This is a genomic window from Streptomyces sp. NPDC090045, from assembly GCF_044747975.1.
Taxonomy (GTDB): domain Bacteria; phylum Actinomycetota; class Actinomycetes; order Streptomycetales; family Streptomycetaceae; genus Streptomyces.
Window position 1 is genome coordinate 66134 of the sequence record NZ_JBIVFA010000020.1, and the last position, 55830, is coordinate 121963.

General features: G+C 71.3%; 56 protein-coding genes and 1 riboswitch (1 of these 57 running past the window's edge). Of the genes, 36 read left to right on the plus strand and 20 right to left on the minus strand.

Annotation, left to right across the window (positions count from 1 at the left end):
- Positions 1–263: 263 nt before the first annotated feature.
- Positions 264–1838, plus strand: coding sequence for a signal recognition particle protein (ffh, locus tag ACIPYQ_RS36660; protein ID WP_361755179.1), 1575 nt, complete (start codon positions 264–266; stop codon positions 1836–1838).
- Positions 1839–2058: 220 nt separating this feature from the next.
- Positions 2059–3903: an ATP-dependent zinc metalloprotease FtsH gene (gene ftsH, locus ACIPYQ_RS36665; protein ID WP_401258602.1), complete on the plus strand. Its 1845-nt coding sequence runs from the start codon at positions 2059–2061 to the stop codon at positions 3901–3903.
- Between the two features lie 35 nt (positions 3904–3938).
- Here the strand turns inward: ftsH and ACIPYQ_RS36670 are convergent, their stop codons facing one another.
- Positions 3939–4616: a methyltransferase type 11 gene (locus ACIPYQ_RS36670; protein WP_361755185.1), complete on the minus strand. Its 678-nt coding sequence runs from the start codon at positions 4614–4616 to the stop codon at positions 3939–3941.
- Positions 4617–4747: 131 nt separating this feature from the next.
- Here ACIPYQ_RS36670 and proS point away from each other — a divergent pair, with 131 nt between their 5' ends.
- From proS to ACIPYQ_RS36760, 18 genes are all read left to right on the plus strand, one after another.
- Positions 4748–6160, plus strand: coding sequence for a proline--tRNA ligase (gene proS / locus ACIPYQ_RS36675; protein ID WP_361755188.1), 1413 nt, complete (start codon positions 4748–4750; stop codon positions 6158–6160).
- Positions 6161–6369: 209 nt separating this feature from the next.
- The gene (locus tag ACIPYQ_RS36680) at positions 6370–6966 is read left to right on the plus strand and encodes a hypothetical protein (protein WP_030708534.1); all 597 of its coding nucleotides are present in this window, start codon (positions 6370–6372) and stop codon (positions 6964–6966) included.
- A 384-nt stretch (positions 6967–7350) separates the two neighbouring features.
- Entirely contained in the window at positions 7351–7791 is a 441-nt protein-coding gene (rpsP, locus tag ACIPYQ_RS36685) for a 30S ribosomal protein S16 (RefSeq protein WP_030386406.1), read from the plus strand.
- 2 nt (positions 7792–7793) lie between these two features.
- Positions 7794–8033 carry an RNA-binding protein gene (locus ACIPYQ_RS36690; RefSeq protein ID WP_030011889.1) on the plus strand — a complete coding sequence of 80 codons (240 nt, stop codon included), beginning with the start codon at positions 7794–7796 and terminating at the stop codon, positions 8031–8033.
- 96 nt (positions 8034–8129) lie between these two features.
- Complete coding sequence (gene rimM / locus ACIPYQ_RS36695) at positions 8130–8708, plus strand: ribosome maturation factor RimM (protein WP_401258534.1); 579 nt, start codon at positions 8130–8132, stop codon at positions 8706–8708.
- Positions 8708–9529 (plus strand): tRNA (guanosine(37)-N1)-methyltransferase TrmD, encoded by an 822-nt coding sequence (gene trmD / locus ACIPYQ_RS36700; RefSeq protein WP_401258536.1) that lies wholly within the window; start codon positions 8708–8710, stop codon positions 9527–9529. Before rimM ends, trmD begins: the two co-directional genes overlap by 1 nt.
- 133 nt (positions 9530–9662) lie before the next feature.
- The gene (gene rplS / locus ACIPYQ_RS36705; RefSeq protein WP_030823745.1) at positions 9663–10013 is read left to right on the plus strand and encodes a 50S ribosomal protein L19; all 351 of its coding nucleotides are present in this window, start codon (positions 9663–9665) and stop codon (positions 10011–10013) included.
- A 44-nt stretch (positions 10014–10057) separates the two neighbouring features.
- Complete coding sequence (lepB, locus tag ACIPYQ_RS36710; protein WP_401258538.1) at positions 10058–10840, plus strand: signal peptidase I; 783 nt, start codon at positions 10058–10060, stop codon at positions 10838–10840.
- Positions 10833–11690, plus strand: coding sequence for a signal peptidase I (gene lepB, locus ACIPYQ_RS36715; protein ID WP_401258540.1), 858 nt, complete (start codon positions 10833–10835; stop codon positions 11688–11690). Before lepB (ACIPYQ_RS36710) ends, lepB (ACIPYQ_RS36715) begins: the two co-directional genes overlap by 8 nt.
- 110 nt (positions 11691–11800) lie before the next feature.
- Positions 11801–12697: a signal peptidase I gene (gene lepB, locus ACIPYQ_RS36720; protein WP_361755203.1), complete on the plus strand. Its 897-nt coding sequence runs from the start codon at positions 11801–11803 to the stop codon at positions 12695–12697.
- 43 nt (positions 12698–12740) lie between these two features.
- Positions 12741–13523 carry a signal peptidase I gene (lepB, locus tag ACIPYQ_RS36725; RefSeq protein ID WP_361755206.1) on the plus strand — a complete coding sequence of 261 codons (783 nt, stop codon included), beginning with the start codon at positions 12741–12743 and terminating at the stop codon, positions 13521–13523.
- Positions 13513–14016, plus strand: coding sequence for an NUDIX hydrolase (locus ACIPYQ_RS36730; RefSeq protein WP_361755209.1), 504 nt, complete (start codon positions 13513–13515; stop codon positions 14014–14016). Before lepB (ACIPYQ_RS36725) ends, ACIPYQ_RS36730 begins: the two co-directional genes overlap by 11 nt.
- 55 nt (positions 14017–14071) lie before the next feature.
- Positions 14072–14380 (plus strand): DUF2469 domain-containing protein, encoded by a 309-nt coding sequence (locus ACIPYQ_RS36735; RefSeq protein ID WP_005311352.1) that lies wholly within the window; start codon positions 14072–14074, stop codon positions 14378–14380.
- 109 nt (positions 14381–14489) lie between these two features.
- Positions 14490–14861 carry a YraN family protein gene (locus ACIPYQ_RS36740; protein WP_319730868.1) on the plus strand — a complete coding sequence of 124 codons (372 nt, stop codon included), beginning with the start codon at positions 14490–14492 and terminating at the stop codon, positions 14859–14861.
- Positions 14861–16495, plus strand: coding sequence for a YifB family Mg chelatase-like AAA ATPase (locus ACIPYQ_RS36745; RefSeq protein WP_401258542.1), 1635 nt, complete (start codon positions 14861–14863; stop codon positions 16493–16495). Before ACIPYQ_RS36740 ends, ACIPYQ_RS36745 begins: the two co-directional genes overlap by 1 nt.
- A complete protein-coding gene (gene dprA / locus ACIPYQ_RS36750; protein ID WP_401258544.1) occupies positions 16492–17667 on the plus strand; it encodes a DNA-processing protein DprA in 1176 nt (391 codons plus the stop codon). The genes ACIPYQ_RS36745 and dprA overlap by 4 nt, the downstream gene beginning before the upstream one ends.
- Before the next feature lie 209 nt (positions 17668–17876).
- Complete coding sequence (whiG, locus tag ACIPYQ_RS36755; RefSeq protein ID WP_051836561.1) at positions 17877–18713, plus strand: RNA polymerase sigma factor WhiG; 837 nt, start codon at positions 17877–17879, stop codon at positions 18711–18713.
- Positions 18714–18765: 52 nt separating this feature from the next.
- Positions 18766–19323: a TetR/AcrR family transcriptional regulator gene (locus tag ACIPYQ_RS36760; RefSeq protein ID WP_361755362.1), complete on the plus strand. Its 558-nt coding sequence runs from the start codon at positions 18766–18768 to the stop codon at positions 19321–19323.
- 59 nt (positions 19324–19382) lie between these two features.
- On the opposite strand, the gene ACIPYQ_RS36765 is transcribed toward ACIPYQ_RS36760, so the two are convergent.
- The gene (locus tag ACIPYQ_RS36765) at positions 19383–19904 is read right to left on the minus strand and encodes a M23 family metallopeptidase (protein WP_401258546.1); all 522 of its coding nucleotides are present in this window, start codon (positions 19902–19904) and stop codon (positions 19383–19385) included.
- 250 nt (positions 19905–20154) lie between these two features.
- Here ACIPYQ_RS36765 and rpsB point away from each other — a divergent pair, with 250 nt between their 5' ends.
- The 9 genes from rpsB to ACIPYQ_RS36810 all read left to right on the plus strand — a co-directional run bounded on the left by rpsB (position 20155) and on the right by ACIPYQ_RS36810 (position 29975).
- Positions 20155–21039, plus strand: a complete 885-nt coding sequence (rpsB, locus tag ACIPYQ_RS36770) for a 30S ribosomal protein S2 (RefSeq protein ID WP_361755224.1) — start codon at positions 20155–20157, stop codon at positions 21037–21039.
- 135 nt (positions 21040–21174) lie between these two features.
- Positions 21175–22011, plus strand: a complete 837-nt coding sequence (tsf, locus tag ACIPYQ_RS36775; protein ID WP_361755227.1) for a translation elongation factor Ts — start codon at positions 21175–21177, stop codon at positions 22009–22011.
- A 162-nt stretch (positions 22012–22173) separates the two neighbouring features.
- Positions 22174–22953, plus strand: coding sequence for a UMP kinase (gene pyrH / locus ACIPYQ_RS36780; RefSeq protein WP_030016384.1), 780 nt, complete (start codon positions 22174–22176; stop codon positions 22951–22953).
- Positions 22954–23038: 85 nt separating this feature from the next.
- Positions 23039–23596, plus strand: a complete 558-nt coding sequence (gene frr / locus ACIPYQ_RS36785; RefSeq protein ID WP_031144133.1) for a ribosome recycling factor — start codon at positions 23039–23041, stop codon at positions 23594–23596.
- A complete protein-coding gene (locus tag ACIPYQ_RS36790) occupies positions 23596–24672 on the plus strand; it encodes a phosphatidate cytidylyltransferase (RefSeq protein WP_401258547.1) in 1077 nt (358 codons plus the stop codon). The genes frr and ACIPYQ_RS36790 overlap by 1 nt, the downstream gene beginning before the upstream one ends.
- A 93-nt stretch (positions 24673–24765) precedes the next feature.
- Complete coding sequence (gene rlmN, locus ACIPYQ_RS36795; RefSeq protein WP_073911009.1) at positions 24766–25878, plus strand: 23S rRNA (adenine(2503)-C(2))-methyltransferase RlmN; 1113 nt, start codon at positions 24766–24768, stop codon at positions 25876–25878.
- Between the two features lie 58 nt (positions 25879–25936).
- Positions 25937–26046: riboswitch (TPP riboswitch) on the plus strand.
- Positions 26047–26131: 85 nt separating this feature from the next.
- Positions 26132–27232, plus strand: coding sequence for a thiamine ABC transporter substrate binding subunit (locus ACIPYQ_RS36800; protein WP_401258549.1), 1101 nt, complete (start codon positions 26132–26134; stop codon positions 27230–27232).
- Positions 27233–27327: 95 nt separating this feature from the next.
- Positions 27328–28944, plus strand: coding sequence for an ABC transporter permease (locus ACIPYQ_RS36805; RefSeq protein ID WP_401258603.1), 1617 nt, complete (start codon positions 27328–27330; stop codon positions 28942–28944).
- A complete protein-coding gene (locus tag ACIPYQ_RS36810; protein WP_401258551.1) occupies positions 28944–29975 on the plus strand; it encodes an ABC transporter ATP-binding protein in 1032 nt (343 codons plus the stop codon). Before ACIPYQ_RS36805 ends, ACIPYQ_RS36810 begins: the two co-directional genes overlap by 1 nt.
- Before the next feature lie 11 nt (positions 29976–29986).
- Here ACIPYQ_RS36810 and ACIPYQ_RS36815 read toward each other — a convergent pair whose 3' ends face one another.
- The 10 genes from ACIPYQ_RS36815 to ACIPYQ_RS36860 all read right to left on the minus strand — a co-directional run bounded on the left by ACIPYQ_RS36815 (position 29987) and on the right by ACIPYQ_RS36860 (position 39848).
- A complete protein-coding gene (locus ACIPYQ_RS36815; RefSeq protein ID WP_401258553.1) occupies positions 29987–31237 on the minus strand; it encodes a cytochrome P450 in 1251 nt (416 codons plus the stop codon).
- Positions 31238–31297: 60 nt separating this feature from the next.
- On the minus strand, positions 31298–32704 hold the full coding sequence (locus ACIPYQ_RS36820; RefSeq protein WP_401258554.1) for an NAD(P)/FAD-dependent oxidoreductase: 1407 nt from the start codon (positions 32702–32704) through the stop codon (positions 31298–31300).
- Positions 32701–32964 (minus strand): ferredoxin, encoded by a 264-nt coding sequence (locus ACIPYQ_RS36825; protein WP_361755250.1) that lies wholly within the window; start codon positions 32962–32964, stop codon positions 32701–32703. The genes ACIPYQ_RS36820 and ACIPYQ_RS36825 overlap by 4 nt, the downstream gene beginning before the upstream one ends.
- 121 nt (positions 32965–33085) lie before the next feature.
- Positions 33086–33727, minus strand: a complete 642-nt coding sequence (locus tag ACIPYQ_RS36830) for a hypothetical protein (RefSeq protein ID WP_401258556.1) — start codon at positions 33725–33727, stop codon at positions 33086–33088.
- Between the two features lie 99 nt (positions 33728–33826).
- Positions 33827–34732, minus strand: a complete 906-nt coding sequence (locus ACIPYQ_RS36835; RefSeq protein ID WP_401258558.1) for a hypothetical protein — start codon at positions 34730–34732, stop codon at positions 33827–33829.
- 80 nt (positions 34733–34812) lie between these two features.
- Entirely contained in the window at positions 34813–35910 is a 1098-nt protein-coding gene (locus ACIPYQ_RS36840; RefSeq protein ID WP_401258560.1) for an LOG family protein, read from the minus strand.
- A gap of 26 nt (positions 35911–35936) precedes the next feature.
- Entirely contained in the window at positions 35937–37010 is a 1074-nt protein-coding gene (locus ACIPYQ_RS36845; RefSeq protein WP_401258561.1) for a hypothetical protein, read from the minus strand.
- Complete coding sequence (locus ACIPYQ_RS36850) at positions 36992–37777, minus strand: ABC transporter ATP-binding protein (protein WP_401258563.1); 786 nt, start codon at positions 37775–37777, stop codon at positions 36992–36994. Before ACIPYQ_RS36850 ends, ACIPYQ_RS36845 begins: the two co-directional genes overlap by 19 nt.
- A 203-nt stretch (positions 37778–37980) precedes the next feature.
- Complete coding sequence (locus ACIPYQ_RS36855) at positions 37981–39360, minus strand: aspartate aminotransferase family protein (protein ID WP_361755268.1); 1380 nt, start codon at positions 39358–39360, stop codon at positions 37981–37983.
- Positions 39345–39848 (minus strand): Lrp/AsnC family transcriptional regulator, encoded by a 504-nt coding sequence (locus ACIPYQ_RS36860; RefSeq protein WP_007266859.1) that lies wholly within the window; start codon positions 39846–39848, stop codon positions 39345–39347. The genes ACIPYQ_RS36855 and ACIPYQ_RS36860 overlap by 16 nt, the downstream gene beginning before the upstream one ends.
- Positions 39849–40016: 168 nt before the next feature.
- Here ACIPYQ_RS36860 and ACIPYQ_RS36865 point away from each other — a divergent pair, with 168 nt between their 5' ends.
- From ACIPYQ_RS36865 to ACIPYQ_RS36875, 3 genes are all read left to right on the plus strand, one after another.
- Positions 40017–41456: a gamma-aminobutyraldehyde dehydrogenase gene (locus tag ACIPYQ_RS36865; protein ID WP_401258566.1), complete on the plus strand. Its 1440-nt coding sequence runs from the start codon at positions 40017–40019 to the stop codon at positions 41454–41456.
- Positions 41457–41548: 92 nt separating this feature from the next.
- On the plus strand, positions 41549–42727 hold the full coding sequence (locus tag ACIPYQ_RS36870) for a spermidine/putrescine ABC transporter substrate-binding protein (RefSeq protein WP_401258567.1): 1179 nt from the start codon (positions 41549–41551) through the stop codon (positions 42725–42727).
- 77 nt (positions 42728–42804) lie between these two features.
- Entirely contained in the window at positions 42805–43272 is a 468-nt protein-coding gene (locus tag ACIPYQ_RS36875) for a hypothetical protein (protein ID WP_401258568.1), read from the plus strand.
- Here ACIPYQ_RS36875 and ACIPYQ_RS36880 read toward each other — a convergent pair.
- From ACIPYQ_RS36880 to ACIPYQ_RS36900, 5 genes are all read right to left on the minus strand, one after another.
- On the minus strand, positions 43262–44473 hold the full coding sequence (locus ACIPYQ_RS36880) for a serine hydrolase domain-containing protein (protein WP_401258570.1): 1212 nt from the start codon (positions 44471–44473) through the stop codon (positions 43262–43264). The genes ACIPYQ_RS36875 and ACIPYQ_RS36880 overlap by 11 nt on opposite strands.
- A gap of 149 nt (positions 44474–44622) precedes the next feature.
- Positions 44623–45291, minus strand: coding sequence for a response regulator transcription factor (locus tag ACIPYQ_RS36885; protein ID WP_362232909.1), 669 nt, complete (start codon positions 45289–45291; stop codon positions 44623–44625).
- Complete coding sequence (locus tag ACIPYQ_RS36890) at positions 45288–46487, minus strand: sensor histidine kinase (RefSeq protein ID WP_401258572.1); 1200 nt, start codon at positions 46485–46487, stop codon at positions 45288–45290. The genes ACIPYQ_RS36885 and ACIPYQ_RS36890 overlap by 4 nt, the downstream gene beginning before the upstream one ends.
- Entirely contained in the window at positions 46484–47173 is a 690-nt protein-coding gene (locus ACIPYQ_RS36895) for a glycerophosphodiester phosphodiesterase (RefSeq protein WP_401258574.1), read from the minus strand. The genes ACIPYQ_RS36890 and ACIPYQ_RS36895 overlap by 4 nt, the downstream gene beginning before the upstream one ends.
- A gap of 36 nt (positions 47174–47209) precedes the next feature.
- Positions 47210–48235, minus strand: coding sequence for an adenosine deaminase (locus ACIPYQ_RS36900; RefSeq protein ID WP_401258576.1), 1026 nt, complete (start codon positions 48233–48235; stop codon positions 47210–47212).
- Between the two features lie 110 nt (positions 48236–48345).
- Between ACIPYQ_RS36900 and ACIPYQ_RS36905 the strand changes: the two genes are divergently transcribed.
- Positions 48346–49035, plus strand: a complete 690-nt coding sequence (locus ACIPYQ_RS36905; RefSeq protein WP_401258577.1) for a DUF4190 domain-containing protein — start codon at positions 48346–48348, stop codon at positions 49033–49035.
- Between the two features lie 60 nt (positions 49036–49095).
- Here ACIPYQ_RS36905 and ACIPYQ_RS36910 read toward each other — a convergent pair whose 3' ends face one another.
- From ACIPYQ_RS36910 to ACIPYQ_RS36920, 3 genes are all read right to left on the minus strand, one after another.
- Positions 49096–50685, minus strand: coding sequence for a TROVE domain-containing protein (locus ACIPYQ_RS36910; RefSeq protein WP_401258579.1), 1590 nt, complete (start codon positions 50683–50685; stop codon positions 49096–49098).
- Between the two features lie 443 nt (positions 50686–51128).
- A complete protein-coding gene (locus ACIPYQ_RS36915) occupies positions 51129–51560 on the minus strand; it encodes an NUDIX domain-containing protein (RefSeq protein ID WP_401258581.1) in 432 nt (143 codons plus the stop codon).
- Positions 51557–52111 (minus strand): NADAR family protein, encoded by a 555-nt coding sequence (locus ACIPYQ_RS36920; protein WP_361755301.1) that lies wholly within the window; start codon positions 52109–52111, stop codon positions 51557–51559. Before ACIPYQ_RS36920 ends, ACIPYQ_RS36915 begins: the two co-directional genes overlap by 4 nt.
- 194 nt (positions 52112–52305) lie before the next feature.
- On the opposite strand from ACIPYQ_RS36920, the gene ACIPYQ_RS36925 reads away from it, so the two are divergent.
- From ACIPYQ_RS36925 to ACIPYQ_RS36935, 3 genes are all read left to right on the plus strand, one after another.
- Positions 52306–53823 carry a gamma-aminobutyraldehyde dehydrogenase gene (locus tag ACIPYQ_RS36925; protein WP_362232924.1) on the plus strand — a complete coding sequence of 506 codons (1518 nt, stop codon included), beginning with the start codon at positions 52306–52308 and terminating at the stop codon, positions 53821–53823.
- 70 nt (positions 53824–53893) lie between these two features.
- Positions 53894–55144 carry a spermidine/putrescine ABC transporter substrate-binding protein gene (locus ACIPYQ_RS36930; protein ID WP_401258583.1) on the plus strand — a complete coding sequence of 417 codons (1251 nt, stop codon included), beginning with the start codon at positions 53894–53896 and terminating at the stop codon, positions 55142–55144.
- Positions 55145–55208: 64 nt separating this feature from the next.
- Positions 55209–55830, plus strand: partial view of an ABC transporter ATP-binding protein gene (locus tag ACIPYQ_RS36935; RefSeq protein ID WP_361755307.1) — the 5' portion only. Its footprint extends 545 nt past the window's final position; 622 of the gene's 1167 nt are visible here — the first part of the coding sequence; the start codon lies at positions 55209–55211; the stop codon falls past the right edge of the window.

The window sequence follows — 55830 nt, forward strand, 5'->3', positions numbered from 1 at the left end:
CTGCGGCCCGGGGGTCCGGGGCCCCCGCCCGCGCCCCCCGGCCCAATCCAGCCTCTCCGGCGTTTGAGGAGCGGGGTGCGGGGCGGAGCCCCGGTCTTTGGGCCGCGCTGGGCAGGCCAGCATCAGCCGAATCCGGCTCCGCCGGCGTTTGAAGCACAGCGGCGGGCGGAGACCGGGGAAGGACCGCCGGGTCCATCACGCGGTACGGGCGGATACCCTGGGGGACGACCACAACGCCCCCGACCCGAGGAATCGCGACCACCGTGTTCGATACGCTCTCCGACCGCTTGGCGAATACCTTCAAGGGCCTGCGCGGCAAAGGCCGGCTGTCCGAGGCTGACATCGACTCCGCGGCCCGGGAAATCCGTATCGCGCTCCTCGAGGCCGACGTCGCCCTCCCGGTCGTCCGCTCCTTCATCGCCAACGTCAAGGAGCGGGCCCGCGGCGAGGAGGTCAGCAAGGCGCTGAACCCCGGCCAGCAGGTCCTGAAGATCGTCAACGACGAGCTCGTCACGATCCTCGGCGGCGAGACCCGGCGGCTGCGCTTCGCCAAGACCGCCCCCACCGTGATCATGCTGGCCGGTCTCCAGGGTGCCGGTAAGACCACCCTCGCCGGAAAGCTCGGCCTCTGGCTCAAGGGGCAGGGCCACACCCCGCTGCTCGTGGCCTGCGACCTCCAGCGCCCCAACGCCGTCAACCAGCTCTCCGTCGTCGCCGACCGCGCGGGCGTGGCCTTCTACGGCCCCCAGCCGGGCAACGGTGTCGGTGACCCGGTCCAGGTCGCCAAGGACTCCATCGAGTACGCGCGGACCAAGCAGCACGACATCGTCATCGTCGACACCGCCGGCCGCCTCGGCATCGACCAGGAGCTGATGCAGCAGGCCGCGGACATCCGCGACGCCGTCAGCCCCGACGAGATCCTCTTCGTCGTCGACGCCATGATCGGTCAGGACGCGGTCAACACCGCCGAGGCCTTCCGCGACGGCGTCGGCTTCGACGGCGTGGTGCTCTCGAAGCTCGACGGCGACGCCCGCGGTGGTGCCGCGCTCTCCATCGCGCACGTCACCGGCAAGCAGATCATGTTCGCCTCGAACGGCGAGAAGCTCGACGAGTTCGACGCCTTCCACCCCGACCGCATGGCGGGCCGGATCCTCGACATGGGTGACATGCTCACCCTCATCGAGCAGGCCGAGAAGACCTTCTCGCAGGCCGAGGCCGAGAAGATGGCGGCCAAGCTCGCCAAGGGTCCCAAGGAGTTCACGCTCGACGACTTCCTGGCCCAGATGGAGCAGGTCCGCAAGATGGGCTCCATCTCCAAGCTGCTCGGCATGCTGCCCGGCATGGGTCAGATCAAGGAGCAGATCAACAACATCGACGAGCGCGACGTGGACCGCATGGCCGCGATCATCAAGTCGATGACCCCGGCCGAGCGCCATGACCCGACGATCATCAACGGCTCGCGCCGTGCCCGTATCGCCAAGGGTTCCGGCAGCGAGGTCAGCGCAGTCAAGTCGCTCGTCGAGCGGTTCTTCGACGCCCGCAAGATGATGTCGCGCATGGCCCAGGGCGGCGGCATGCCGGGCATGCCCGGCATCCCCGGGATGGGCGGCGGCCCCGGCCGGCAGAAGAAGCAGGTCAAGCAGGCCAAGGGCAAGCGCAAGAGCGGCAACCCGATGAAGCGCAAGGAAGAGGAGGCCGCGGCAGCGGCCCGCCGCGAGCAGGGTCCGCAGGCGATCGAGCCCGCGGCCGGCGGCAGCCCCTTCGGCCTTCCCGCCGGCGGTGGCCAGCCGGGCCAGGACTTCGACCTTCCGGACGAGTTCAAGAAGTTCATGAAGTAGTACCCGCACAGGCGGGCAGCGGAGGGCCCCGGTCGTGATCTCACGGCCGGGGCCCTCCGTCTTCTGCGGGGCAACGGGTCGATTTGTCGCTTATCGTCGGCCGGGAGGATGGCAGAAGGAGGCGCCCGTGCCCAGCCCCACCCCCGTACCTCCCCGCGACCGGGCCGACACGCCCTGGCGCTCGGAAGGCGCCCCGCCCACACCTCCGCCGAAGAAGCGGATGCCGGGCGGCTGGAGGGGACTGATCCTCGCCGCCCTGATCGTCTACCTGGTGACCAACCTGGTGCTGTCCTTCTTCAACGAGGGGGACGAGCCGACCATCTCGTACACCGAGTTCAGCAAGCAGGTGGCCGCCGGCAACGTCTCGAAGATCTACTCCAAGGGCGACGCGATCCAGGGCGAGCTGAAGGCCAAGCAGCCGCTGCCCGACGGGGACAAGGGGGACTACACCAAGTTCGTCACCCAGCGTCCGGCCTTCGCCGAAGATGATCTGTGGGCCGAGCTCACCAAGCAGAACGTGAACGTGACGGCCTCCCCGGTCGTCGTGCAGCGCAGCTTCCTCGCCAATCTGCTGCTCTCCCTCGCCCCGATGCTCGTACTGGTCCTGCTGTGGGTGGTCATCGCCCGCCGGATGCGCGGGGGGATGGGCGGCATGGGCGCCCTCGGCCGCAAGGCCCCGCCCAAGCCGGTGGAGCTGGAGACGGGCGACAAGCGCACCACCTTCGAGGACGTGGCCGGCATCGACGAGGTCGAGGGCGAGCTCAACGACGTCGTCGACTTCCTCAAGAACCCGCAGGCCTACCGGAGGCTGGGCGCCCGGATGCCCGGCGGGGTCCTCCTGGTCGGCCCGCCCGGCACCGGCAAGACCCTGCTCGCGCGGGCGGTCGCGGGCGAGGCCGGGGTGCCGTTCTTCTCCGCCTCCGCCTCCGAGTTCATCGAGATGATCGTCGGCGTCGGCGCCTCCCGGGTCCGCGAACTCTTCACCGAGGCGCGCAAGGTGGCCCCCGCGATCATCTTCATCGACGAGATCGACACCATCGGCCGGGTGCGAGGCGGCGGCGCCGCCATGGGCGGCCACGACGAGCGCGAACAGACCCTGAACCAGATCCTCACCGAGATGGACGGCTTCTCCGGATCGGAGGGGGTGGTCGTCCTCGCCGCCACCAACCGGGCCGACGTCCTGGACCCCGCCCTGACCCGCCCCGGCCGCTTCGACCGCACGGTGGCCGTCGCCCCGCCCGACCGGGCCGGCCGCGAGGCCATCCTGCGCATCCACACCCGGGACATCCCGCTCGACCCGGGCGTCGACCTCGCGCAGGTGGCCCGTACCACCCCCGGAATGACCGGCGCCGAACTGGCCAACCTCGCCAACGAGGCCGCGCTGCTGGCCGTCAAGCGCCGCCAGGACCAGGTCACCCAGTCCGACCTGTCCGACGCCCTGGAGAAGGTCCAGCTCGGCGCGGAGCGGTCCCTGGTGATGCCGCTGGAGGAGCGCCGCCGCACCGCGTACCACGAGAGCGGCCACGCCCTCCTGGGCATGCTGCAGCCGGGCGCCGACCCGGTCCGCAAGATCACGATCGTGCCCCGGGGCCGCGCCCTCGGCGTCACCCTCTCGACCCCGGACGCCGACCGGTACGCCTACACCGAGCCGTACCTGCGCGGCCGCGTCATCGGGGCGCTCGGCGGCATGGCGGCCGAGCACGTCGTCTACGACGTCATCACCACCGGCGCGGAGAACGACCTCGAACAGGTCACCAACATCGTCCGGGGGATGGTCGGCCGCTGGGGCATGAGCGACCGCGTCGGCAAGCTCACCGCCATCCCGACCGACGGAGGCGGTCCCTACGGCCTGTCCGCCGCCCCCGCCACCCTCGACGCGGTGGACCACGAGATGCGGCGGATCGTCGACGAGTGCTACGCGGAGGCCTGCCGGCTCCTGCGCGAGCACCGCCCGCAGCTCGACGCCCTGGCCGAGGCCCTGCTCGCCAACGAGACCCTCGACGAGACGGCCGCCTACGCCGCCGCCGGGATCACCCGCCTGACCAAGGCCCACGACGCCGACTGACGGGGCAGCCGCACAGCCGCACATCCGTGCGGCCGCTAGTCCAATCGGGCGATCACATACCGGAAGATGTTCGGCAGCCACACGGCGCCGTCGGATCGCTCGAACGGGTGAAGGGCCTCGGCCAGCTCCTTCTCCGCCAGCGCGGGGTCGGCCGCGCCGTCATAGAGGCCGGTCGACAGCAGCCCGCGCACCGCGCTGTCCACGTCCGCGTACCCGAACGGGCAGAACACCCGCCCCGATCCGTCCGGTCTGAGCCCGGCCCGCTCCACCAGCGCGTCCAGGTCCCGTGGCGAGGGTCCGCCGCCCAGGACCGAGGGCACCGTGCAGCGCTCCGCCGGGCCCCAGTCGGCCAGTACCACCGCCCCGCCGCGGCGCACCGCGGGCAGGGCCGCGGCCAGCGCCGCCGGGGACGGGGAGAAGGCCAGCAGGGCGTCGTACGGGCGCGGCGCCGACGGCGGGGCCGCCAGCACCTCCAGCAGCCGCTCACGGGCCAGTGCCCGCCGGGCCGGATCCGCCTCCACGCCCGTGGCCACGGCTCCCCGCCCGGCCGCGAGCAGCAGGGCCAGGCCGGCCCCGCAGTCGAGGCCCAGCAGTCGGTCACCCGGCCCGACCTCCAGTCGGTCGTAGACCGCCTCGTACAGCGGTACCAGCATCCGTTCCTGGATCTCCGCCCAGTCCCGGGCGACAAGCGTCGCCGTCGGCGTCGGTGTCATCGAAAGAGCGCTCCTGATTCCGTGTCGCCCCCTTGCCCCCGTTGCCAGAGAACTCCCCATTCGCCCCCGCGTCCAGAGGAGTGCGGCACCCGATTCACGCATCGTGTGCCCGGCGCCGTACGATTCGCGGCATGGCAAAGGCACCCGTTCTCACCCCGCAGGCGGAGGATTTCCCCCGCTGGTACCAGGATCTGATCAACAAGGCCGAGCTGGCCGACAACGGTCCGGTCCGCGGCACCATGGTCATCCGACCGTACGGCTACGGCCTGTGGGAGCGGATGCAGCAGGAGATGGACGCGCGCATCAAGGACGCGGGCGCCCAGAACGCGTACTTCCCGCTCTTTATCCCGCAGTCGTACCTGACGAAGGAAGCCGAGCACGTCGAGGGCTTCGCCCCCGAGCTCGCGGTCGTCACGCACGGCGGCGGCAAGGAGCTGGAGGAGCCGGTCGTCGTCCGGCCCACGTCCGAGACGATCATCAACGACTACTTCTCCAAGTGGGTCCAGAGCTACCGCGACCTGCCGCTGCTGATCAACCAGTGGGCCAACGTGGTCCGCTGGGAGATGCGCCCGCGCGTGTTCCTCCGTACGAGCGAGTTCCTCTGGCAGGAGGGCCACACCGCCCACGCCACCTACGAGGACGCCCGCGACTACGCCGCCCGCATCCACACGGACGTCTACGGCGACTTCATGACGAACGTGCTCGGCATCGACGTCGTGCTCGGCCGCAAGACCGCCAAGGAGCGCTTCGCCGGCGCCATCAACACCCTCACCCTCGAGGGCATGATGGGCGACGGCAAGGCCCTGCAGTTGGGCACCAGCCACGAGCTCGGCACCAACTTCGCCAAGGCCTTCAACACCCAGTACCTGTCGAAGGAAGGCAAGCAGGAGCTCGTCTGGCAGACCTCGTGGGGCGTCTCGACCCGCATGGTCGGCGGCCTGATCATGTCCCACGGCGACGACAACGGCCTCCGCGTCCCGCCGCGCCTCGCGCACGTCCAGGTCGTCGTCATGGCGATCAAGGGCGACGAGGCCGTCACCAAGGTCCGCGAGCTCGGCGCCCAGCTGAAGGCCGCCGGCCTGCGCGTGTTCGTCGACGACCGCGTCGACACCCCCTTCGGCCGCCGCGCCGTGGACTGGGAGCTCAAGGGCGTACCGGTGCGCATCGAGATCGGCCCCCGCGACCTGGAGGCCGGCACCGCGATGCTGGCCCGCCGCATCCCGGGCGGGAAGACCCCCGTGCAGATCGACGCCCTCGCCGACCTGCTGCCCAAGGTGCTCGACGAGGACCAGGCGCAGCTGCTGCGCGAGTCCCGCGAGCGCCGCGAGTCCCGCACCTCCGACGTCTCGACCATCGAGGAGGCCGCCGAGGCCGCCATCGCCGGCGGCTGGGCGCGGATCCCGTGGGCGGACCTCGGTCCGGAGGGCGAGGCCAAGCTGGCCGAGCAGGCCGTCTCCGTGCGCTGCCTGATCGCCGAGGACGGGTCGGTCCCCGAGGCGGACGACGCCCCCGGTACGCTCGCGATCGTCGCGCGCTCGTACTGACCGGGCCCGAAGGACCTTGCGCCCCGGCGTGCGGCTCGTGCCGCGCGCCGGGGCGGCTTCGTCGTTGGTCCTCGTTAAGTACCGACTCCTCCTGAGATCGGCGCACCCGTCCTCGTCAGCACGCATGAGACTGAACTGACTGGTACGTGCAAAAAATTTGGAATGGCCCGGAATCGGAACACCCGGGCACCTCGGCTCGTTGTCACGACGTGAGCACGACACCACCTGTTCTCGCCGCAGAGCTGGCGCAGGCGTGGGCCGATATTCAGCGGCACCACCCCGAGCTGCCTGACCTTGCCGCGCCCGAGTCCCTGATCGGAGAGTCCTCGTCCGCCTGCGGCGCCGAGCTCTCCTTCGAGCGACTGCTGCACGAGGCAGTCCACGGCATCGCCGCCGCCCGCGGAGTCCGAGACACCTCGCGCGCCGGCCGCTACCACAACCGCAGATTCCTCGCGATCGCCGAGGAACTGGGGCTGGACCACTCCGAGGAGCCGCACGCCAGCAGCGGCTTCTCGCTCGTCACGCTCAATCCGGAGGCGAAGCGCCGCTACCGCCCCACCATCGAACGGCTGCAGCGCGCACTGAAGGCGCACACCGCCGCCACGGCCGCCGACACCAAGCGCAGCTTCCGCGGACCGGCCGCCCGGCACGGGTCCTCCGGCGGCGGCGTGCGCGTCAAGGCGGTCTGCGACTGCGGGCGCAACGTGCGGGTGGTCCCCTCCGTGCTGGCCCAGGCGCCGATCGTGTGCGGCGGGTGCATGAAGCCCTTCCGCATCCCCGAAGTCGCCATCGCGGCGGCCTCCTGACCGCCCTCACCGCCGCCACCGGGGCCACCGCCCCACGGCGAACCGGCCGCCGCGCCCTCGCCCCCACCGGGGCGACCGCCGCCGGCGCACACGCGGGCAGCCCGCACCGCCGCACCACCGGCGGGCCGTGCCCCGCGCCCCGCACCGCCGTCCTTGCGGCACCCCGCGCCCGCACGGGGACGGGAGCGGGCCGCCCGCGGGGAGACGGACCCGACCGCCCGGCGGAGCGCGCCGCGGGCGTATGGCACAATGGCTAGCTGTACTCGACAGTCGCATAGGACCCCTCTCTCCTCCGGCTGACGCGTCCATCGGGCACCCGAGTACCGCAACCCCACGTGGCATCTCATGTGCCCAACCACGTCAAGTTCAGGAGACACCACTCCAGTGGCAGTCAAGATCAAGCTCAAGCGCCTCGGCAAGATTCGCCAGCCGCACTACCGCATCGTCGTCGCCGACGCCCGCACCCGCCGGGATGGTCGCGCGATCGAGGAGATCGGTATCTACCACCCGACCTACAACCCGTCGCGCATCGAGGTCAACGCCGAGCGTGCGCAGTACTGGCTGTCCGTCGGCGCCCAGCCCACCGAGGCTGTGCTCGCCATCCTGAAGCTGACCGGTGACTGGCAGGCCCACAAGGGTCTCCCCGCCCCCGCGCCGCTCCTGCAGCCGGAGACGAAGGAGAGCAAGCGTCGCTCCTTCGACGAGTTCGCCAAGGCCCTCGAGGGCATCGGCGAGGGCAAGGGCGAGGCCATCACGCAGAAGGCGAAGAAGGCCGACAAGAAGGCGGACGAGGCTGAGGCCGCCGCCGAGTCGACCGAGGCCTGAGCATGCTCGAGGAGGCTCTTGAGCACCTCGTAAAGGGCATTGTGGACAACCCCGACGAAGTGCAGGTCGCCTCGCGCAACCTGCGCCGTGGACAGGTGCTCGAGGTCCGGGTTCACCCCGACGACCTCGGCAAGGTGATCGGCCGCAACGGCCGCACCGCACGTGCTCTGCGCACCGTCGTGGGCGCCATCGGCGGCCGGGGGATCCGCGTCGACCTCGTCGACGTGGACCAGGTCCGCTGAGACTTGGTTCATTTAACACGTGAATCACCGGCACGGGCCGGGGAGGGCATTCGTGCCCACCCCGGCCCGTCGTCGTCTGAACAGGAGAGACACACAGTGGAGCTGGTAGTCGCGCGGATCGGCCGCGCCCACGGCATCAAGGGTGAGGTCACCGTCGAGGTGCGCACGGACGAGCCGGAGCTGCGGCTCAGCCCCGGTGCCGTGCTCAAGACGGAGCCCGCCGCGGCGGGACCGCTGACCATCGAGACGGGCCGGGTGCACAGCGGCCGGCTGATGCTCCGCTTCGCCGGCGTCAAGGACCGCACCGGGGCCGAGGCGCTGCGCAACATCCTGCTCATCGCCGAGGTGGACCCGGCGGAGCTGCCGGAGGAGGAGGACGAGTACTACGACCACCAGCTGATGGACCTGGACGTGGTACTCGAGGACGGCACCGAGATCGGCCGGATCACCGAGATCTCCCACCTGCCCTCGCAGGACCTCTTCATCGTCGAGCGGCCGGACGGCTCCGAGGTGATGATCCCCTTCGTCGAGGAGATCGTCGCCGAGATCGACCTGGAGGAGCAGCGCTGCGTCATCACCCCGCCGCCCGGGCTGATCGACGAGCGCGAAGCGGTCATCGCCTCGACCCGTGACGAGGCCCCGGCCCGTGACGAGGACTCCGGGGACGACGCCTGATGCGTCTCGACGTCGTCACGATCTTCCCCGAGTACCTGGAGCCGCTGAACGTCTCCCTCGTCGGCAAGGCCCGTGCCCGCGGGCAGCTCGACGTGCACGTCCACGACCTGCGGGACTGGACGTACGACCGGCACAACACGGTCGACGACACCCCGTACGGCGGCGGTCCCGGCATGGTCATGAAGACCGAGCCGTGGGGCGAGGCCCTGGACGCGGCGCTGGCCGACGGCTACGAGGCGGGCGCGCACGGGCCCGTCATGGTCGTCCCCACCCCCAGCGGCCGCCCCTTCACCCAGGAACTGGCCGTCGAGCTCTCCGAGCGGCCGTGGCTGATCTTCACCCCGGCCCGGTACGAGGGCATCGACCGCCGGGTCATGGACGAGTACGCCACCCGCATGCCGGTGTACGAGGTCTCCATCGGCGACTACGTCCTGGCGGGCGGCGAGGCCGCCGTCCTGGTCGTCACCGAGGCCGTGGCCCGGCTGCTGCCCGGGGTGCTCGGCAACGCCGAATCGCACCGCGACGACTCCTTCGCACCGGGCGAGATGGCCAACCTGCTGGAAGGGCCGGTCTACACCAAGCCCCCGGAGTGGCGCGGCCGGGACATTCCCGAGGTGCTGCTCAGCGGCCACCACGGGAAGATCGCCCGCTGGCGCCGGGACGAGGCCTTCCGCCGGACCGCGCAGAACCGCCCGGACCTGATCGAGCGCTGCGAGTCCGCAGCCTTCGACAAGAAGGACCGGGAGATCCTCTCCATCCTGGGCTGGACGCCGTCCCCGGACGGCCGATTTTGGCTCAGGCCCGAGGCCGTGGAAGAATAGGCGGCTGCTGTGTGCTCGCGGGCGCCCCTGCCACAGGGGGACCGTCGTCCGCCGAGTGTCGCGGCTCCCGAATTCTCTACGGAAACCCGCACCGGCGACCTGTGGCGTCGTGCGAAGAAAGCAGACGAAGAACATGTCTCACCTGCTCGATGGCGTCAACGCCGCCGCGCTCCGCTCGGACGTCCCGGCCTTCCGCCCGGGTGACACGATCAACGTGCACGTCCGCGTGATCGAGGGCAACCGCTCCCGTATCCAGCAGTTCAAGGGCGTCGTCATCCGTCGCCAGGGCGCGGGGGTCTCCGAGACCTTCACCGTCCGCAAGGTCTCCTTCAGCGTCGGCGTGGAGCGTACCTTCCCGGTCCACTCCCCGATCTTCGAGAAGATCGAGCTCGTCACCCGCGGTGACGTGCGCCGTGCGAAGCTGTACTACCTCCGTGAGCTCCGCGGCAAGGCCGCGAAGATCAAGGAGAAGCGCGACAAGTAAGGTCGCCTCCGGTGTTCGGGGGCGGCCGGATAGGCTCGCCCCCGATGGACACCGAAGCACCTCACACGCAGCGCGGCCACTCTTCCCCCCGCGAGGGGGAGGAGCGGCCGCGTTTTGCGTTCTCCGCGGCCGGCAATCCGCCGACGGGGAGGCGGGCGTCCCGGCGCCCCGCGAACGGGCGCACGCCGTCCCGGGGACCCCTGACCTGGCGGCGGGCCGGCGTGCTCGGTGTGCTCTGCACCGTCTTCCTGCTGCTGTTCAGCAACTTCGTGATCCAGCCCTTCCTGATCCCGAGCCGCTCCATGGAGCCGACGCTGCAGGTCGGGGACCGGGTGCTGGTCAACAAGCTGGCGTACCGTTTCGGCGACCGGCCGGCCCGCGGGGACCTCGTGGTCTTCGACGGCACCGGCTCCTTCGTACGGGAACGCCCGGACGGTAATCCGGTCGGCGTGCTGCTGCACGGCGCGGCCTCGGCCCTCGGGCTCGCGGAGCCGTCCGACACCGACTTCGTGAAGCGGGTCGTGGGCGTCGGCGGTGACGACGTGGTGTGCTGCGACGCGGGCGGGCGGGTCCAGGTCAACGGCGTGCCGCTGGACGAGCCGTACCTGTATCCCGGTGACGCCCCCTCGAAGGTGCCGTTCCGTATCGTCGTACCCCTGGGGACCCTGTGGGTGATGGGTGACCATCGGTCCCAGTCCCGGGACTCGCGCGACCACCTGGGCGAACCGGGCGGGGGGATGGTGCCGGTGGAGAAGGTGATCGGGCGGGCCGACTGGATCGGCTGGCCGGTTTCGCGCTGGGGCGCCGTCGGGGGCGGTCATGGGTAGCCGCGGACGGCCGCGCGGCGGACGGGAGCGGGAGCCCGAACCGGAGCCGGAACCGACGCCCGCACAGGAGGTCTGGGGCGGCCGGGCCGAACGGCGCCGGACGGCCCGCAAGGTGCGCCGGCGCCGCCGCACGCGCCGCGCCGGCGAGCTGCCGCTGCTGGTCGTGGTGGCGCTGTGCATAGCCCTGCTGCTCAAGACCTTCCTGGTGCAGGCCTTCTTCATCCCGTCGGGCTCGATGGAGCAGACCATCCGCATCGGCGACCGGGTCCTCGTGGACAAGCTGACCCCGTGGTTCGGCTCCAAGGTCGAGCGCGGCGACGTCGTCGTGTTCAAGGACCCCGGCGGCTGGCTCAGGGGCGAGGCCGCCCGGCCCGCCCAGGACCCGGTCGGCGTCAAGCAGATCAAGCAGGGCCTGACCTTCATCGGCCTGCTGCCCTCGGCCGACGAGCAGGACCTCATCAAGCGCGTCATCGGCGTGGGCGGGGACACCGTCAAGTGCTGCGACAGCAGGGGCCGGGTCACCGTCAACGGCTCGCCGCTCGACGAGCCGTACGTGAACCCGGGCAACGCCCCCTCGGACATCGCCTTCGAGGTCGAGGTGCCGGCCGGCCGGCTCTTCGTGATGGGCGACCACCGGGCCAACTCCTCGGACTCGCGCTTCCACCTCGACGAGGCCTTCGAGGGCACCATCGACGAGAACGGGGTCGTGGGCGAAGCCGTGGTGATCGCCTGGCCGTTCGGGCACTGGAAGCGACTGGAACAGCCCGCGACGTTCCGCATGGTGCCCGATCAGGCACGGAGTCAAGGACGCGGACGGCGCAGGCGCCGTCGGGGCGCACCGTTCGCATAGTGTGTCTTCGGTCTCCCGCGCCTTAGGGAACTCCCGCTCGTTAGGGAGGGGAGGGCCCGTGCCTGTTTCGGCCGGGCGGCGATCGCGAGTGAGGAGTGGATGTGGGGGATGTGGCGGTAGGCGCACGTTCCGGTCGCGACGAGGGCGAGGAGCGGCCGGACGATGCAGTCGAGCGCGAGGCCGACGAGGACGGTACCGCGGCGCCGGCGCACCGCTCGTTCTGGAAGGAGCTTCCGCTCCTCATCGGCATCGCCCTGCTGCTGGCCCTGCTGATCAAGACCTTCCTGGTCCAGGCGTTCTCGATCCCGTCCGACTCGATGCAGGACACCTTGCAGCGCGGGGACCGGGTGCTGGTGGACAAGCTGACCCCGTGGTTCGGATCCGAGCCGGAGCGCGGTGAGGTCGTGGTCTTCCACGACCCCGCGAACTGGCTCTCGGGGGAGCCCACTCCGGAGCCGAACATCGTGCAGAAGGCCCTCAGCTGGATCGGCCTGATGCCGTCCGCCGAGGAGAAGGACCTGATCAAGCGGACGATCGCCATCGGCGGTGACACGGTCGAGTGCAAGAAGGGGGGACCGGTCGTCGTCAACGGCAAGGCGCTCGACGAGCCGTACATCTACCCCGGCAACACCGCGTGCGACGACGCGCCCTTCGGGCCGATCAAGGTGCCCCAGGGCAAGATCTGGGTGATGGGCGACCACCGGCAGAACTCCCAGGACTCCCGCTACCACATGCAGGACTCCACCCAGGGCTTCGTGCCCGTCGACAAGGTCGTGGGCCGGGCCGTCGTGATCGCGTGGCCGATCACCCGCTGGTCGACCCTGCCGATCCCGGACACCTTCGACCAGCCGGGCATCGGCAACCAGGCCGCCGCGACCGCGCTCGGTCTCGGGGCCGCCGGACTCGCGCCGGTCGGGTTGGGCCCGGCCGCGCTGGGGCTCGTGGGGGCGGTTCCGCTCGTCATGTGGCGCAGGCAGAAGCTGACCAGCGGTCGTACCGCCCGGTAGGGTGCCGCCCAGGTCGACGATCCCGGAGTGTGGGGGCGCTGCAATGGGCGGAACAGAAGCAATACGCAGTGGCAAGGATGGCCGCGGCGGTCTCGGCAACGTGCTGTCGGGACTCGCCGTGGCCATCGGCTTTGCGCTCTTCCTCGGCGGCTTCGTCTGGGGTGCGGTCCTCTACCAGCCCTACACGGTGCCGACCGACTCGATGATGCCGACCGTACGGCCCGGGGACCGGGTGCTCGCGCAGCGCATCGACGGCGGGGAGGTGCGCCGCGGGGACGTGGTCATCTTCACTGATTCCATGTGGAGCGATTCGCCCATGGTCAAGCGGGTCGTCGGCATCGGCGGCGACACCGTGAAGTGCTGCGGCGCGGGCGGCGAGCTGACGGTGAACGGCACGCCGCTGGACGAGCCGTACGCCGACACCACCCGGCCGGACACGGGTCTGGCCATGCCGCCGGGGCAGGCCCCGCCGCCCGGGACCCCCTTCGAGGTGACGGTCCCCGAGGGGAACCTCTTCCTGCTGGGCGACCGGCGGGCCGCCTCACTGGACTCCCGGGCCCACCTGCAGGAGGCCGGGCAGGGGACCGTGCCGAGGTCCGCCGTCAGTGCCCGCGTCGACGCCCTGGCCTGGCCCTCCGTGAAGATGCTGGAGCGTCCGCGGACGTACGCCGCCCTGCCCGGCGGGATCTCGCGGCCCGGGCCGCTGCGGCTCCAGCTGGTGGCGGTGGTGGCCGGCGCCGCCCTGGTCCTGCTGGGGGCCGCGTACGGGCCCGTGGCACGGGTCCTGGGGCGCGGACGGCGCAAGGAGCAGGCCGGTGTCGGCTGACCCGGCCGGGACCGGCCGCCGGAAGGTGTCGCGGGTGATCCTCCTGGACCCGGACGACCGGATCCTGCTGCTGCACGGCTTCGAGCCGGCGGACCCCTCGGACGACTGGTGGTTCACCCCGGGCGGCGGGCTGGAGGGCTCCGAGAGCCGGGAGCAGGCCGCGCTGCGCGAGCTGGCGGAGGAGACGGGGATCACGGAGGTGGAGCTGGGGCCGGTGCTGTGGCACCGCTACTGCTCGTTCCCCTTCGACGGGCGCCGCTGGGAGCAGGACGAGTGGTACTTCCTGGCACGTACCAGCCAGACGGCGACCGAGATGGGCGGGCTCACCGAGCTGGAGCGGCGCAGCGTCACCGGAGCCAGGTGGTGGACCTCCGAGGAACTTCTCTCGGCCCATGAGACGGTGTACCCGACCAGACTCGCCGAGCTGCTCCGTACGCTGCTCGACGACGGTCCTCCGGGTGCGCCGGTGGTCCTGGCCCCGGAAATCGTTTAGGGGCGCATGGGCCTGGCGCACAATAGGGGGACGCACGGCTGAAGGGGAACATGCCATGAGTGCCGAGGACCTCGAAAAGTACGAGACCGAGATGGAGCTGAAGCTCTATCGGGAGTACCGCGACGTCGTCGGGCTGTTCAAGTATGTGATCGAGACCGAACGCCGTTTCTACCTCACCAACGACTACGAGATGCAAGTGCACTCGGTTCAGGGCGAGGTGTTCTTCGAGGTCTCGATGGCCGACGCGTGGGTCTGGGACATGTACCGGCCGGCCCGCTTCGTGAAGCAGGTCCGGGTGCTGACCTTCAAGGACGTGAACATCGAGGAGCTCAACAAGAGCGACCTCGAACTGCCCGGCAGCTGAGCTTCCTCACCCGGGAGGGTGAGCGGGTTGTCCACAACGGCCGGACTGTCCACCAAGATCCACAAGGTGGGCGGGGACGCGGGACCGTCGGTGCCGGAGGTGGTGCCGGATGAACGCGAAGGGCGTGGCACAGCAGGCATTGGGGCGGTACGGCGAGGAGCTCGCCGCGCGGCGGCTGACCGAGGCCGGCATGACGGTGATCGCACGGAACTGGCGGTGCCGCGGCGGGGAGATCGACATCGTCGCGCGGGACGGGGACGCCCTCGTCGTGTGCGAGGTCAAGACCCGCCGGGCGGGGGACTTCGAGCATCCCATGGCCGCCGTGCGGCCCGCCAAGGCCGAGCGCTTACGGGGACTCGCCGGGCGGTGGCTCGCCGACCACGGCGGACCGCCCCCGGGCGGCGTGCGCATCGACCTCGTCGGAGTCCTGCTGCCGCGGCGCGGTGCGCCCCTGGTGGAACACGTCAGGGGGGTGGCCTGATGGGGTTCGCGCGAGCCTGCTCGGTGGCCCTGGTCGGCGTCGACGGGGTGGTGGTCGAGGTCCAGGCCGATCTGGAGCCCGGGGTCGCGGCCTTCACCCTGGTGGGGCTCCCGGACAAGACCCTGGTCGAGAGCCGGGACCGGGTGCGTGCCGCCGTGGTCAACTCGGGGGCGGCCTGGCCGCAGAAGAAGCTCACGGTCGGGCTCAGCCCGGCCTCCGTGCCGAAGTCCGGCGCCGGATTCGACCTGGCCGTTGCCGCCGCGGTGCTCGGGGCGGCCGAGGTGGTCGACCCGGCGGCCATCGCCGATCTCGTCCTCATCGGGGAGCTGGGACTGGACGGCCGGGTCCGCCCGGTCCGCGGGATCCTGCCGGCGGTCCTTGCCGCGACGGAGGCCGGATACCGGCAGGTGGTGGTGCCCCAGCAGTGCGCCGCCGAGGCCGCGCTCGTGCCGGACGTCTCGGTGCTCGGCGTGCGCAGCCTGCGCCAGCTGATCGCGGTCCTGACCGGCGGGGCGGTCCCCGAGGAGGATCCGCCCGACCCGCCGGGGCGCCCCGATCCGATACTGGCCGGCCTGCTGGTCCCGGGCGCGGGGCTGGGCACCGGTCTCGCCCCGGGCCGCGGCGGCCGGGGAGATGCCGCGGACTTCCCCGACCTCGCCGACGTGGCCGGACAGCACACGGCGCGCCGCGCCCTGGAGGTGGCGGCCGCCGGAGGACACCACCTCTTCCTCAGCGGACCCCCGGGCGCCGGCAAGACGATGCTGGCCGAGCGGCTGCCCTGGATCCTGCCGCCGCTGACCCGACAGGACTCCGTCGAGGTCACCGCCGTCCACTCGGTCGCGGGGATCCTCCCGCCCGGCGAACCGCTGGTCGCCCGGCCGCCGTACTGCGCACCGCACCACTCGGCGACCATGCAGTCCCTGGTGGGCGGCGGGACCGGGATCCCCAGGCCCGGAGCGGTCTCCCTGGCGCACCGCGGCGTGCTCTTCCTGGACGAGGCCGCGGAGTTCCACAGCCGGGCCCTGGACGCGCTGCGCCAGCCCCTCGAATCGGGACACGTGGTCATCGCCCGGGCCGCGGGGGTGGTGCGGCTGCCGGCCCGGTTCCTGATGGTGCTCGCCGCCAACCCCTGCCCGTGCGGGCGCCACACGCTGCTGGGAGCCGGGTGCGAATGCCCGCCCTCGGTGATCCGGCGCTACCAGGCACGGCTGTCCGGGCCGCTGCTCGACCGGGTGGACCTGAGGGTGGAGGTCGAGCCCGTCACCCGGTCCGATCTGCTGGGCCAGGGCGGGCGCGGGGAGGCCACCGCCGTGGTCGCCGAGCGGGTGCGGGAGGCCCGGGAGCGCGCCGGGGCCCGGCTCGCCGACACGCCGTGGCGGCTCAACTCCGAAGTGCCCGGGCAGGAATTGCGGACCCGGTGGCAGGCGGGTCCCGGGGCCCTCGCGCAGGCCGAGCGCGATCTGGAGCGGGGACTGCTCACCGCGCGCGGGCTGGACCGGGTCCTGCGGGTTGCCTGGACCGTGGCCGACCTGCGGGGGCGGGACCGGCCCGACGCGTTGGACGTGGCCGTGGCGCTGGAGCTGCGGACCGGGATTGCGCGCGGGGCCGTCCCGTTGACGGGAGGCGGGACGTGACCGGCGCGGGAGACGAGGAACTGCTGGCCCGGGCGGCGCTGACGCGGGTGCTCGAGCCCGGGGACGAGCACGGCGGGCGCTGGCTGCGGGAGCACGGTGCGGTGGGACTGATGGGCCTGCTGACCGGCCCCGAGGCGGGATCGGAGGCTCCGGCGGGGGTGGGGCCGGAGCGGCTCGCCGGGTACCGCAGACGGGCGGCGCTGGCCGATCCGCGGCGCGACCTCGAACGGGCCGCCGCATCGGGAGGCCGGTTCGTGTACCCGGGATCGGCGGAGTGGCCGACCCAGCTCGACGACCTCGGCGACGCCCGCCCCGTCGGGCTGTGGCTGCGGGGCCGGCCGAACCTGCGGACCTGGGCGCTGCGTTCGGTGTCCGTGGTCGGGGCCCGGGCCTGCACCCCGTACGGCGCGCACATGGCCCAGACCCTGGCCGCCGGGCTCGCCGAGCGGGGCTGGGTCGTGGTCTCCGGCGCGGCGTTCGGGATCGACGGCGCCGCCCACCGCGGGGCCCTCGCCCCGGGCGGCGCGACCGCGGCGGTGCTGGCCTGCGGGGTGGACGTCGCCTACCCCCGCGGACACTCCGGGCTGCTCGACCGGATCGCCGGCCAGGGGCTGATCCTCGGCGAGCTGCCGCCCGGCAGCCATCCGACCCCCAGCAGGTTCGTCCTGCGCAACCGGGTCATCGCGGCCCTCACCCGGGGCACGGTCGTCGTGGAGGCCGCCCACCGCAGCGGGTCCCTGGTCACCGCCCGGCGGGCCCAGCGGCTCGGGCGGATCACGATGGGCGTCCCGGGGGCCGCCACCAGTGCGCTCTCGGCCGGGGTGCACGAGCTGCTGCGCGGCGAGGCCGTGCTCGTCACCGACGCGGCGGAAGTGGTCGAACTGGTGGGCTCCATGGGCGAGCTGGCTCCCGAGCGGCGCGGCCCGGTGCTCGCCAGGGACCTGCTGGACCGGGACACGGCCCGGGTGCTCGAAGCGCTGCCGGCCGGACGCCCGGCCGACGTGGCGGAGCTGGCACTTGCCTGCGGCACCGGCGCCGATGAAGTCATCGGCAGACTGTACGAACTTCACTCTCTGGGGTTCGTCGAACGGCAGGGCGACGGCTGGCAGTTGAGCAGACAAACGGCTGGAGGGGACATACAAACCCGGTCCGACCGGCGAGGCGGTCGTTGACCTGGGGAGTTCCGGTGAAAGAGTGAAACCGATGAGAGACGCGGTCTTCCCGGTGGCAGCTGCCGGGACCGTGCGCGCTGCGCCGGTCCCGGACGGCCCGTGCGAGTCGGGGCGCCCCTGCGCCCCCGCGCCATCCCGTACTCTTCGCGCACCGCGACACTTCCGTCACGCTACGCTCCCAAGGAATCCGGCTCCGGCAAAGGCGAAGCATGCCCCAGCACACCTCAGGGTCCGACCGCGCTGCGGTGCCCCCCGCTGCCCGCGGCAGCGTGCGGTCCACCGCGCCCTCGTCCCTGGAGGTGCTGTGGCGCTCGTACAAGGAATCGGGTGACGAGCGGCTGCGGGAGCAGTTGATCCTGCACTACTCGCCCCTGGTGAAGTACGTCGCCGGCCGCGTCAGCGTGGGCCTGCCGCCCAATGTGGAGCAGGCCGACTTCGTCTCCTCCGGGGTCTTCGGCCTGATCGACGCCATCGAGAAGTTCGACATCGACCGGTCGATCAAGTTCGAGACGTACGCCATCACCCGGATCCGCGGCGCGATGATCGACGAACTGCGGGCGCTGGACTGGATCCCCCGCTCGGTCCGGCAGAAGGCGCGGGCCGTGGAGCGGGCCTACGCCACGCTGGAGGCCCAGCTGCGGCGCACCCCGACCGAGAGCGAGGTCGCCGGGGAGATGGGCATCGGGGTGGAGGATCTCCACACCGTCTTCAGCCAGTTGTCCCTGGCGAACGTGGTCGCGCTGGAGGAGCTGCTGCACGTCGGCGGGGAGGGCGGCGACCGCCTCTCGCTGATGGACACCCTGGAGGACACGGCCGCCGACAACCCGGTGGAGGTGGCGGAGGACCGCGAACTGCGGCGCCTGCTGGCGCGGGCCATCAACACGCTGCCCGAGCGGGAGAAGACGGTGGTGACCCTCTACTACTACGAGGGCCTCACCCTCGCCGAGATCGGCAACGTGCTGGGCGTCACCGAGAGCCGGGTCAGTCAGATCCACACCAAGTCCGTCCTGCAACTGCGCGCGAAGTTGGCAGATGTAGGACGGTGAGCTTGCGCCACCTCCGTAGAGTGGATGCGTGCCCAGGATTCGAGCGGCCTCCGTGGCCGAGCACCGGTCGATGCAGCGCGGCGCCCTCTTGGACGCTGCGCGTTCCCTGCTGTCCGAAGGCGGGACGGAGGCGCTGACCTTCCCCGCCCTCGCGGAGCGGACCGGCCTCGCCCGGTCCTCCGTGTACGAATACTTCCGCTCCCGCGCCGCCGTCGTCGAAGAGCTGTGCGCGGTGGACTTCCCGGTGTGGGCCGCCGAGATCGAGGCGGCGATGGAGCAGGCGGAGTCGCCGGAGGCGAAGATCGAGGCCTACGTGCGGAGCCAGCTGGGGCTGGTGGGGGACCGGAGGCACCGGGCGGTGGTGGCCATCTCGGCGAGCGAGCTGGACGCCGGGGCGCGGGAGAAGATCCGTGCGGCGCACGGCGGGCTGGTCGCGATGATCGTCGAGGCGCTGGCCGGCCTGGGACAGCCGGAGCCGCGCCTGGCGGCGATGCTCCTCCAGGGCGTGGTGGACGCCGCCGTCCGGCGGATCGAGCTCGGGGCCGCCGAGGATCCGGCCGTGGTGACGGAGGCGGCCGTGGCCATGGCCCTGCGGGGCGTGCGCGGCTGACAGACCCGGGGCTCCGCCCCGGACCCTCCCCCAGACTCCGTCCGGGGGACCCCCACGCCTCAAACGCCGGCGGGGCCGGGAGCGCCGGCGGGGGCCGGGTTCGGCAGGAGGCGGGGTGTCGGGCGGGGGACGAGGGTCAGCGGGTTGAGGTAGGTCTCGCCCGACAGCAGACCCCAGTGGAGGCACGGGGCCGGACAGTGGGACCCCTCGGTCAGGACCGCCACCACCTGGCCCGCCGTGACCTCCTCACCCTCCGCGACCAGCGGGCGGACCGGTTCGTAGGTCGTGCGCAGTCCGTTCGGGAGGGTCAGGGAGAGCACCCCGCGGCCCGCGACCTGCCCGGCGTAGTGGACCCGGCCCGGGCCGACCGCGCGGAGCTCCGCGCCCACCGGCGCGGACAGGTCCACGCCGCGGTGCCCGGCCGCGTACGGGGTCGGCGGCGGATCCCACCAGCGCGACACGGTCAGCGGTGCGGGCAGCGGACGGGCCCCGGCAGGGGCCCCGGGCGGGTGTCCGGGAACGGGCCCGGGCGCGGCCGCCTGGGCCAGGGCCAGGAGCAGGCCGAGCAGCAGAGTCGTCATGGGCCGTAGCGTCCCGCGCCCGTGCGCGGCCGCGAGCGGGCCTGTGGACGGTCCCGGCGCTGTGGACAACGGCGTCACCCGGCATACCGCCGGGTCCCGTACACTTCTTGTGGCGATCCGGGTCACCGGGTCGACTTCGCACGCCCCGGCACCAGCCCGAAACGGCCAGGTGACAGCGTCTCTCGGTCCCTCATGGGGGCAGGGCGCGGTGGGGCGTCAGGAACCAAACCGAGAAACCAAGGAGATGGCCATGGCCGTCGTCACGATGCGGGAGCTGCTGGAAAGCGGCGTCCACTTCGGTCACCAGACCCGCCGTTGGAACCCGAAGATGAAGCGCTTCATCTTCACGGAGCGCAACGGCATCTACATCATCGACCTGCTGCAGTCGCTGTCGTACATCGACCGCGCCTACGAGTTCGTGAAGGAGACCGTCGCGCACGGTGGCTCCATCATGTTCGTCGGTACCAAGAAGCAGGCCCAGGAGGCCATCGCCGAGCAGGCGACGCGCGTTGGTATGCCGTACGTCAACCAGCGGTGGCTGGGTGGCATGCTCACCAACTTCTCCACCGTCTACAAGCGCCTTCAGCGTCTGAAGGAGCTTGAGGCGATCGACTTCGAGGACGTCGCCGCCTCGGGTCTCACCAAGAAGGAGCTCCTGGTCCTCTCCCGCGAGAAGACCAAGCTGGAGAAGACCCTCGGTGGTATCCGCGAGATGTCGAAGGTTCCCAGCGCCGTCTGGATCGTCGACACCAAGAAGGAGCACATCGCCGTCGGTGAGGCGCGCAAGCTGCACATCCCGGTCGTCGCGATCCTCGACACCAACTGCGACCCCGACGAGGTCGACTACAAGATCCCGGGTAACGACGACGCGATCCGTTCCGTCACCCTGCTCACCCGCGTGATCGCCGACGCCGTCGCCGAGGGCCTCATCGCCCGCTCCGGCGCTGCGACCGGCGACTCGAAGCCGGGCGAGAAGGCCGCCGCCGAGCCGCTCGCCGAGTGGGAGCGCGACCTGCTCGAGGGTGACAAGAAGGCCGACGACGCCGAGGCCGCTCCGGCCGCGGCCGCCGCCGAGGTCGTCGAGGCCCCGGCCGCCGAGGCTGAGGCCCCGGCCGCCGACGCCGAGCAGGCCTGACCCACTGAGAGCGCCCGGCGTTCACGCGCCGGGCACTCACAGCACGGACGATGACGGCGGGGGAGCCGCGCCTGGGGCGCGGCGCCTCCGCCGTTCACCCGTAGATCTACGACTTCGAGAGAGAATCACAGACTCATGGCGAACTACACCGCCGCTGACGTCAAGAAGCTCCGCGAGCTCACCGGCGCCGGCATGCTGGACTGCAAGAACGCGCTCGTGGACGCCGACGGTGACGTCGAGAAGGCCCAGGAAGCGCTCCGCATCAAGGGGCAGAAGGGCGTCGCCAAGCGCGAGGGCCGTTCTGCCGAGAACGGTGCGGTCGTCTCCCTCATCGCCGACGACAACACCTCCGGTGTCATCGTCGAGCTGAAGTGCGAGACCGACTTCGTCGCCAAGGGCGAGAAGTTCCTGGCCGTCGCCAACCAGCTGGCCGCCCACGTGGCCGCCACCTCCCCGGCCGACATCGAGGCGCTGCTCGCGTCCGAGATCGAGCCCGGCAAGACCGTCACCGCTTTCGTCGACGAGGCCAACGCCAACCTCGGCGAGAAGATCGTCCTGGACCGCTTCGCGCAGTTCACCGGCGGTTACGTGGCTGCGTACATGCACCGCACGATGCCCGACCTGCCGTTCCAGATCGGCGTCCTGGTCGAGCTCGACAAGGAGAACGCCGAGGTCGCCCGCGGCGTCGCGCAGCACATCGCCGCGTTCGCCCCGCAGTGGCTGTCCGCCGAGGACGTTCCGGCCGAGAAGGTCGAGTCCGAGCGTCGCATCGCCGAAGAGGTCACCCGCCAGGAGGGCAAGCCCGAGGCTGCCATCGCGAAGATCGTCGAGGGTCGCGTCAACGGCTTCTTCAAGGACGCCACGCTGCTCGGCCAGGCCTACGCGCTGGACAACAAGAAGTCCGTCCAGAAGGTTCTGGACGAGGCCGGTGTCACCCTGAAGCGCTTCTCGCGCATCAAGGTCGGCATCTGAGTCCGTCCGTACGCGACGGACACCGGACCCCGGTAGGGTCTGAGGCAGTCGTCCGTGCTTGCGCAGGACGATCGCAGATCTGACGAGGAGGCCATTGCCGTAGAGGGAACCGCAAGGACCCACCGGCAATGGCCTTCTTCGTATGTGCACGAGGAGATCTCCATGAATCAGGGCGTGGACCCCCACACCGCATCCGACGACAAGAGCGACCAGGACAAGAAGGGCCGCCGCTTCATGCTGAAGCTGTCGGGCGAGGCCTTCTCCGGTGGCGGAGGACTGGGCGTCGACCCCGACGTCGTCCACGCCATCGCGCGCGAGATCGCCGCGGTGGTCCGCGACGGCGCGGAGATCGCCGTCGTGATCGGCGGCGGCAACTTCTTCCGCGGCGCCGAACTCCAGCAGCGTGGCATGGACCGGGCACGGTCCGACTACATGGGCATGCTCGGAACCGTCATGAACTGCCTCGCACTCCAGGACTTCCTGGAGAAGGAGGGCATCGACTCCCGCGTGCAGACCGCCATCACCATGGGCCAGGTCGCGGAGCCGTACATCCCGCTCCGTGCCGTGCGGCACCTGGAGAAGGGCCGCGTCGTCATCTTCGGCGCGGGCATGGGCATGCCCTACTTCTCCACCGACACCACGGCCGCCCAGCGTGCCCTGGAGATCGACGCCGAGGCCCTGCTCATGGGCAAGAACGGCGTCGACGGGGTCTACGACTCCGACCCGAAGAAGAACCCGGACGCGGTCAAGTTCGACGCGCTGGAGTACAGCGAGGTCCTCTCCCGCGACCTCAAGGTCGCCGACGCCACCGCGATCACGCTGTGCCGCGACAACAAGCTGCCGATCCTCGTGTTCGAGCTGCTCGCCGAGGGCAATATCGCGCGCGCCGTCAAGGGTGAGAAGATCGGCACGCTCGTCAGCGACCAGGAAACCCGGGCCTGAGCGGTCCGCCGCCGGACCGAGCCCGGACCGGCCCCGCCGGCCCCGCCCGCCTGAACCATCCATTCAAGACATGCAGGAGCACGTGGTGACCGAAGAGATCCTCCTCGAGGCCGAGGAGAAGATGGAAAAGGCCGTCGTCGTCGCCAAGGAAGACTTCGCCGCGATTCGCACCGGCCGTGCGCACCCGGCGATGTTCAACAAGATCGTGGCGGACTACTACGGTGCCATCACGCCCATCAACCAGCTCGCGTCCTTCTCGGTGCCCGAGCCGCGCATGGCGATCGTGACCCCGTTCGACAAGAGCGCCCTGCGCAACATCGAGCAGGCCATCCGCGACTCCGACCTCGGTGTCAACCCGAGCAACGACGGCAGCATCATCCGGGTGACCTTCCCCGAGCTGACGCAGGACCGCCGCAAGGAGTACATCAAGGTCGCCCGCACCAAGGCCGAGGACTCCAAGGTCTCCATCCGCGCCGTGCGCCGCAAGGCCAAGGACGCCCTCGACAAGCTCGTCAAGGACAAGGAAGCCGGCGAGGACGAGGTCCGTCGCGCGGAGAAGGAGCTCGACGACACCACCGCGAAGTACGTCGCGCAGGTGGACGAGCTCCTCAAGCACAAGGAAGCCGAGCTCCTCGAAGTCTGATGAACGACACTTCCTGGCAGCCGGAGCCGGTTCCGGCGGGTCCCGCATACGATGCGCAGGTGGGCCCGCACACTCGGCCCATGCCCATCGTGCCCGATGCCGCCGGCCGTGACTTCGACGACCGGGAAGCACGCGATCGGGGGGCCGCCCTGGACGGCGGCCCCCTCTTCCGCGCCGATACGCCGCCGCAGGAGCCCATGCCCAGCCCCCCGCCTCCGCATGCCCCGCAGCCGCAGGACGCCTCGCCCCCGCCGCCGAAGAAGCGCGCGGGCCGGGACCTGCGCGCCGCCATAGGGGTCGGCGTCGGCCTCGGCGCGGTGATCTTCGCCTCGCTGCTGATCGTCAAGGCGGTCTTCGTCGGCGTCGTCGTCGTCGCCGTCGTCGTGGGCCTGTGGGAGCTCACCTCCCGGCTGCAGGAGAAGAAGGGCATCAAGGCCCCGCTGGTCCCGCTCGCGGTCGGCGGCGCGGCCATGGTCATCGCCGGCTACGTCCGGGGGGCCGAGGGCGCCTGGGTCGCCATGGCCCTGACCGTGCTGGCGGTCCTGGTGTGGCGGATGACCGAACCGCCCGAGGACTACCTCAAGGACGTCACCGCGGGCGCCTTCGCGGCGTTCTACGTGCCGTTCCTGGCCACCTTCGTCGCGATGCTGCTCACCGCCGACGACGGCGCCGAGCGCGTGATCACCTTCCTGCTCCTCACCGTGGTCAGCGACACCGGGGCCTACGCGGTCGGCTGGCGCTTCGGGAAGCACAAGCTCGCGCCGCGCATCAGCCCCGGAAAGACCCGCGAGGGACTGTTCGGCGCGGTGGCCTTCGCGATGGCGGCCGGCGCGCTGTGCATGGAGTTCCTGATCGACGGCGGCGCCTGGTGGCAGGGCCTGCTGCTCGGCCTCGCGGTCGCGGTCAGCGCCACCCTGGGCGATCTCGGCGAGTCGATGATCAAGCGGGACCTGGGCATCAAGGACATGGGCACCCTGCTGCCGGGCCACGGCGGCATCATGGACCGGCTCGATTCGCTGCTGCCGACGGCGCCGGTGGTCTGGCTGCTGCTGGCGGCCTTCGTGGGCACGGGCTGACCTGCGAAAAGGCGGCGTGTGACGCCGGGCGGTTACTCTTGAAAGGCGCGCTGCTTCTGCGGCGCGCCTTTCGTCTTACAAGGAGTACCTGCCATGGCCCGCCCCGTTCCGGGAGAGCTCACCTTCGTCGCCCCTCGCGGGGCCAAGAAGCCGCCCCGGCACCTCGCCGACATGACCCCGGCCGAGCGCCGCGAGGCGGTCGCCGCGATCGGCGAGAAGCCGTTCCGGGCCAAGCAGCTCTCCCAGCACTACTTCGCGCGCTACGCGCACGACCCGGCCGAGTGGACCGACATCCCGGCGGGGTCGCGCGAGAAGCTCCAGCAGGAGCTGCTCCCCGATCTGATGAACGTCATCCGCCACATCAGCTGTGACGACGACACCACGCGCAAGACCCTGTGGAAGCTGCACGACGGCACGCTCGTCGAGTCCGTGCTGATGCGCTACCCCGACCGGGTCACCATGTGCATCTCCTCGCAGGCCGGCTGCGGCATGAACTGCCCGTTCTGCGCCACCGGCCAGGCGGGCCTCGACCGCAACCTCTCCACCGCCGAGATCGTGCACCAGATCGTCGACGGCATGCGCGCGCTGCGCGACGGCGAGGTCCCGGGCGGCCCGGCGCGCCTGTCGAACATCGTCTTCATGGGCATGGGCGAGCCGCTGGCCAACTACAACCGCGTGGTCGGCGCCATCCGCCGGCTCACCGACCCCGAGCCCGATGGCCTGGGCCTGTCGCAGCGCGGCATCACGGTCTCCACCGTCGGCCTGGTCCCGGCCATGCTGCGGTTCGCCGACGAGGGCTTCAAGTGCCGTCTCGCCGTCTCGCTGCACGCGCCCGACGACGAGCTGCGCGACACCCTGGTCCCCGTGAACACCCGCTGGAACGTCCGCGAGGTGCTCGGCGCGGCCTGGGAGTACGCGGAGAAGTCCGGCCGGCGGATCTCCATCGAGTACGCCCTGATCCGCGACATCAACGACCAGGCCTGGCGCGGTGACCTGCTGGGCAAGCTGCTCAAGGGCAAGCGCGTCCACGTCAACCTGATCCCGCTGAACCCCACGCCGGGCTCGAAGTGGACCGCCTCGCGCCCCGAGGACGAGAAGGCCTTCGTCGAGGCCATCGCCCGCCACGGCGTGCCGGTGACCGTACGGGACACCCGCGGCCAGGAGATCGACGGCGCGTGCGGCCAGCTCGCCGCCTCGGAGCGCTAGGTTCCGCTTCTGTTCGACGTGATTCGGCCACGGGGTACCCTGTGGCCGAACCAATTTCATATTCCGACAGGGGAGCGCCACAGCGCTGAGAGTGCGGTATCCGTCATCCGCAGACCCTCTGAACCTCGCCCCGGTCATTCGGGGTAGGAAGTTCGGTCACCACTCTTGCTGTTGCGCCCTGCCCGGCGTCCGCTCGCGTAGAGCGCCGGGCAGGGCCGCGTCTTCTCCTGGACATCCCAGGAGGAATTCACCAATGAGCACCACCAAGAAGCTGGCGGGCGTCGCACTCGCGGCCGCGCTGGGCGTCACCACGCTCAGCGCCTGCGGCGGCGGCGACGCCGAGGACAAGACCGCGGGCGCGAGCGACGCCCCGAAGTCCAAGACCGTCACGCTCGTCTCCCACGACTCCTTCAACGTGACCGACACGGTCCTCAAGGAGTTCGAGCAGCAGAGCGGCTACACCGTCAAGGTGCTGAAGTCCGGGGACGCGGGCGCGGCACTGAACCAGGAGATCCTCACCAAGGGCTCCCCGCGCGGCGACGTCTTCTTCGGCGTGGACAACACCCTCCTCTCGCGCGCCCTCGACAACGGCATCTTCACGCCGTACGAGGCCAAGGGCCTGGCCGAGGTGAAGCCCGAGTACGTCCTCGACAAGGAGCACCGGGTCACCCCGGTCGACTCCGGCGACATCTGCGTCAACTACGACAAGGCGTACTTCGCCGACAAGAAGATCGCCCCGCCGCAGACGCTGGACGACCTGATCAAGCCGGAGTACAAGAACCTCCTGGTCACCGAGAACGCCGCGACCTCCTCGCCCGGCCTCGGCTTCCTCCTCGCCTCCGTCGGCAAGTACGGCGAGGACGGCTGGAAGGACTACTGGAGCAAGCTCAAGGCCAACGGCGTCGAGGTCGTCGACGGCTGGGAGCAGGCCTACAACGAGCGCTTCTCCGGCTCCGCGGGCGGCAAGAAGGCCAAGGGCGACCGCCCGCTGGTCGTCTCCTACGCCTCCAGCCCGCCGGTCGAGGTGCTGTACGGCGAGCCGCAGCCGGCCGAGGCCCCGACGGGCGTCTCCACCGGCACCTGCTTCCGCCAGGTCGAGTTCGCGGGCCTGCTGAAGGGGGCGAAGAACGAGCCGGGCGGCAAGGCCCTGCTGGACTTCCTGGTCAGCAAGAAGTTCCAGGAGGACATGCCGCTGCAGATGTTCGTGAACCCCGTGACGAAGGACGCGGCCCTGCCGGAGCTGTTCACCAAGCACGGAGTGGTGGTCGAGAAGCCGGAGAACGTGGCTCCCGAGACCATCGCCAAGAACCGTGAGCAGTGGGTCAAGGCATGGACCGCGCTCGTCGTGAAGTAAGCGGTACCAAGGAGCCGGGCGCGGCGTCGGGGGGCGCCGCGCCCGGCCCCGGCCCCCGTGGGCGCGGCCGGGCGACCGCCGTACGGCTCGCCCTGATGGCCGTGCCACTGGCCTTCTTCGGACTGTTCTTCGCCTACCCCGTCGCCTCGATCGTCGGGCGCGGCCTCAAGACGGACGAGGGCTGGCAGTTCGGCCGGATCGGCGAGGTGCTGACCCGGCCCGACATCGCCGGCGTGCTGTGGTTCACCACCTGGCAGGCGCTCGCCTCCACCGTGCTCACGCTGCTGATCGCGCTCCCCGGCGCGTACGTCTTCGCGCGCTTCGAGTTCCCCGGCAAGCAACTGCTGCGGGCCGTGGTGACCGTTCCCTTCGTGCTGCCGACCGTGGTCGTCGGCACCGCCTTCCTCGCGCTGCTGGGACGCGGCGGGCTGATGGACGAGACGATGGGGGTCCGGCTCGACACCACCGTCTGGGCGATCCTCCTCGCGCACGTCTTCTTCAACTACGCGGTCATCGTCCGCACCGTCGGCGGGCTGTGGGCGCAGCTCGATCCGCGCCAGGAGGAGGCCGCCCGGGTGCTGGGCGCCGGCCGGTTCGCCGCCTGGCGGCGCGTGACGCTGCCCGCGCTGGCCCCGTCGGTGGCCGCGGCCTCGCTGATGGTCTTCCTGTTCACCTTCAGCTCCTTCGGCGTCGTACTGATCCTGGGCGGGCCCGCGTACTCCACCCTGGAGGTGGAGGTCTACCGGCAGACCGCGCAGCTCCTGGACCTGTCGACGGCCGCCGTGCTGACGATGGTGCAGTTCGCCGCGATCGGCGCGATCCTCGCCCTGCACGCCTGGACCGTGCGCCGGCGCGAGACCGCGCTGCGGCTCGTCGACCCGGGCCGGACCACGCACCGGCCGCGCGGCTGGGCGCAGCGCTCCCTGCTGGGTGGGGTCCTGTCGACCATCGCGCTGCTGATCGTGGCGCCGCTGGCCGTGCTGGTGGAGCGGTCCTTCGACGTCCCCGGCGGATACGGCTTCGGCTTCTACCGGGCGCTGCAGGACGCGGGCGCCGGCGGCGGAACCTTCCTGGTGCCGCCGCTCGAGGCGATCTGGAACTCCCTCCAGTACGCCCTCGCCGCCACCGCGATCGCCCTGTTCATCGGGGGGCTGGCGGCCGCGGTACTGACCCGGCGCGCGGGCCCCTTCGTACGCGGCTTCGACGCGCTGCTGATGCTGCCGCTCGGGGTGTCCGCCGTGACGGTGGGCTTCGGCTTCCTCATCACCCTGGACGAGCCGCCGCTGGACCTGCGGACCTCGTGGATCCTGGTGCCTCTGGCGCAGGCGCTGGTGGGCGTGCCCTTCGTCGTACGGACCATGCTGCCGGTCCTGCGCGCCGTGGACGGGCGGCTGCGGGAGGCGGCGGCCGTGCTCGGCGCGTCGCCGCTGCGGGCCTGGCGGGAGGTGGACCTGCCGCTGGTGCGGCGGGCGCTGCTGATCGCGGCCGGATTCGCCTTCGCGGTGTCGCTGGGGGAGTTCGGCGCGACCGTCTTCATCGCGCGGCCGGACCAGCCGACGCTGCCGGTGGCCGTGGCACGGCTGCTGGGGCGGGCCGGCGAGATGAACTACGGGCAGGCGATGGCCCTGAGCACGATTCTGATGCTGGTGTGCGCGGTGTCCCTGCTGGTGCTGGAGCGACTGCGGCCCGACAAGACCTCCGGAGAGTTCTGATGACCCTGCTTCAGCTGGAAGGGGTGTCGGTCCGGTTCGGTGAGCGCGCGGTCGTCGACTCCGTGGACCTCGCGGTCGCCGAGCACGAGATCGTGTGCGTACTGGGGCCGAGCGGGAGCGGGAAGTCCACGCTGCTGCGGGTCGTCGCCGGGCTCCAGCAGGTGTCCGCGGGCCGGGTGCTGCTGGGCGGGGACGACCAGGCCGGCGTACCCGTGCACCGGCGGGGCGTGGGCCTGATGTTCCAGGACCACCAGCTCTTCCCGCACCGCGACGTGGGCGCCAACGTCTCCTTCGGCCTGCGGATGCGCGGGGGCGGGCGGGCCGGGTACGCGGCCCGGGTCGCGGAACTGCTGGAACTGGTCGGGCTCCCGGGGGCCCAGGGGCGGGCGGTGGCCTCCCTGTCGGGCGGCGAGCAGCAGCGGGTGGCGCTGGCCCGGGCGCTGGCGCCGTCGCCGCGGCTGCTGATGCTGGACGAACCGCTGGGACAGCTGGACCGCGGGCTGCGGGAGCGGCTCGTGGTGGAGCTCCAACAGCTGTTCGCCCGGCTGGGCACGACGGTGCTCGCCGTCACGCACGACCAGGGGGAGGCCTTCGCACTGGCCGACCGGGTCGTGGTGATGCGGGACGGCCGGATCGCGCAGGCCGGGACCCCGCTGGAGGTGTGGCAGCGGCCCGCGTCGGAGTTCGTGGCGCGGTTCCTCGGCTTCGAGAACGTGGTCCCGGCCGTGGTCTCGGGCACGGCGGCCGGGACCCCCTGGGGCAAGGTCCCGGTGCCGGAGGGGTCCCCCGAGGGGGAGCAGCGGCTGCTGATCCGCCCGGCGGGGGTGGTGCTCTGCGCGGCCGGCCTGCGGTGCGAGGTGGTGTCCCGCACCTTCCGCGGCACGCACGTCGCCCTGCTGCTGCGGCCCGAGGCGGGGCCGGTCCTGGAGGCGGAGTGCGGGCTGGAGGGGGCGCCGGCCGCGGGGGACCGGGTCGCGGTGACCTTCACCCCGTCCGAGGTCGTCGTCCTCCCGGTGGCCGGCACCCGCTAGACGGTCCCGGGTCAGGGACGGATGCCGTCACAGGCGATCGGCAGGTGGCGCGGACCGCGCAGGACCGCGTTCTGACGGTACGGCGGCGGGTCCTCCAGCAGCCGGGGGTTCTCCAGCCGGCGGGCGAGTTCGCTCAGGGCGAGCTGGGCCTCCTGGCGGGCCAGCGGCGCCCCGAAGCAGCTGTGGATGCCGCTGCCGAGGCCGAGGTGCTGGATGTCCTTGCGGTCGGGGTCGAAGCGGTCCGGGTTCTCGAACCGCTTCGGGTCGCGGTTGCCGGAGGCCAGGATCAGCCACAGGGAGGCGCCCTTGGGGATGGTGACGCCGGCGACCTCGATGTCGGAGAGGGTGGTGCGCTGGGGGAGCAGCTGCACGGGCGGCTCGTACCGCAGCAGCTCCTCGACGATCGGCACCGACAGGTCCGGGTCCTCGCGCAGCCGCTCGAGGACGTCCGGGTGGCGCAGCAGGGTCAGCATGCCGTTGGTGATGAGGTTGACCGTGGTCTCGTGGCCCGCGATCAGCAGCAGCGCGGAGGTGCTGAGCGCCTCCATGGTGGTCATCGAGCCGTCCGGGCCGTCACCGGTCGCCAGCTGGGACAGCATGTCGTCGCCCGGGTTCTTGCGGCGCTCCTCGATCAGCCCGGCCAGGTACATGCCCAGTTCCATCCGGGCGTCCATGGCGCCCTTGCCGTGCTGGGTGGGGTCCGCGTCCGGGTCGGGGTCCAGGCTGGCGGCCAGGGCCTCCGCCCACACGTGGAACTTCGGCTCGTCCTCGTGGGGCACGCCGAGCAGCCGGCAGATGACCGTCACCGGGAAGGGGTACGCGAACTGGTCGACCAGGTCGACCCGGTCCAGGTTCCCGGTGGTGGCGATGGAGTCGATGAGCCCCGAGACGAGCCCGCCGAGTTCGTCGCGCATGTCGTGCACCCGGTGGGGGGCGTGCGGCGGCCCGAACGGCCGGTTCGTCATCCGCCGCAGGCGGTCGTGGTCCGGCGGGTCGAGCTTGAGGAAGGACGGCGGCAGGGCCGGCCCCGCCCCCTCGTCCTCGGCCTGGCCCAGCGGGTCGTCCCCGGTCGACTTCAGGTTCTTGGCGTCCGAGCTGATCCGCGGGTCGTGCAGGAGGCTCTGGATCTCGTAGTACGTGCTGACCACGTACGGGCCGTCCCCGTCGTGGGACACCGGGGTCTTGCGGAGCTCCTCGTACAGCGGATACGGATTCGCGCGGTTCGCGTAGTCGATGATCTCCCGCAGCAGGGCTTGTGTCATGACGGGTCCTCGTGATCCTCGTGATCCTCGGGGGAGGGCGCGGTGCTGTCTCGGGCGCGGTCAGGGGCGTCCGGGGACGAAGGTCATCTTCCGGTCGGCCGGTGAGTAGCCGCTGAGGGTGATGGTCGGTCCGTGCGTCGGCACCGAAGGGTCCGGGAAGTCCGCCGGTACCGGCTTGTGCCCCTCCGGCCTGCGGTCCACCGTGGAGAACTCCGGGGGGAACGGCGCGGTGGTCTCGATCTGGTGCTCGTAGAACGGGAGCCACCGGCAGTTGTCGAAGGTCACGGCGGCGATCACGCGCCCCTGGTACCCGTACACGGCCGCGAACCGGCGCTCCGCGAGCGAGCCCTGCGTGACGAGGAGCTCGGTCCCCATCGGCGGTACCCCGACCGACTTGATGTTCACCCCGAACTGGGAGGACCAGAACGCCGGCACCCACAGGTGGGGGCGGCGGTCCGCGCTCTCGCTGAGCATGTTGTGCGCGGCGGTGTCGGCCTGGGCGACGGCATTGCCCCAGTGCTCCAGGGACAGGAACTGGTAGCCGAACAGCGCGTGCGGGGAACGGGCCACGTCACCCGCCACGTAGATGTCGTCGGTGACGATGCCGCGGATGTCGAAGGCCCGGCAGCCCGCGTCGCAGGCGATGCCGCGGGGGCCCGCACCCAGTCCGGACCCGGCGAGCCATTCGGTGTTGCGCTGCGCGCCGAGCCCGACGACCACCACATCGGCCTCGACGGTGGACCCGTCGGAGAAGTGGGCGGCGCGGACCCGTCCGGCGGGATCGCCCTCCAGCCCGGTCACCATGACCCCGGTGCGCAGGTCCACCCCGTTCTCGCGGTGCATCTCGGCCGCGATCTCGCCGATCACCCCGCCGAGCGCGCCGACCAGCGGCGCCGCTGCCCGTTCGGCGACGGTGACGTCCAGGCCGCGTTCCCGGCAGGCGGAGGCGATCTCGGACCCGGTGAAGCCGGCTCCGATGACGAGCACCCGGCGGGGTCCGGCGGCGAGGGCCTGTTGCAGTGCTTCGCCGTCGTCGCGGGTGCGCAGGACGAAGACTCCCTTGAGGGCGCCCTCCTCCGCGTTGGGCCAGGGCCGCGCCCGGACGCCGGTGGCGATCAGCAGCCGGTCGTACTCCACCTCGTCGCCGTTGCCGAGCCGGACCCGGCGGGCGGCCATGTCCAGACCCGTGGCGGGGACCCCGAGGCGCCAGTCGGCGTCGATCGCCCGGCGTCGGGGGAGTGCCGTGTGGTCCGCCACCGCGTTGCCCAGCAGGACCTGCTTGGACAGCGGGGGCCGGTCGTAGGGCTCGTACGGTTCGTCGCCGATCATCGTGAGCGAACCGGCGAAGCCCTTCTCGCGCATGGTCTCGGCGGCCCGCAGACCCGCCAGCGAGGCGCCGACGACGACGATGCGGCCCTGGCGCTTGAGGCGCTCCAGGGACCCGTCGTGTGTTCCTGCACCGGTCACCGCGGGCCTCCCGAGTGAGATCCGGCTCCGGCCACGGCATCCGGGGCGGCCATCTTCGCCATGTCCTCGTCCGTGATCTCCAGGATGATGGCCTGGACCGGACAGGCGGCCACGGCGCGCAGGACGTTCTCGCGCTGCTCGGGATCGGCGTCCGGGTTGTACAGCAGCGACTCGTCGCCGTGCATGGCGAAGACATCGGGTGCGAGGAAAGCGCACTGGGCGTATCCCTGGCAGCGGTTGAGGTCGACGACAAGCCTCATGACGGTTCTGCCTTTCCCTCGGCTGTCCATCCCCGTCACCCCCGCAAACCCCGGTTCCTCCCCTTCCCACCAGCATGCACGCGGCACCCGAAGGCCGCCTGCCGGAGAAAGGATCAGCAGGTCAGAGCGGATCGGTGGGGTCCGGAGGGGTCCTTCGGGCGGTGCCGCGCCGGACCCGCAGGACGTACAGGCTGAGGATCAGCGCCCAGGCCGGGAACAGCAGCTCGGACCAGGGCACTCCGGAGCCGATCACGAGCAGGAGCAGACCGACGACGGTGCCCAGCACGGCCAGCGGCCGGGGGAAGACGCCGAGCATCCGCCCGATGGTCGAGGTCGCGAGGACGAAGACGGCCGCCATCCGCATGGCGTACGTCGCGAGGAGGGTGTAGGCGTAGTGGCGGCCGAAATCGGACGGCGTCTCCTCGGCCAGCACCGTGCCCGCGGCCGCGGCGGCGGCGAACAGCGTGGCCACGAAGACGAATCCGCTGCCGAGGAACACGGTGGCCACGAACCGGTCCTCGGCCGCGCCCGTGTGCGCGCGCAGGGCGCCCATGAACCAGAGGAAGAAGATGCCCGCGAAGGGCACGATCTCCAGCGCCACTTGGACCGCCCAGCGACGGTCCGGGGCGATGGGCGTGTTGGCGTTGCCCGACGGGACGGCGATCCGCATCAGGACGATCGCCGCCGCGAGCAGCAGGGCGAAGGCGATTCCGGCCATTCCGGCCGCGCGCGGTGTGTCCAGCCGATCGGTCGTGGGCTTCATGGACCCTCACTCTCTCCCCCGGTCCAGCAAGCGGCAGCCGCTGCCGCGCCACCACCGGGGGCGGCCGACCGGGTGAGTGCGCCCGGCCGGCCCGGCGGGTCAGCCGACCGGCTCCGGCACCGGGGTCCCCGCCTCCTCCTCGGCGCCCTCGTGCTTGCCGTACCAGGCGACGGCCACCGCGCCCGCGACGGCCAGGACGAAGCCGAGGACCGCGAGCCAGGCCAGGCCCGGGCGGGAGGCGTCACCGAGCCAGAGCACGCCGATCGCGCCCGGGAGCACGGTCTCGCCGACGACCAGGGCCGCCGTGGCGCCGTTCACCGAACCGATCTGGAGGGCGACCGTGTGCAGGTACATGCCACCGATGCCCGCCACCAGAATGGCGTAGAGGGCCGGGTCGGAGAGGAAGGTGCCGAGGTCGAACGGGTCCACGCCGTCCAGGATCCGGACGCCGACGCCGAGCGCGCCGAAGCCCAGGCCCGACAGCAGGCCCGCCAGGATCGCCGCGCCGCCGCCGAGGAGGCGCACCGCGACCGTGCCGCCCACCATCAGCAGCAGCGTGATCCCCAGCAGCCACCAGTGCGTGGACATCGGCGCGTGGTGGCCGCCCTCGTGGCCGGCCGCCGTCGCCAGCAGCACCAGCGCCGTGCAGACGACGCCGATGGAGGTCCACTCCTTCCGGGTCAGCCGGATGCCCAGCATCTTCACGCTCAGCACGGCCGTGATCACCAGGTTGGCGCTGATGACCGTCTGCGACAGGAACAGGGGGAGGAGGCGGGCGGCCAGGGCGCCGAGCCCGAAGCCCACGAAGTCCAGGATCGTGCCGACGATGAATTCCCAGGTCATCGCCGCCTTCGCGGTGGACGACAGGTTGGGTCCGCCGTGGGCGGTCACCCCGGCGGCGGTGGGGGACATCCGTGCGGCGCGGCGCGACCCGACGGCTTGCAGCACGGATCCCGTGCCGTAGCAGATGGACGCCGCGACAGCGGTCAGCAGGCCTATGAGCACCAAAGGCTCCGTTCACGTCTGGCAGGTTTTGCGGTACCTCTGCCAGACGTGAGAACGGGCCGGGCGGTTGCCTGCGGAGCTCAGCGCATTGACGCGAGAACGCCGGGGACCTCGTCCACCGAGTCGACCAGCGCGATCCGGGACTCCATCGCGCGGCCGCGGGCCAGGGCCTGGAGCAGGGGCCAGGCCGGGAGGTGCTCGGTCCAGTGGGTGCGGCCGACCAGGATCATCGGGGCCGGCTCGCCCCGGGACCCGTAGTAGTTCGGGGTGCCGTTGTCGAAGATCTCCTGGACCGTGCCCGCGGCGCCGGGCAGGAAGACCACGCCCGCGGTGGACCGGGCCAGCAGACCGTCCTCCCGGGTGGCGTTCGCGAAGTACTTCGCTATGTGCCCCGCGAAGGGGTTCGGCGGCTCGTGCCCGTAGAACCAGGTCGGAATGCCCACCGAGTCGCCGCCGCCGGGCCAGCGCTCCCGTACGGCGAAGGCCGCGCCCGCCCAGTCGGACACCGACGGCGCGAAGGACGGAGCCTTGGCCAGCATCTCCAGGGCCTCCGCGAGGGCCTCGTCCGGAGCCGGGGCCAGGTAGGCGCCGAGGTTGGCGGCCTCCATCGCGCCGGGGCCGCCGCCGGTGGCCACGGTCAGCCCGGACCGGGTCAGGGCCCGGCCCAGCTCCGCCGCGCCGCGGTAGTCCGTACCGCCGCGGGACATGGCGTGGCCGCCCATCACGCCGACGACCCGGGCGCCGACGAGGTGTTCGTCGAGGGCGTCCGATATGGCGTCGTCGTGGATGGACCGGAGCATGGAGGAGAAGACGTCGCCGTCGGCCTTGGTCTCCTGGAACCAGGCGTAGGCCAGGGCGTCGGGGGTGGCCTCGTACCCGTCGGGGAGCCCGGCGAAGAGCTCCTCGGGCGTGTAGAGCAGGCCCCGGTACGGGTTGAACGGCAGGTCCGGGACGGGCGGGAAGACCAGCGCGCCGTCGGCGCGGACCTTCGACGCGGCGTCGGGCTCCATCGCGCAGCCCAGGAACACGGCTGCCGAGGTGTCGGCGGAGAGCAGGGCGAAGGTCCGCTCCAGCAGGTTGACCGACTGGATCCGGTAGCCGCTGAGGGAGCCGCGTGCCACGACCTGGTCGAATTCGGCGAGCGTCTCGATCTCGGTGTCGATGTATCCGTTGACCATTCGGCCCACCCTAAGGGCTGCCCACGTCAGCGGGTCAGTGCCAGCGACGTCAGCTGCGCCACACCCCAGCTGAGCGGAACGCACACCGCCACGAGCGCGCCGGCCCGCAGACTCGCCGCCGTACGCAGGACCTTGGCGGGAGCGCCCAGGTCGAGCAGGGCCTCGCGCGCGGCGCTCCGGCTGCGGCGGGCCTCCACCGCGGATGTGAGAAGGGTCGCGGCCGCGCACAGTGCCACGAGCGCGGCGGCCGGACCGGTCAGCGGGCCCAGCGGGACGAGCGGCCCGCCCCCGTCGCGCAGGGCCAGGGCGGTGAGGGCGCCGACGCCGACCGAGCACAGCACCCCGAGCGGCGGGCCGATCCGGGGAGCGTCCTCCTGGAGGACCCGCCCGGCCAGCAGCCGCAGCGCGCCCGGGCGCACGGCCTGGACCAGGCTCCCGGAGGCGTAGGCGAGGCCCGGCCCGGCGAGGGCGAGCCCGATCGCGGTCAGCGCCCAGCCGGCGAGCATTCCGGGGCCGCTGCGGCCCGCGTAGGCCTCGGCGGCGAGCCCGCAGGCGGTCAGCGCGATCCCCCAGGGCAGGCCGGTCTGCGGGGCCAGCGGCCGGTGCGGGCGCAGGGCGAGGACGGTGACGGCCGAGGCGGTCAGCGGGACCAGGGCCAGCAGGGTGAGGGCGGCCGCCACGGGCAGCGGCTGGTCCGCATGGAGCAGCGCGGCCCCGGCTCCGTCGAACGGCAGCCCGGCCAGGTCCCCGCGCAGGTGGAGGAAGGCGGCCAGGGCCACGGCGCTGCCCAGGGCGCAGGCGACGGCGGTGGAGATCGCGGCGACCAGGGCGAGCCGTACGGGTCCCAGCCCGGCGGCGTCCATTCCCTCGCGGGGCCGGTTCGCGGGGTCGGCCCGGGCCACGGCCACGGCGAAGTGGACGGTGACGGCCAGCGGGATCAGGGCCCACAGCAGGCGAGGGAACGATCCGGCGGGCCGGGCCACGGCCCCGGCGAGTACGGAGAGCAGCAGGAACCCGGTCCCGGCCGAGGCGGCGGCGACGAGGAGCCGCCGCAGCTGGACGAGCGGCCGGGAACCGCGGGCTAGGCGGAGAGCGAGCACGCGGCCTGGCCCTCCGGGGTGTCGGGGACGGGAGAGGAGGCGGCCGCGGTCCCCGCGAGCCGGCCGTCGAGCAGCGCCAGGCGGCGGTCCGCGACGGCCGCGGTGGCCTCGTCGTGGGTGGCCAGCAGCACGGTGATCTCGTGGGACCGGGCCGCGGTGGTGAGCGTCCGCAGCAGCAGGGCCCGCTCGGCCCGGTGCAGCGGGGCCGTGGGATCGTCGGCGAAGATCACCGCGGGCTCGTTGACCAGGGCCCGGGCCAGCGCGACCCGCTGGGACTCGGCGCGGGTCAGGGAGCCGGGGCGCTTGCGGGCGAATCCGCCGATGTCGAGGCGGTCCAGCCATTCGCAGGCGGCGTTCTTGGCGACGCGGTGGGGGGCTCCGGCGAGGAGCAGCGGCAGGGCGGCGTTCTCCCAGACCTTCAGCTCGGGCAGCAGCTGAGGCTCCGGGCCGATCCAGCCGAACCGGTCGCGGCGCAGCCGCTCGCGTGCCAGCGCGCCCATGGTGTGCACGGGGACGCTGTTGAACCAGACCTCGCCCTGCTCGGGCCGCAGCTGCCCGGAGAGGCAGCGGAGCAGGGTGGTCTTGCCGCTGCCGCGGGGACCGGTCAGGGCCAGGATCTCGCCCTGGCGGACTCCCACGGAGACCCCGACGAGAGCGGGGGATCCTCCCCCGGACTTCGTCCGGGGGCACTCCCAGTGGGAGTACTGAAGGGACCGCGCCCAGAGAACGTCATTGTCAGGCGGGGCATTGTCCGGTGGAGCCACCATGGCGTACACCTCCGTCCGGGGGAACGAAGCGGAGCCGGTTCGGTCACTGGCGCCGCAATGAGATGTAAAGAGATGAACGTCTTGGATGGTGACAGCACACGGCCCGGACCCCCGCGTTCTCACTCGAACGGAGGATCCGGGCCGTGTGATCGGACGATTGCAGCCTCGGACGATTTACATCCCGGCCGGTCCGGTGGACCTGCTTACAGCTTCGTCCATGCCTCGGTGAGCACCGAGCGCAAGATGCCTTCGATCTCGTCGAAGGTGCCCTGGTCCGCGATCAGCGGCGGCGCCAGCTGGATGACCGGGTCACCGCGGTCGTCGGCCCGGCAGTACAGGCCGTTCTCGAACAGCGCCTTGGAGAGGAAGCCGTAGAGCACGCGCTCCGTCTCCTCGTCCGTGAAGGACTCCTTGGTGTCCTTGTCCTTGACGAGCTCGATGCCGTAGAAGTAGCCGTTGCCGCGGACGTCGCCGACGATCGGCAGGTCGTGCAGCTTCTTCAGCGTCGAGAAGAAGGCGTCCTCGTTGTCCAGCACGTGCTGGTTGAGGCCCTCCTTGTCGAAGATGTCGAGGTTGGCCAGCGCGACCGCCGAAGAGACCGGGTGGCCGCCGAAGGTGTAGCCGTGCAGGAAGGTGTTGTCGCCCTTGTAGAAGGGCTCCGCGAGGCGGTCGGAGATGATGCAGGCGCCGATCGGGGAGTAACCCGAGGTCATGCCCTTGGCGCAGGTGATCATGTCCGGCACGTAGTCGAACTTGTCACAGGCGAACATCGTGCCCAGACGGCCGAACGCGCAGATCGTCTCGTCGGAGACGAGCAGGACGTCGTACTCGTCGCAGATCTCGCGGACCCGCTGGAAGTACCCGGGCGGCGGCGGGAAGCAGCCGCCGGCGTTCTGCACCGGCTCCAGGAAGACGGCGGCGACGGTGTCGGCGCCCTCGAAGAGGATCTCCTGCTCGATCTGGTCGGCGCACCAGCGGCCGTAGGCCTCGGGGTCGTCGCCGTAGATCGGGGCGCGGTAGATGTTGGTGTTCGGCACCTTGTGCGCGCCGGGGACCAGCGGCTCGAAGGGGGCCTTCAGAGCCGGCAGGCCCGTGATGGACAGGGCGCCCTGCGGGGTGCCGTGGTAGGCGACCGCACGCGAGATGACCTTGTACTTGGTGTGCTTGCCCTGCAGCTTGAAGTACTGCTTGGCGAGCTTCCAGGCGGTCTCGACGGCCTCGCCGCCACCGGTGGTGAAGAAGACCTTGTTCAGGTCGCCCGGGGCGTAGTGCGCGAGGCGCTCGGCGAGCTCGACGGCCTTGGGGTGCGCGTACGACCAGATGGGGAAGAACGCGAGTTCCTGCGCCTGCTTGTAGGCGACCTCGGCCAGTTCCTTGCGGCCGTGACCGGCGTTGACCACGAACAGCCCGGCGAGACCGTCGAGGTAGCGCTTGCCCTTGTCGTCCCAGATGTAGGTGCCCTCGCCCCGGACGATGGTGGGGACGGGGGAGTTCTCGTAGGACGACATGCGGGTGAAGTGCATCCACAAGTGGTCGTACGCGGTCTTGGAGAGGTCCTGGCTCACGGTTATCGGGTTCCCCACATGTAGGTCTGCTTCTTCAGCTTCAGGTAAACGAAGCTTTCGGTTGATCGCACGCCGGGGAGCGTGCGGATCTTCTTGTTGATCGTTTCGAGCAGGTGGTCGTCGTCCTCGCAGACGATCTCCACCATCAGGTCGAACGACCCTGCGGTCATCACCACGTACTCGCACTCGGCCATGGCGGTCAGTGCATCGGCCACCGGGTCGAGGTCACCCTCGACGTTGATGCCGACCATGGCCTGGCGCCGCAGGCCCACGGTGAGCGGATCGGTGACGGCGACGATCTGCATGACGCCCTGGTCGAGCAGCTTCTGTACGCGTTGGCGCACTGCCGCTTCGGAGAGGCCGACGGCCTTGCCGATCGATGCGTAGGGACGGCGTCCGTCCTCCTGCAGTTGCTCGATGATCGCCAGGGACACAGCATCGACCGAAGGGGACGGTTGTCTGTTCCTGGAATCTGCGCTTCGACTGACCACGACCTCACTGTGCACGAGGGTCGTCTGTTCCGCAAGACGGAATCGATGAAATCCGTTGTTTGAGGACTCGGATCTCACTGATTTCGTAGTTGGTGGCCTTCGGGTCTGTCGAAAGCCTCTGCCGAGGGGCTAGGCTTGGTAATCGTCTCAATCGTTGGACATGTGATCAGGAGTGTGGCTGTAGTGACCACCGAACTGCGTCGTCTGCGCAACTACATCGGCGGGGAGTTCAAGGACGCCGTCGACGGGCGGACCACCGAGGTGGTCAACCCGGCCACCGGCGAGGTGTACGCCACGGCCCCGCTGTCGGGCCAGGCCGACGTCGACGCCGCCATGGCCGCCGCCGCGGCGGCTTTCCCGGGCTGGCGCGACACCACCCCCGCCGAGCGCCAGAAGGCGCTGCTGAAGATCGCGGACGCCTTCGAGGCGCGCGCGGACGAGCTCGTCGTCGCGGAGTCGGAGAACACCGGCAAGCCGCTGGGCCTCACGGCCAGCGAGGAGCTGCCGCCGATGGTGGACCAGATCCGCTTCTTCGCGGGCGCCGCCCGTCTGCTGGAGGGCCGCTCGGCCGGCGAGTACATGGAGGGGATGACCTCGATCATCCGCCGTGAGCCGGTCGGCGTCTGCGCCCAGGTCGCGCCGTGGAACTACCCGATGATGATGGCCGTGTGGAAGTTCGCGCCGGCCATCGCGGCGGGCAACACCGTCGTGCTCAAGCCCTCGGACACCACCCCGGCCTCCACCGTCCTGATGGCGGAGATCATCGACTCGGTCCTGCCCAAGGGCGTCTTCAACGTCGTCTGTGGCGACCGCGAGACCGGCAAGGCCATGGTCGAGCACTCCACCCCGGCGATGGCCTCCATCACCGGCTCGGTGCGCGCGGGCATGCAGGTCGCCGAGAGCGCCTCCAAGGACGTCAAGCGCGTCCACCTGGAGCTCGGCGGCAAGGCCCCGGTCGTGGTCTTCGAGGACGCCGACATCTCCAAGGCCGTCGAGGACATCGCGGTCGCCGGCTACTTCAACGCCGGTCAGGACTGCACCGCCGCCACCCGCGTGCTCGTGCACCAGTCCATCCACGACGAGTTCGTGGCCGCGCTCGCCAAGGCCGCCTCCGACACGAAGACCGGGCAGCCGGACGACGAGGACGTGCTGTACGGCCCGCTGAACAACCCGAACCAGCTCAAGCAGGTCGCGGGCTTCATCGAGCGCCTCCCCGCCCACGCCAAGGTCGAGGCGGGTGGCCACCGGGTCGGCGAGAAGGGCTTCTTCTACGCCCCGACCGTGGTCTCCGGCCTCAAGCAGGACGACGAGATCATCCAGAACGAGGTCTTCGGCCCCGTCATCACCGTCCAGTCCTTCTCGGACGAGGCCCAGGCCCTGGAGTACGCGAACGGCGTCGAGTTCGCCCTCGCCTCCTCCGTGTGGACCAAGGACCACGGCCGCGCGATGCGGATGTCCAAGAACCTCGACTTCGGCTGCGTGTGGATCAACACCCACATCCCGCTCGTCGCCGAGATGCCGCACGGCGGCTTCAAGAAGTCCGGCTACGGCAAGGACCTCTCCGCCTACGGCTTCGAGGACTACACGCGCATCAAGCACGTGATGACCTCGCTCGACGGCTGATCGGCCGCATCGATCACAGCACAGCGTTGAGGGGGCGGGCAGTAGACAACATGTCTATTGCCCGCCCTTCCGCGTTCCCCGAGGCTGTGCCCATGCCTGAACTCGCCTTCTCCCGCCGTGCGGCGCTGTACGGCCTCGGTGCCGCGGGCCTGTCGGCCGCCCTCGCCGGCTGCGGCGTGCCCGCCGCCTACGTTCCCGAGGAACGGCGTACGGGCCCCGACCGGTCCGAGCGGGACCGGAGCGTCGCCTTCTCCAACTGGCCGCTCTACATCGACACCGACGAGGAGGACGAGGAGCGTCGGCCGACGCTGGAGGCCTTCTCGGAGCGGACCGGTATCGAGGTCCGGTACACCGAGGAGATCAACGACAACGACGAGTTCTTCGGCAAGGTCAGCCCGGCCCTGATGAACCGCCAGGAGACCGGCCACGACCTGGTCGTGGTCAGCGACTGGATGGCCGCCCGCTTCGTCCACCTGGGCTGGGCCCAGAAGCTGGACCGCTCGGCGCAGCCCAACGTGGCCAGGCACCTCGACCCGCAACTGCGTTCCCCCGCCTTCGACGAGGGCCGGCTGCACACCGTCCCCTGGCAGTCGGGGATCACCGGCATCGCCTACAACCGCAAGGCCCTGGGCCGGGAGATCAAGTCGGTCAAGGACCTGTGGCACCCGGACCTGGCGGGCCGGGTCACCCTCTTCTCCGGCCTCGACGAGTCCTTCTCCCTGCTGATGCAGGGCAACGGCGTGGACGTCACCCGCTGGACCGAGTCCGACTTCCACCGGATGTGCGACCAGGTCGAGAGCATGGTGAAGAAGAAGCACATCCGCCGCTTCACCGGCAACGACTACACCTCCGATCTGAGCAAGGGCGATGTCCTCGCCTGTCAGGCCTACTCCGGTGACGCCATCCAGCTGCAGGCCGACAACCCGGACATCGAGTTCGTGGTCCCCGAGGAGGGGGCCGAACTCTGGGCGGAGAGCCTGCTCGTCCCCAACCTGGCCCGCCACAAGGCCAATGCCGAGGCCCTCATCGACTACTACTACGACCCCGCGGTGGCCGCGTCGCTCGCCGCCTCCGTCAACTACGTCTGCCCGGTCCCGGCCGCCCGGGAGGTCCTGGCCGGCTCCGACGACAAGGAGACCGCCGAACTGGCCGAGAACCCGCTGATCTTCCCGGACGACGAGATGCGCAAGCGGCTCGTGGTGGCCCGGGACATCTCCTCGGCCGAGCGCCGCTCCCTCGCCAAGCGCTGGAACGCGATCGTCGGACTCTGATCACGGTCAGGCCACAGAATTGAACATGTTCATCAATTTGGCTGAACGTGTTCAGAAACCTTCGTAGGCTTGTGCCCATGAGCGAGAGAAGCGCCCTTCAGCGGCGGATCCGTGCCTGGTTGACCGTGTTCCTCATCTGCCTGGTGCTCAGCGGACTCACCGCCTTCCCCCTGGTCACCGAACTCCACTGGCTCAACTCCCTCGTGGACAACGACTGGGTGCGGCGGGTGGGCGAGGGGCTGGACCGGGCCGATGCCGACTACCCCTTCCTCCTCTACGGAACCGACTGGCTCGCCTTCGCCCACCTCGTGATCGCCGTCTTCTTCTACGGCGTGTACCGCGACCCGGTCTGCAACATCTGGATCGTCGAAGCCGGCATGATCGCCTGCGTCGGAGTGATACCCCTGGCCCTGATCTGCGGCCCGATCCGCGGCATCCCCATCTGGTGGAGCGTCATCGACATGTCGTTCGGCGTCTTCGGGGTGATCCCCCTCCTGGTCCTGCGCCGCATGATCAAGCGCCTGGAGACCGCCACTACTTCGTGAAGGCCGCCATGATGACGCCGAGGGCCACCGGGTTCATGTCCTGGCCCTTGGCGTCCGTGGCGTTCACCGAGTAGACCAGGGTGCGGGAGAGGTCCCGGGTCGCGCCGATCGCGGTGTTGTAGCCGTGCCGCCCGCCCGTCTTGCCCCAGGCCACCGTGCCGTCCGGCAGGACGATCCTGGACAGGCCGGCCGTCATCACCGCCGGCTTGCCGCTCGCGAAGTCCTTCACGTCCGGCACCGTGAACATCTCCTCCAGCCGGTTCTTCGGCACCACCCGCCCGCTGAACAGGGCCACGGTGAACCGCTCCAGGTCCGCCGTCGTCGAGATGATGTCGCCGGCCGCCCACCGGTCCGAGGAGTTCCACTCGGTCACGTCACGCAGCTCGCGCGAGCCGTCCGCCTTCGGTATCGCCTGGTACCCCCGGTTGTGCGGGCCTTGGATCCTCGTCCCGGTCCGCCCCGGGAACGACGTCCGGTGCAGACCCAGCGGCTTCAGGATCCGGGCGCCGACCGCGTCCTCGTACCGCAAGCCCGTCACCTTCTCGATCAGCATGCCGAGCACCGTGTAGTTGATGTTCAGGTAGTGCTGCGCCGTGCCGGGCGCGAACTCCCGCTCCTTCGCGACCGCGTTGGCCACCTGCGCCCGCGGATCGGTCACATCGAACCGGTGCTCCCACTGCGCCTCGAAGGAGTCGCCCGGTCCGTCGGCCGCCGGAATGCCGCTCGTGTGGTTGAGCAACTGCCGTACCGTGACGGCCCCGTAGCGGTCGGGGACGGTCCCGGGCAGCTGGCGCCGTACCGGCCCGTCGAGGTCCACCCGGCCCTCCGCCGCCAGCTGGAGGACGACCGCCGCCGTGAACGCCTTGGTCACCGACCCCGCCCGAAACCGGCCCTGCTCGATGGCATCGCGCCCCGTACGGATGTCCGCCACGCCCGAACTGCCCTGCCAGCGGCCGGCCGTGCCGCCCACCCGGACCAATGCGGCCGTCGCGTCCCTGTACTGCGGACCGAGCCCGGCGATCGCCGCCTCCAGCGCGGCCGCGTTCGGCGGTGCCGAAACCAGCGGCGCGATCCGCTCCGAGGAGGCGGACGACGGCGTCGACGTCGGTGCCGGCGCCGGCGCGGCGTGGGCGACGGCCGGACCGGACGCGATCCCCAGGACCAGAGCGGCGGCGATCAGCGTGCGCGTACGTGCGTTCATGATGGTGTGCTCCCCCTGTGCGGCATCGGGGCCGTCTGCCCCGATGACCTCAATGCTCCAGGCCGGAGGGGCGGTTGCGGATCACCATCAAGAGGGGTCTTCACCGGTACGACAACTACCCGGCGCGGGGGAGGCGACACGCCGTCCCCTCACTCCCCAGAGGGAGTACCCGCCGCGATCAGGCCCGTCTCGTACGCGCAGATCACCGCCTGGATCCGGTCCCGCAGCCCCAGCTTCGCCAGCACGTTCCCCACGTGCGACTTCACCGTGTGCTCGCTCACCACCAGCGACGCCGCGATCTCCGCGTTCGACAAGCCCCGCCCCAGGTGCAGCAGGGTCTCCCGTTCCCGCGCCGTCAGCACCTCCAGCCGGTCCGCCGGAAGGGAAGGCCGCACCGTCGCCGCCGTGTACTCCTCGATCAGACGCCGCGCCACCGAGGGCGCCAGCAGCGACTCGCCCGCCGCCACCACCCGTACCGCGTGCACCAGATCGTCCCGCCGCACGTCCTTCAGCAGGAAGCCGCTCGCCCCCGCGTGCAGCGCCTCGTACACGTACTCGTCCGAATCGAAGGTCGTCAGCATCACCGTCCGGCACCCGCTCCGCGCCGAGATCGCCCGGCACGCCTCGATCCCGTCCAGCACCGGCATCCGGATGTCCAGCAGCGCCACGTCCGGAGCGAGCCGGGCCACCGCGTCCACCGCCGCCGCGCCGTCCCCCACCTCCGCCACGACCTCGATGTCCTCCTGGGCGTCCAGGATCATCGCGAACCCGCTGCGCACCAGCTCCTGGTCGTCGGCCACCACCACACGGATCGTCAATTCCCCACCTCCAGCGGTGAGGTTACAAGGACGGCCCGCACCTCGAACCCGGAGCCGTCGCGCCGCGGACCGCACTCCGCGGTGCCTCCGTGGGCCGCCGCCCGCTCCCTGATCCCGATCAGTCCGTGCCCGCCGCTGTCGCTGTCGCCGCCGCTTCCGCCGCCCGCAGGCCCCCGCCCGTCGTCCGCCACCGTGATCGCCAGCTCCCGCGCCCCGTGGTGCAGCCGTACGCTCACCCGCCGGGCCCGCGCGTGCTTCACCACGTTCGTCAGCGCCTCCTGCACGATCCGGTACACGGCCGTGTCCACCGCCGGCGGCAGCTCCTGGACCCGGCCCGTCGCCTCGTACGCGATCTCCGGCCCGCCCCGGCGCACCCGGTCCAGCAGCGCCGGGAGCGAGCCCACCCCCGGCTGCGGCTCGCGCGGCGCCGGGCCGTCCGCCTCGCGGAGCACCCCCAGCATCGTCCGCAGCTGCGCCATGGCGTCCCGGCCCGTCTCCGAGATCGCCTCGAAGGCCGCCTCGGCCAGCTCGGGCGCCCGCCGCACCGCCACCGGCCCGGCCTCCGCCTGCACGATCATGATGCTGACGGCGTGCGAGAGGATGTCGTGCATCTCCCGCGCGATCCGGGCCCGCTCCCGTGCCACGGCCTGCTCCGCCTCGATCCGGTTCGCCCGCTCCAGCTGCGCCGCCCGGTCCTCCACGGCTGCGGTGTAGGCCTGCCGGGTGTACTGCAGCCGGCCCAGCGCGTAGGCGGCGCCCGCGCAGAACAGGGTGAAGGACAGCTCCCTGGCCGTGCCCGCCTCCAGCTTCACGGACGCGGCGACGGTCACCACCGAGCCCGCCCCGACCGCCGCACGCACCCGGCCGGGACACTGCAGGGCGACCGTGAAGAAGGCCATCAGCCCGGCGTACGGAAGCGGCTGGCCGGGGCCGTCCATCACCACCTTGTAGACGCCGCCGATCAGCAGGATCGCCACCAGGACGAGCACGGGCCGGCGCCGCCGCCACACCAGCGGCACCACCCCCAGCGTGGTGACCGCGTACGAGGCCCAGGTCACCGGCGGCAGCCCGGGCTCCCGCGGCAGCACGAACGGCATCGTGACGGCCAGCTGCACCAGCACGGTCAGGCCCAGGTCCACGACCCACGGACGGGCTCCGCGCAGCCGCCGGACCCGCCGGCCCAGCGCGCGTATCACCGTCCGGACTCGGCCCGTACGCGCGCCAGGACGTCCACCCGGTTCGTGGTGACCGCGTCGACCCCCGCCTTGACGAGCGACTTCATCGTCCATCTGGTGTCCGCGGTCCAGGCCGAGACCAGCAGCCCGTCGCGGTGCAGCGCGTCCGTCAGCTCCCGGCTCACCAGCCCGAAGCGGTAGTTGAGCCAGCGCGGGGCCACGGCGTCGATCAGCACCCGCCGCGGCGGCGACAGCGTGGTCCAGGTCAGCGCGATCTCCGCGCCCGGATCGGCCGCGCGGACCGCAAGCATCGTGTTCGGGCCCGCGCAGTAGTACGTCCGGTCGCGGGCCCCGCACTCGCGGACGAGGCCCACCACGGTGCGCACCGACTCCGGAGTGGCGCCCGGCAGGTCGAGCATCAGCTGCCCCGCCCCGGCGGTCATCAGGGCGTCGCGCAGGGTGGGAACGCCGCCCCCCGTCAGCTCCTTGAGCTGCGGGGCCGTGACGTCGTCGAGGCGTACGTCATGGCCCCACAGCCGCTGGAGCGTCTCGTCGTGGAGCAGGACCGGCACTCCGTCGCGGGTCAGCCGCACGTCGATCTCGACCGCGTCCGCCCCGCGGGCGAAGGCGGAGCGGATCGAGGGCAGGGTGTTCTCGCGGACACGGTAGGGATCGCCGCGGTGGCCGACGGCAGTCAGGGTAGGCATGGCCCCATTCTCCGTGCCGCGAAGGTCAATTGGACCTCAGCGCGCCAGCCATTCGGCGGTGTACGCGTCGATCTCCGCGGTGATACGCGCCTTCCCGGCCGGGTCGAGGAAGGAGGCCTCGACGGCGTTCTTGGCGAGCTGGGCGAGCCCGCGCTCGTCGAGGTCGAGGAGGCGGGCGGCCACCGCGTACTCGTTGTTGAGGTCGGAGCCGAACATCGGCGGGTCGTCGCTGTTGATGGTGACGAGCACGCCCGCCGCGACCATCTCCTTGACGGGGTGCCGGTCGAGGTCGGTGACCGCGCGGGTGGCGATGTTGGAGGTCGGGCAGACCTCCAGCGCGATGCGGTGCTCGGCGAGGTACGCGAGGAGCTCCGGGTCCTGCGTGGAGCTCGTGCCGTGGCCGATGCGCTCGGCGCCCAGGTCGCGGATGGCGTCCCAGACGGTCTCCGGGCCGGTGGTCTCGCCGGCGTGCGGCACGCTGTGCAGGCCGGCGGCGCGCGCCGCGTCGAAGTACGGCTTGAACTGCGGGCGCGGGACGCCGATCTCGGGCCCGCCCAGACCGAAGGAGACCAGGCCCTCGGGACGCAGGTCGACGGCGAGCCGGGCGGTCTCGGCGGCGGCTTCGAGGCCGGCCTCGCCGGGGATGTCGAAGCACCAGCGCAGGATGACGCCGAGTTCGGCCTCGGCGGCCTTGCGGGCGTCCTCGATGGCCTCCATGAAGGCCCGCTCGTCGATGCCCCGGCGGGTGGAGGAGTACGGGGTGATGGTCAGCTCGGCGTAGCGGATGTTCTGCCGGGCCATGTCGCGGGCGACTTCGAAGGTGAGGGTGCGTACGTCGTCCGGGGTGCGGACGAGGTCGACGACCGACAGGTAGACCTCGATGAAGTGGGCGAAGTCGGTGAAGGTGAAGTAGTCGGCGAGGGCCTCGGGGTCGGTGGGGACCTTGGAGTCGGGGTGCCGGGAGGCGAGCTCGGCCACGATGCGCGGGGATGCCGAGCCGACGTGGTGGACGTGGAGTTCGGCCTTGGGCAGCCCCGCGATGAAGGGGTGCAGGTCGGTCATGGGGTTGCCTCCGGGAGGACACGGGTGCGGGCAGGTCGGGATTCATCGTAGGCAGGCCCGTGACTGTCGGTGGCAGCGCTTAGCATGGCTGTACGAGAGGGGGGCGCCGTATGACCGACAGCAGTCCCGAACCGCGAGACCCGTGGGCGCCGCCGGAGCGGCCCGCGGTGGAGCTGGGCAAATCGCAGGGCACGCCCGACGCGCACGGCACGCCAGGCGTGTCGGGTCCGCCGTCCGTGCACGACCAGCCGACGCTCGCGGGGATGCCGGGAGACCAGCTGCCCCCGACCACCCCGACACCGATACCGGCGCCCGACCCGGCCGCGCCGCCGGCGGGCCCCGCGACCCCGGCGTACGGATACCCGGTCCAGCCCGGCTACGGGTACCCGGGCGACGCGGGGTACCCCGGCCCCGCCGGATACCAGGGATACCCGGGCCCGCAGGGGTACCCGGGCGCCCCGTACGCCCCGTACGGTGCGCAGCCGAGCAACGGCTTCGGCATCGCCGCGCTCGTTCTCGGCATCATCTCGGTCGTCGGCTGCTTCCTGAGCTTCATAGGCGTGGCGCTCGGGATCGGGGCGGTCGTCTTCGGCGCCCTGGGCAAGGGCAAGGCGAACCGCGGCGAGGCCGACAACGGCGGGGTGGCGCTCGCGGGCATCATCCTGGGCGTCATCGGCATCGTGCTGGGCGGGCTGATGCTCGCGGCCGTGTTCGCCAGCTTCATGGACCTGGGGCCGCTCGAAGAGTCCCCGTCGTACGACAGCCCCTACGACAACTCCCAGGTCCACGAGAAGGTCTGACCCAGGTCACCGGGTCACCGGTGTGCCGGGGCCCCGGTGACCCCGGCACACCGGAACGCCTCAGCAGGCCCAGGGCCAGTCCGCGTTCCGGCCGTCCTCGATCAGGGACACCATCCGGAAGGCACCGTCGGTGAGCCCGCCGAAGGTGTGCCGGTTCCCGCCGCCGGAGGGCGCGTGCCCGACCCGGTAGCCCGCCAGGTTCCAGGTGTAGACCGGCACCGAGGCCGGCACCTCCACCGTCGGATCGCCGCTGTAGCCGTAGGAGCCGGCCTGCTCGTCGGTGATGATCAGCACCCGGTCGTGCTTCCGGTAGTGCTGCTTCACGGCCTGGGCCGTGTAGGTGCCGCCGAGGTCCTCGAAGCGCTCCAGCAGCTTCAGCACCGACTCGCCCCGCTTGTACGGGACCGCCTTGCTGGTCGAACCGAACTGCACCAGGTCGGCCTTCTCGGCCCGCAGCGCCACCGCCGACCCGAACACGGCCGCCGCATCCGCCCGGTTGAGCTTCGAGCGGTCCGACAGCGGGGACCACATCGACCCGGACCGGTCGACGAGCACCAGCGTCCGGCCCGGCAGCGCCGGTACGTTGGCGAGCGAGTGGCCGAGCGCCTGCTCCAGCGGGTACGCCCAGCGCAGCGAGGGAGCGTGCTGATAGGCGGCGAGGTAGCGGAAGGGGAACTGCCGGGACCGGGCGACGACCTCCGGGTCGGAGATCCTCGCCGCGACCTGCGCGGCCACCGCGTCCGAGACCCCGGCCTGGTCGAAGTTGCGCAGGTTGCGCAGCAGCGCCATCGCGCCCATGGACGGGATGACCGCCTCCCAGGCGGCCGCGTCCATCGGCCCCTGCAGCCAGCCGGCCAGCGCCTCCCAGGTCATGCCCGCCTCGGCGAGCCGCTCCGCGCCGTCCGGGGCGAGGACCACACCACGCCGCTCGGCGACCGGCAGCTCCATCAGCGCCCGGTGGGCGGCGAGGGTGCGGTTGCCGGCCGGGACCTGCGCGTCGTCCGGGTTGTGGCGGCGGTCGAGGGCGTAGCGGAACAGCTCGCCCTGCCAGGGCTTGGCCGGATCGGGGGAGACGTGCACGAGGTTGAGGACGTCACCGAAGCGGTAGGCCTTGGAGTCGGTGTCGTACTTCAGCAGCGAGGTGCCCGAGTAGAGCCGCCGTACCGCGTCGGCGACGCCGCGCTTGACGGGCTTGGGCACGTTCCGCCCGTACGTCGCCGTCCAGTAGCCCAGCAGCTCACCGGGCTCGTCCGCGCGCCGCAGTACGGAATCCACGACCTGGCGGTTCGAAGGACCGTCGGTGGCGCCGGCGTCGAGCCGGGCCTTCACGTACTCGGCGGCGCCGACGAGCGAGGCCGTGCGCATGTTGGCGTCCCCGCGGAGCCAGCCCAGCAGGCCGGCCGTCCACGCGGGGTCCTCGACGGCGAGGGTGCGCACGAGCGCCGCGAAGCGGTCGTCGCGGTCCCCGCCGCTCTCGTACGCGGTGCGCTGCGTCACGAAGTTGGCGACGGCGAGCAGGAACAGCTCGGAGCGCGGGTCGCGCAGGTGGCCGGGGCCGCCCTGAGCGGTGCGGGCACGGCCGGTGGAGCGCACCGGCGACGTGGGAGCGGCGGGCGCCGACTTGGACGCGCGCAGGTTGAAACGAGCCATGAGAATCCCCCCGAATTCGATGGAAGCGGGGAGGCGTTGCGTGAGGGATGCCCGAGATCGGAAGTCGGCGGCGGACTTTTATGCCCGACGAGCTTCCAGACTGCTCCACCGGCCCGTTCCCTCGCGGGTGACGAGCCGGGTGGGAATCGAACCCACGACCTCCGGGTCCCCAGAAGTAACCGTCGCCTGCGCACCGGGCATCCCTCACGCAGGCCTCCCGAGATCAAGGTGGCGGCGGCCTGGGTTTCTTTGCAAAAGAAGGAGCCGCTGCCTGCGCACCGGGAGGTGCGTGACGTAGGTGTCCAGAGAACAAGGCCGGCGAAACCACATGGTGCTCTGCCAACTGAGCTACACCGGCATGCACCGGTGGCGGGACTCGAACCCGCGACCGCCCGATTTGGAGTCGAAGTAGGTCTCGCCTTCGCACCTGGACAAGGAACACGTTAGGCGGCGGGACCGGGATCCACCACGCAATTACTGAGCAGGGTGGGCACCATGACCGACTCGCCGTCCGTACCGCGCGAGAGCGGGACCCAGATGAGCCCGACCATCCGGGGGCAGTCGCACTCCAGGTCCGCGTCGACGCCCAGGACCGGCTCCCCGGGCGCCACGTCCACACGGAAGCAGGAGGTCCGGCCCGAGGGGTAGGGCGCGTCGTACGCGTACCGCACGCCCAGGGCGTGCAGGCCGGTCTCCTCGGCCACCTCCCGCCGGACCCCCTCCTCGGGCTCCTCGCCCTCCTCCAGACCGCCGCCGGGCAGGGTCCAGTACTCCGGCCCGTCGTGCCGCCCCGTGGCCCCCCTGCCGCGCTCGCGCACCATCAGCACGCAGCCGTCGCGGACGATGACCGCGGCGACCCGGCGCCGCTCCGTCACGCGCCGTCCTCGCGCAGCCGCTGCCGGGCCTCCATCAGGGCGAAGCCCAGCAGGTTCAGCCCGCGCCAGCGCGCCGGGTCCAGGGCGCGCTCGTCGTCGGCCGCGAGCCCGATGCCCCAGACCCGGTCCATCGGGCTCGCCTCCACCAGCACCCGGCTCCCGGTGCCCAGCAGGTACGAGCGCAGCGCCGGGTCGGAGCCGAACTTGTGCACGCTGCCCTCCACGACCAGGGCGAAGCGCTCCCGCTCCCATATCGCGTCGTCGAAGCCGCGCACGAGCCGTCCGGCCTTCTTCGCGGCCGCCGGACTCTTCGCCTCCAGCGCGGCCCGCTCACCCTCGGCGTCCCCGAACAGCCGGGCCTTGCCGGCCATCATCCAGTGCTCGGCGGTGGCATACCGGACGTCACCGACAGTGAAAGCCGACGGCCACCACTGGCTCAGGCAGCTCGGTCCGAGCCTCCCGTCGGGCAGCGGCCGGTGCCCCCAGAACGGCAGGTACTTCACCCGTTCACCGCGGCTGACCTGCTTGATCAGGTCCTCGATCATCTCCATGCACGCGAGTCTGGCAGTCGCCACTGACACTTCGTACGGGATTTCCGGTGTGCCTCGACACATGGTCGACCGATTCCGTCGCGTAATCAAAAGGCAACAACGGAATCACTTGGCCGAGGGCATCACCTCTGCCAGGATCGGCACTCAATTCGAGCTGTAGCTCGAACTGTAGCTACGGAGAGCGTGAGAGCGTGATGGGCAACCGCTTCCAGGTCAAGGACCGCTTCGCAGACGGCGCGCAGTACATCGGGGGGCAGCTCAGGCCCGGCACCTCCGGACAGTCACACACAGTGGTCGATCCGGCGACCGGCGACGAGGTCCTCACCTACGAACTGGCGAGTACCGCGGACGTCGACGAGGCGGTCGCCGCTGCCAAGCGTGCCTTCCCGGGCTGGTCCGGCGCCACCCCCGGCGAGCGTTCGGACGCCCTGCACCGGCTGGCCGCCGTGCTGGCCGAGCAGGCGGAGGACTTCGCCTACGCCGAGTCCCTGCAGTGCGGCAAGCCGATCAAGCTGTCCACGGAGTTCGACGTGCCGGGGACCATCGACAACACCGCCTTCTTCGCGGGGGCCGCCCGCCACCTCCAGGGGCAGGCCGCCGGCGAGTACTCCGGTGACCACACCTCCTACGTGCGCCGCGAGGCCATCGGGGTCGTCGGCTCCATCGCGCCCTGGAACTATCCGCTCCAGATGGCCGCCTGGAAGATCCTCCCGGCGATCGCCGCGGGCAACACGATCGTCCTCAAGCCCGCCGAGCTCACCCCGCTGACCTCCCTGATGTTCGCGCAGGCGGCCAAGGAGGCGGGCCTGCCCGACGGCGTGATCAACATCGTCACCGGCGCCGGCCGCGTGGCCGGCGAGCACCTGGTCGGCCACCCCGACGTGGTGATGACCTCCTTCACCGGCTCCACCGCCGTCGGCAAGCGGGTCGCCGAGATCGCGACCGCCACCGTCAAGCGGCTCCACCTGGAGCTCGGCGGCAAGGCCCCCTTCCTCGTCTTCGACGACGCCGACCTGGAGGCCGCCGCGCACGGCGCCGTGGCCGCCTCCCTCATCAACACCGGCCAGGACTGCACGGCCGCCACCCGTGCCTACGTCCAGCGCCCCCTGCACGACGCCTTCGTCGCCCGGGTGGCCGAGCTGATGGAGACCGTGCGCCTCGGCGACCCCTTCGCGCCCACCACCGACCTGGGCCCGCTGGTCTCGCACGCCCAGCGCGACCGGGTCGCCGGCTTCGTCGAGCGGGCCCGCGCCTACGCCACCGTCGTCACCGGCGGCGAGATCCCGGCGGGCGAGCTGGCCGACGGCGCCTACTACCGGCCGACCCTCATCTCCGGCGCGGCCCAGGACAGCGAGGTGGTCCAGTCCGAGATCTTCGGGCCGGTCCTCGTGGTCCTGCCCTTCGACACCGACGACGAGGGCATCGCGCTGGCCAACGACACCCCGTACGGACTCGCGGCCTCGGCCTGGAGCCGCGACCTCTACCGGGCGAACCGCGCCACCCGTGAGATCCAGGCGGGCTGCGTCTGGGTCAACGACCACATCCCGATCATCAGCGAGATGCCCCACGGGGGCTACAAGGCCAGCGGCTTCGGAAAGGACATGTCGGCCTACTCCTTCGAGGAGTACACGCAGGTCAAGCACGTTATGTACGACAACACGGCGGTGGCCGCGAAGGACTGGCACCGCACGATCTTCGGGGACCGACCGTAACCAATTGCGGCTACCGCCGCGTGGCCTCTACCGCCCGACCAGCGGTACACCTCCCGAAAGGGCACAGCGCATGGAGCAGTTCGAGCCCGACCGCCTCTCGGCGGCGCAACTCGCCGCGATGCGGCGCAGCCTCACCAGCGGGCGCGGCGCCCTCACCCGCCGCTCGCTGCTGCGCGCCTCCGGAGTCGGAGCGCTCACCCTGGGCGGCCTCGCCGCCCTCGCCGGATGCGGCATCCCGCCCGCCAAGCGCGCGGGCGACACGGCGGTGGCCTCCGACGACCACTCGGCCGGGGAGAAGGAGATCAACTTCTCCAACTGGACCGAGTACATGGACACCAGCGAGGACGAGAAGAGCCGTCCGACCCTGGAGGAGTTCACCAAGCGGACCGGGATCAAGGTCAAGTACACCGAGGACATCAACGACAACGTCGAGTTCTTCGGCAAGATCAGGCCGCAGCTCGCGGCCGGCCAGGACACCGGCCGCGACCTGATCGTCGTCACCGACTGGCTCGCCGCCCGCATCATCCGGCTCGGCTGGGCGCAGCGGCTGGACCCCTCGCACCTCCCGCACGCCTACGCCAACCTGATCCCGCAGTTCCGCACCCCGGACTGGGATCCGGGACGGGCGTACAGCTACCCGTGGACCGGCATCGACACCGTCATCGCCTACAACGAGAAGGCGACGGGCGGCAAGAAGGTCGACTCGGTCACCCAGATGCTCGACGACCCCACCCTCAAGGGCCGCGTCGGCTTCCTGACCGAGATGCGCGACAGCGTCGGCATGACCCTGCTCGACCAGGGCAAGGACCCGGCCAACTTCACCACCTCGGACTTCGACGGGGCGATAGGCCGGCTCCAGAAGGGCGTGGACACCAACCAGATCCGCCGCTTCACCGGCAACGACTACACCGCGGACCTCGACAAGGGCGACCTCGCCGCCTGTCTCGCCTGGGCCGGCGACATCATCCAGCTGCAGGCCGGAAACCCGGACATCAAGTACGCCATCCCCGCCCCGGGATACATCACCTCCAGCGACAACCTCCTGGTCCCCGCCAAGGCCCGGCACAAGGCCAACGCGGAGAAGCTCATCGACTACTACTACGAGCCCCCGGTCGCCGCCCAGCTGGCCGCCTTCATCAGCTACGTCTGCCCGGTCGAGGGCGTCAAGGACGAGCTGGCCAAGATCGATCCCGAACTCGCGGACAATCCCCTGATCGTTCCGGACAAGGCGATGGCCGCCAAGGCCCACGCCTTCCGCTCCCTCTCCAGCGAGGAAGAGACCGCGTACGAAGAGAAGTTCGCCAAGCTCATCGGCGCGTAGCCGTACGCGCCCGGCGCGAACCCCTCCCTTGCCCGCTCCGCCCACCCACCCCCGGGACCCCTTCATGACTGACAAGACCGCGGGCGGCGACGTCCGCCTCTCCGGGATCAGCAAGCACTACGGCACCTTCACCGCCGTGCACCCGCTGGATCTCACCATCCCCCAGGGCTCCTTCTTCGCCCTGCTCGGCGCCTCGGGCTGCGGGAAGACCACCACCCTGCGCATGATCGCCGGCCTGGAGGAGCCCTCCACCGGCACGGTGCACCTCGGCGACCGGGAGGTCACCGACCTGCCGCCGTACAAGCGCCCGGTCAACACGGTCTTCCAGAGCTACGCGCTGTTCCCGCACCTGAACATCTACGAGAACATCGCCTTCGGGCTGCGCCGCCGCGGCATCAAGTCGGTCAAGAAGCAGGTCGACGAGATGCTGGAGCTCGTCCAGCTCGGTCAGTTCGCCCAGCGCAAGCCGCACCAGCTCTCCGGCGGCCAGCAGCAGCGCGTCGCCGTCGCCCGCGCGCTGATCAACCACCCGCAGGTGCTGCTCCTCGACGAGCCGCTCGGCGCCCTCGACCTCAAGCTGCGCCGCCAGATGCAGCTGGAGCTCAAGCGGATCCAGACCGAGGTCGGCATCACCTTCGTGCACGTCACGCACGACCAGGAGGAGGCCATGACCATGGCCGACACGG

Coding starts and splice junctions, on each gene's coding strand:
- ftsH (WP_401258602.1), top strand. CDS start 2,059: ATGCCGGGCGGCTGGAGGGGACTGATCCTCGCCGCCCTGATCGTCTAC.
- ACIPYQ_RS36670 (WP_361755185.1), bottom strand. CDS start 4,616: ATGACACCGACGCCGACGGCGACGCTTGTCGCCCGGGACTGGGCGGAG.
- proS (WP_361755188.1), top strand. CDS start 4,748: ATGGCAAAGGCACCCGTTCTCACCCCGCAGGCGGAGGATTTCCCCCGC.
- ACIPYQ_RS36690 (WP_030011889.1), top strand. CDS start 7,794: ATGCTCGAGGAGGCTCTTGAGCACCTCGTAAAGGGCATTGTGGACAAC.
- trmD (WP_401258536.1), top strand. CDS start 8,708: ATGCGTCTCGACGTCGTCACGATCTTCCCCGAGTACCTGGAGCCGCTG.
- rplS (WP_030823745.1), top strand. CDS start 9,663: ATGTCTCACCTGCTCGATGGCGTCAACGCCGCCGCGCTCCGCTCGGAC.
- lepB (WP_401258538.1), top strand. CDS start 10,058: ATGGACACCGAAGCACCTCACACGCAGCGCGGCCACTCTTCCCCCCGC.
- lepB (WP_401258540.1), top strand. CDS start 10,833: ATGGGTAGCCGCGGACGGCCGCGCGGCGGACGGGAGCGGGAGCCCGAA.
- lepB (WP_361755206.1), top strand. CDS start 12,741: ATGGGCGGAACAGAAGCAATACGCAGTGGCAAGGATGGCCGCGGCGGT.
- ACIPYQ_RS36735 (WP_005311352.1), top strand. CDS start 14,072: ATGAGTGCCGAGGACCTCGAAAAGTACGAGACCGAGATGGAGCTGAAG.
- ACIPYQ_RS36740 (WP_319730868.1), top strand. CDS start 14,490: ATGAACGCGAAGGGCGTGGCACAGCAGGCATTGGGGCGGTACGGCGAG.
- ACIPYQ_RS36745 (WP_401258542.1), top strand. CDS start 14,861: ATGGGGTTCGCGCGAGCCTGCTCGGTGGCCCTGGTCGGCGTCGACGGG.
- whiG (WP_051836561.1), top strand. CDS start 17,877: ATGCCCCAGCACACCTCAGGGTCCGACCGCGCTGCGGTGCCCCCCGCT.
- ACIPYQ_RS36765 (WP_401258546.1), bottom strand. CDS start 19,904: ATGACGACTCTGCTGCTCGGCCTGCTCCTGGCCCTGGCCCAGGCGGCC.
- rpsB (WP_361755224.1), top strand. CDS start 20,155: ATGGCCGTCGTCACGATGCGGGAGCTGCTGGAAAGCGGCGTCCACTTC.
- tsf (WP_361755227.1), top strand. CDS start 21,175: ATGGCGAACTACACCGCCGCTGACGTCAAGAAGCTCCGCGAGCTCACC.
- pyrH (WP_030016384.1), top strand. CDS start 22,174: ATGAATCAGGGCGTGGACCCCCACACCGCATCCGACGACAAGAGCGAC.
- ACIPYQ_RS36790 (WP_401258547.1), top strand. CDS start 23,596: ATGAACGACACTTCCTGGCAGCCGGAGCCGGTTCCGGCGGGTCCCGCA.
- rlmN (WP_073911009.1), top strand. CDS start 24,766: ATGGCCCGCCCCGTTCCGGGAGAGCTCACCTTCGTCGCCCCTCGCGGG.
- ACIPYQ_RS36800 (WP_401258549.1), top strand. CDS start 26,132: ATGAGCACCACCAAGAAGCTGGCGGGCGTCGCACTCGCGGCCGCGCTG.
- ACIPYQ_RS36805 (WP_401258603.1), top strand. CDS start 27,328: ATGGCCGTGCCACTGGCCTTCTTCGGACTGTTCTTCGCCTACCCCGTC.
- ACIPYQ_RS36810 (WP_401258551.1), top strand. CDS start 28,944: ATGACCCTGCTTCAGCTGGAAGGGGTGTCGGTCCGGTTCGGTGAGCGC.
- ACIPYQ_RS36815 (WP_401258553.1), bottom strand. CDS start 31,237: ATGACACAAGCCCTGCTGCGGGAGATCATCGACTACGCGAACCGCGCG.
- ACIPYQ_RS36825 (WP_361755250.1), bottom strand. CDS start 32,964: ATGAGGCTTGTCGTCGACCTCAACCGCTGCCAGGGATACGCCCAGTGC.
- ACIPYQ_RS36830 (WP_401258556.1), bottom strand. CDS start 33,727: ATGAAGCCCACGACCGATCGGCTGGACACACCGCGCGCGGCCGGAATG.
- ACIPYQ_RS36840 (WP_401258560.1), bottom strand. CDS start 35,910: ATGGTCAACGGATACATCGACACCGAGATCGAGACGCTCGCCGAATTC.
- ACIPYQ_RS36850 (WP_401258563.1), bottom strand. CDS start 37,777: ATGGTGGCTCCACCGGACAATGCCCCGCCTGACAATGACGTTCTCTGG.
- ACIPYQ_RS36870 (WP_401258567.1), top strand. CDS start 41,549: ATGCCTGAACTCGCCTTCTCCCGCCGTGCGGCGCTGTACGGCCTCGGT.
- ACIPYQ_RS36875 (WP_401258568.1), top strand. CDS start 42,805: ATGAGCGAGAGAAGCGCCCTTCAGCGGCGGATCCGTGCCTGGTTGACC.
- ACIPYQ_RS36880 (WP_401258570.1), bottom strand. CDS start 44,473: ATGAACGCACGTACGCGCACGCTGATCGCCGCCGCTCTGGTCCTGGGG.
- ACIPYQ_RS36895 (WP_401258574.1), bottom strand. CDS start 47,173: ATGCCTACCCTGACTGCCGTCGGCCACCGCGGCGATCCCTACCGTGTC.
- ACIPYQ_RS36900 (WP_401258576.1), bottom strand. CDS start 48,235: ATGACCGACCTGCACCCCTTCATCGCGGGGCTGCCCAAGGCCGAACTC.
- ACIPYQ_RS36905 (WP_401258577.1), top strand. CDS start 48,346: ATGACCGACAGCAGTCCCGAACCGCGAGACCCGTGGGCGCCGCCGGAG.
- ACIPYQ_RS36910 (WP_401258579.1), bottom strand. CDS start 50,685: ATGGCTCGTTTCAACCTGCGCGCGTCCAAGTCGGCGCCCGCCGCTCCC.
- ACIPYQ_RS36920 (WP_361755301.1), bottom strand. CDS start 52,111: ATGGAGATGATCGAGGACCTGATCAAGCAGGTCAGCCGCGGTGAACGG.
- ACIPYQ_RS36925 (WP_362232924.1), top strand. CDS start 52,306: ATGGGCAACCGCTTCCAGGTCAAGGACCGCTTCGCAGACGGCGCGCAG.
- ACIPYQ_RS36930 (WP_401258583.1), top strand. CDS start 53,894: ATGGAGCAGTTCGAGCCCGACCGCCTCTCGGCGGCGCAACTCGCCGCG.